We start from the raw sequence: 56,902 nt of genomic DNA on the forward strand, positions 1-56,902 counted from the left end.
GGCCGTCAGTAGAACCACATACCAGGATAGCGCCGTCCATCTGAGCCGCACCGGTGATCATGTTTTTCACATAGTCGGCGTGTCCAGGGCAGTCTACGTGTGCGTAGTGACGGCTTGGGGATTCGTATTCAACGTGGGAAGTTGAGATGGTGATACCACGCTCACGCTCTTCCGGTGCGTTATCGATACCTTCAAAGGCAACCAGTTCGCCGCCCCATACTTCTGCACATACGCGGGTCAGCGCTGCAGTCAGAGTGGTTTTACCATGGTCAACGTGACCGATGGTGCCTACGTTTACGTGCGGTTTGGAACGCTCAAACGTTTCCTTAGCCATGTTACAGCCCTCAAAAACAGGAAAATGTTGTTAACAAAACCCCTTGGCAAGGCTGCTGCCAGCTGGCGTCAGCGCTTGTTTCAGGGCGAAATAAGTCGGCCATATTAATGCTCTGAACACGGTAGTCAATATCCACGCGTCGTTGTTCATGCTGACTTCATATATGTGTCACATGCGAATGGCTGTATATTGTGTCATTCCGGGCCGGTTCTGGCGGCATTTTGCTGTTTGTCGCGGCTGTATGAAATTGCCCGTGAAAGACAGTACCTTTCGTGGCCTAAACCTTGTAGAATGGCGCGCGATTTTGAACCCCGCTTTTTGAGTAACGATATGACTGACTTAAGCAAATACAGAAATATCGGTATCTTCGCTCACGTTGATGCCGGTAAAACCACCACAACTGAGCGTATTCTGAAGCTCACTGGTAAAATCCATAAGCTGGGTGAAACCCACGAAGGTGAGTCTACGACTGACTTTATGGATCAGGAAGCTGAGCGTGGTATTACCATTCAGTCAGCGGCTGTTACCTGTGAGTGGAAAGAACACCGTCTGAACGTTATTGACACTCCTGGACACGTTGACTTCACCGTTGAAGTATATCGTTCCCTGAAAGTACTGGACGGCGGTATCGGCGTATTCTGTGGTTCCGGTGGTGTTGAGCCACAATCCGAAACCAACTGGCGTTATGCGAACGAATCTGAAGTAGCCCGTATCATCTTCGTTAACAAGCTGGACCGTCTGGGTGCTGACTTCTACCGCGTGGTTGAGCAGGTGAAGAAAGTGCTGGGTGCCAAGCCACTGGTTATGGTTCTGCCAATCGGTACTGAAGACGAATTCGTTGGTGTGGTTGATCTGCTGAGCCAGAAAGCTTACATCTGGGACGAAACCGGTCTGCCAGAAAACTACGAAATCACTGATATCCCGGCGGATATGGTGGATGACGTTGAAGCGTACCGTGAAGAGCTGATCGAAACCGCTCTGGAAGCGGACGAAGACCTGCTGATGGAATACCTGGAAGAAGGCACCGAGCCTTCTATGGAAGACATCAAACGTTGTATCCGTGAAGGTACCCGTACCCTGCAGTTCTTCCCGACTTACTGTGGTTCTGCTTTCAAGAACAAAGGTATGCAGCTGGTTCTGGACGCGGTTGTTGACTACCTGCCTGCACCAACCGAAGTTGATCCTCAGCCTCTGACTGACGAAGAAGGTAACGAGACAGGCGAACACGCTATCGTTTCTGCGGAAGAGCCACTGCGTGCTCTGGCGTTTAAGATCATGGATGACCGTTTTGGCGCCCTGACCTTTATCCGTATCTACTCCGGTGTGATGAACAAGGGTGATACCGTGCTGAACTCAGCCACCGGTAAAACCGAACGTATCGGCCGTATGGTGGAAATGCAGGCCGACGACCGTACTGAACTGACGCACGCACAAGCCGGTGACATCATCGCGGTTGTGGGTATGAAGAACGTTCAGACCGGCCACACTCTGTGTGATCCTAAGCACGAATGTACTCTGGAAGCCATGGTATTCCCAGAGCCGGTAATCTCTATCGCGGTTAAGCCGAAAGACAAGGGCGCGGTTGATAAGATGGGTGTTGCGATCGGTAAACTGGTTGCAGAAGATCCGTCTTTCCGTGTTGAAACTGACGAAGATTCCGGTGAAACCATCCTGAAAGGTATGGGTGAGCTGCACCTGGACATTAAAGTCGACATTCTGAAGCGTACTTACGGCGTTGAGCTGGAAGTGGGTGAGCCTCAGGTATCTTACCGTGAGACCATCACTCAGCCGATCGAAGACACTTACACTCACAAGAAGCAGTCTGGTGGTTCTGGTCAGTACGGTAAGATCGACTACACCATGAAGCCAGGTGAACCAGGTTCTGGTTTCGTGTTCACCACGTCGGTTGTTGGTGGTAACGTTCCTAAGGAATTCTTCCCTGCGATTCAGAAAGGTTTTGAATCCATGATGGCTGAAGGGCCGCTGGCTGGCTTCCCGGTACTGGACGTTGAAATTGACGTACACGACGGTGGTTACCACGCGGTTGACTCCTCTGCAGTTGCCTTCGAAATCGCTGCAAAAGGTGCATTCCGTCAGTCTATGCCTAAAGCAGGCGCACAGCTGCTGGAACCAATCATGAAGGTTGACGTATTCACTCCGGAAGACAACGTGGGTGATGTGATCGGTGACCTGAACCGTCGTCGCGGCATGATCAAAGACCAGGAAGCGGGCGTAACCGGCGTTCGTATTAAAGCAGACGTACCTCTGTCCGAAATGTTCGGTTACATTGGTCACCTGCGTACCATTACCTCCGGTCGTGGTCAGTTCTCTATGGAGTTCAGCCACTACATGCCTTGCCCATCAAACATTGCTGAAACAGTAATGGCTGAAGCAAAAGCACGTAAAGAAGCTAAGTAATTTTTAATTAATTACTGAACTTCAGAAAAACCCCGTTAATGAAAATTAGCGGGGTTTTTTTATGTGCGTAGCAAAATTCATTGTGCAATATTCACTAAAGGCGGTGCTTCAGTGTGTCAGAAAGCAATTTAGGCTTTTGTGGTCGTGATCAAAGTTAATGGACCGCTGGTAGGATAAAATCGATATAACCATTCAGTTCGGTAGATTCAAATTCCGGGATTGCCAGATGTAATCTCACCATTCCATTTTTCAGCTGAGTGATTTTATAGCTACCTTCATGACGATTCACTGTCGTGTGGTCTGGGCTGCTAATGGAGATGTATTGCCGTCCCCCTAAATTACCGCCAGAGCCTGAAAAATCCAGCGATGAAATACCAATAGTCATGCCGGAACCGCCTTGATCGTGGTGGGTGATGCAAAACGGGTAATCATCACAGCGGGCACTGACGATATCCACACCAAGTTCTTTGCGACTACCAAAATCGATAATGCGGGTTTCAACCCGATCAGCCAACCATGGGCTGCTCATAATAACCCCCTGTAATGGCTGCTCTTTAAATTCATAGCAATATTGGTGTAGCGGTTTTGTATTGCTGTGTTGGCGAGCCTGCTCCCTGAGTGTGCGCTCAAATTCTACATAATACCGTTGCCCTCGTTGTTGCATATAAATTTGCACATCAATTTCTGGATAACAAAAGCGTGTAAAACCCATCACTACTCCTAGATCATTAATGGCTTTAACTCGATAACTGTCCGCTACTAAGCGCCATCCATCTTTTAGTGCAAGTACAGCATCGGGGTCGGTGACATAGCTTTTAGCCGCATGATCAAAATTATAGTTTTCGAGAGTTTTATATAGATAAAGAGCTGTATCGGCTTTCCACTTATCTTGTTGGTTTGAATATTTAAGTGGCTCTGCAGAGGCTGATGAAGGAGGCTGTAAGCTTCCTGGCTGCAGATATAGATAAAGACCTATGAAGATCATCAGGATTAATAATATTTTCATTGTTTCTTCCTTGTGATGTTTGTATTTGTTACCTGGTGTGACTTTTTCCCCGGAACTGAGTGGGCGACTCTCCAGCCCAGTTCTTAAACGCTTTGGTAAAGTTACTGGCATCGCTGTAGCCCAGCTCAGCGGCGATGGCATCCAGTGACAAATCTTCCTGTAACAATTCCTGTGCGCAGTTAAAGCGGACTTCGTCTTTCAGTTGCTGGAAGCTGACGCCTTCGGCTTTTAAACGCCGGGTCAGGGTTGCAGCGGACATATGCAGCTGGCTCGCCATCCCCTCGACGGTTGGCATACGGGCGGGATTTTCTGTTAGCTGACGGCTGATTTTTTCTTTTAGCGTGGCCGGCTCTTTAACCAGCGTTAAAATTTTCTGTAATCGTTGTTCGGTGACGGTTTCCATCTGGCGGTTAAAAAACGGCAGTGGTTGAGTAAACGCCGACGCCGGCCAGACCAGCTGATTATGATCACTGACGTGAATGGTACAGTGCGGTAAGGCTGTTTGCAGTGCGCTCGCGGCGGACTGCCAGTGGTCTGACAACTGGATATAAATATCACTGCGCGCCTGTTTACCGTTTTCGCTGACCAGGGTACGGCAGATGGTTTCTATGCTGGTCAGGAAGGCCAGAATAAGAAACGGTGCGGCGCGTTCGCTGTGGAAGCGTGGTGATACCAGCAGGCTGCGTGTTTGTTCATCGGCCTGGCGCTCCATACGGAATATCTGCGCCCGGGTTTCGAGAAAACGGGTCACCTTTTCACCGGCATCCGACATCGTTTCGCTGTATTGCGCGGCGTAGCCCAAAGCGCCGTGTTTCGACAGCGTCATGCGTTTACCAAAGTCGACGGCGATCTGCAGGTCGTTGGTAAGTTCACAAAAGCGTTCGACAAAACGGATGGCCGACAGGTTGCCGACCCGAGTATCGGGTGACAATAGCAGGCTTTCATCCAGGCCGGTGTGCTGCAGCAGCTGTGATAACGCCAGGCCGTGTTCAAATGCGAGTTCGGCCAGCAGAATCAGGTAATCTGAAGAGATATAGTGGTCACCATGACCCAGGGTTTTTATTGTCATAGCGGCACGCTACTGCCGAACGGCATTTTGCGCAAGGGTAGGAATAGCCAAGGCCGGCAGAAACTGTGCTTTTTGACAATATTCGTGGGCTGCGGCTTGCTCAGGCTGCATGCTTTTCACCGGAGGATGTCGGAATAGCACCGAGCCAGGGCCCGAGGGGTATGCCAGTATGAAGCCTATAAAAACAACAATGTGGTTGAGGAAGCGGCATGACAGACAATAAATCCCAACAGCCGGAGATCCGGGCGCGACGCATGGCGTTTGATATGGATGAACCGATGCGCACGTATTGTTTTCAGGATAATTCACTGATCAGTACGTTTTTTTATGCCTTGTCCTGCCTGTTCCCGGAAGGCGAGCGTTTTTTTATTCATTCCGTGCGTCACTATCGTGACCAGGTAACCGATCCCCTGCTGAAGGAGCAGATCCGCGGCTTTATTGGTCAGGAAGCGCATCATGGTCACTCTCATGAAGGCATGAACGATAAGCTGGAGGGCATGGGTTTTCCGATCAGCCGGATCGTTAAACGACTGGAGAAGCGGGTAAAGTTCCTTAAGACGCTATCGCCGCAACGGCAGCTGGCACTCACCGTGGCGATGGAGCATTTTACCGCAACCCTGGCCGAGCAGGTGCTGGAAAACCCCGACTATTACAGTGATATCGACCCGACCATGCGTAAGATGCTGATCTGGCATGCGGTGGAAGAAATTGAGCATAAAGCGGTGGCGTTTGATGTCTATCGGCAGTTCGTTGATAACGAATTTATGCGCAAGCGGGTGATGGTGGTGGCGATCATTGGCTTGTTTGCACGTTTGTCGATGTATCAGTGTTCGTTGCTGTGGGCCAAACGTAAGTTACCGAGCTGGAAAGAATGGAAGGAGGCGTTTCATTTTTTCTGGAATAAAGACAGCGGCATGTTGCGCCATACCTGTAAGGCGCTGATTCCCTTCTTTAAAACCGGTTTTCACCCCTGGGATATCGACCAGACGGAATTGATCGAAGGCTGGCAGGAACGTTTCCCGGATGTGGCGCAGCTACAGATTTCCTGACGGGTATTGATTCACAGCCCGGTCGTTTACCAGCAACGGCCGGGTGTGTCGGTCAGCGGATACGTTCGTTGGGAATAACAAAACTGAAGGTACTGCCCTGGCCTGGCTGAGATTCAATCTCCAGCACGCTGTCGTGATGTTCCAGGGCGTGTTTCACAATGGCCAGTCCGAGGCCGGAACCACCCATGGTGGATTCACGTGAATCGTCGACCCGGTAAAAGCGTTCGGTTAAACGTGCCAGGTGTTCCGCCGGAATGCCCATCCCCTGATCGGTGACACTGACCCGCACACCGCTGCTTTGCCGCTCAATCCGGAAATCCACATCACTGCCGTTGCCGTATTTCACGGCATTGGTGATCAGATTGCTGAGTACCGAGCTCATCTCATCACTGAAACCGTTGATCTGTAATTCGTCGTTACAGTGGAAATGAATGTTGGCGTCACCGTATTCCTGCAGCTGATCCACCACCGAATGTCCCAGGTTTTTCAGGTTGACCGGTTCACCGTCGCGTTCGCTGTGGGCACTCTCCAGCTTAGACAGCTGAATCAGGTCGTTCACCAGGCTTTTCATACGCTGGCCCTGACTATTCATCTGGCCGACGGCTTTACTCAGACTGGCGGGCAGCTCCATATCGGATAACATTTCCAGATAACCGTTAATCACAGTTAACGGTGTGCGCAACTCGTGGGAAACGTCGGCAATAAAATTCTGGCGCATGGTTTCGACGCGTTTACGTTCGGTAATGTCGCGCACCAGCATCACCTTCTGATCGAGGCCAAACTGAGTAATCTGTACCTGTAATGACTGCTGGCGAACCAGGTTGGTATCAAACTGCAGTGAATCGTCGTAGCTGCCCTGATCGAAATATTTAATAAAACGTGGTGTACGGATCAGGTTTTTGATGTGCTGACCCATGTCTTCCTGACGCAGGGATAATAACCGTGCTGCGGCACCGTTAAAGTTGCTGATATAACCTTCCTGATCGATGATCACGACACCGTCGTGCAACGACTCGATACCCTGGTTATAGCGTTTTAATTGTTTGTTTTGCTGCGCCAGTTTGGCTTTGAGGTTTTTTTCCCGGCGGATGAGTTTGTCCACGCTGTAGCCAATCAGGCCGCTGTCTTGTGGTGCCGGCCCCTGACGGTAACTCCAGCGGAACAGGTCACCCATGGTACGGATTGACATCACCTGGGCCACAATCAGGCCGGCCAGTAAACCATACAGGGGTTGTTCTACTGTCCAGCCAGCGGCCAGTCCCAGGGTTGTTACCACGCCAACTTTGGTCAGCTCACCCTGCCATGCGGATTGGTGCAATGTTCAAACCTCGTTTAGGGTGGTTATAACCACCATTTAATCGTCCGGACTGAAGCGATAACCCGCACCACGTACGGTCTGAATCAGCTTGTCCTGGTCGTCGATTGAAATTGCCTTCCGTAGGCGCCGGATATGCACATCCACTGTACGATCTTCAACGTATACGTTGCCACCCCAAACCCGGTCCAGTAGCTGGGCGCGCGAGTATACGCGATTCGGATGCAGCATGAAAAATTCCAGCAGACGAAATTCCAGCGGCCCCAGAGAAACCTGAGTTTCACCGATGGTGCACTGCTGGCTGCTGCGCTCCAGTTGTAATTTGCCGGCCTTCAGTTGGCCATCGCCGCTGCTGCTGGTACGGCGTAAGACGGCGCGGATACGGGCCACCAGTTCGCGTGGCGAAAACGGCTTCACGACATAGTCATCGGCACCGGCGTCCAGCCCGGATATGCGGTCATCTTCATCGCTGCGGGCGGTCAGTAAAATCACCGGGATATCGGCGGTACGATCATCGCGCTTCAGCTTTTTGGTCAGTTCCACACCCGACATCATCGGCATCATCCAGTCGAGTAATACCAGATCCGGACGATCGTTAACGATCACCTGATGAGCCAGAGCGCCGTTGGCTGATAATTTCACCTTAAAACCGGCCAGTTCCAGGCTGGTGCTGATCATTTCAGCGATCGCTGGTTCGTCATCCACTACCAGAATATAACCACTCATTCGGGGGTCCTGATTTTACGTTAAAACTCGGAAAGCGATTGTGACATTTTTATTAAGCCGATGCAGCGTCAATCTGGAGTTTGATCCGGATTGGATAAAGTGAAGTTTTTCAGAAGGTTAGCAAAAAAAGTGGTTGACGGCGGGCCGTTTGGTCATTAGTATTCGCAGCCACTTAGCCGCTATAGCTCAGTTGGTAGAGCAACTGACTTGTAATCAGTAGGTCCCGAGTTCGACTCTTGGTGGCGGCACCATATTAAAAAGCCTTCAGAGCAATCTGAAGGCTTTTTTTTCGTTCCGGATTGTACTCAGCTGCGTAATACGTGCTGCGGGCTATGGCCGAAATAGCGTTTAAATTCGCGGCTGAACTGGGTCGGACTATCGTAGCCGACCTGAGCGGCGGCCTGCTTCACCCGGACTCCCTGATCCATCAGTAATTCCCGCGCCCGGGTCAGACGTATTTTTTTCACATACTGAATCGGTGATGAGGCCGTGACCTGACGAAAGTTACGGTGAAACGTCGACGGACTCATGTTGGCCATTGTCGCCAGCTGTTCGACATCCAGCTGCTCACAAAAATGGTCGTGCAGGTATTTCAGCGAGCGTTCGATTCTGGCCAGGTGAGTATTGTGGGATGCCAGGGAAAACAGCGGTGCTGCCTGTGGCCCCTGCAGCAGGTGAAACAGAATCTCCCGCAGCAGCCCCGGCCCGAGAATATCGCTTTCCAGCGGCGACAACAGACACTGGCTCAGACGCTCCACCACACATTTCAGTTCGTCACTGCTGCGGCTGACATACAGGCCTTTGTCTTCACTCAGGGTGTGGCGTGGCAGGGGTTGATTGTGCTCATCAAACAGGCGCACCAGCTGGTGTAATAATCTCAGGTCGATATCGATAATCAGCGATAACAGCGGTTTGCCTGGTTCTACGTGGGTTTCGCACTCGGCGGGCAGTGGTAATGTCAGGACCAGATAGTTATCCGGGTTGTAATCGTAGGTCTGCTGGTCGAGGAAAACCCGTTTGTTACCCTGAGCAATCATGACAATGCCCTGGTTGTAACACAGGGGAACCCGTGGAGATGATTGGCTGGCTTTAAACACCCCGACTCCGGGTAATGCGGTACGGTTATAACCTTCGTGCTGTGCCAGAGCGGCGAGATTATCGGTCAGGGATGTCATTGGTGCTGTCCGGCCGTTGTTGATTCTCTCAGTGTAACTGAATGACCCGGGTGTTTTCTGCCAAATGCAGTGCATGTGAGAGTATCAGGCAGGATTCTGGCCGGAATCTGCTTGTTTTAGTAGCGGCAATGTTCAGAAATGCATGGTCATTTCTATGCGGTAACCCTGCTGCTGTTCCAGTTTACTGAGTGAATAACGCCACTCGCCGACTTCCGGTTCGCCCTGATAAATGTCCCAGGCCGTTTCGGTCCAATGTTATCAACTGTTTTGAACCTCTGTGTATAGCCTGACCCCAAGGCGCAAAATACAAACGGTTACATCGTTACTCTTCACGTGAAAATACTCTGTGTGGAGATAAAAATGGACTATCAAATATTTAAATTCTATCGCTTATTTATCCTGATCTGGCTTACTGCTGTGAATCTGGCTGGATGTGGATCAGGAGACTCTTCCGACTCTGATTCTGGCTCGGATTCGCCACCCAGCTCTGAAGTTAAAAGTTGGCTGTTGTTCGACCTTGAAGCCTTTTCTGGTGCTCTACGTCTTGAAAATGAGGACGGTAGTGATTTTTTAACGCTTTCATGGGATGCGGGTGAAAATCAGCTGAAGTTAGTTAATCGTATGGCGGATGAAATCCCGCTGGTTGACGGGCAGAAGGTTCTGTTGGCGGACATCTCCTTCGATTTAGACCAGGCTGTGCTTAGCCAGGTACCGCATGGTCACTTCTGCTCAGTCGCGTCAGAGCGTGAGCAATATCGTGTTCAGTGTTATACCGGCAAAGATGCGGCCCAGTTCTGTGAAGCGACGGCTGATAGTGATGAAGATGGTCTTAACGATTGCATTGAGACGCTCAATTACGGCACAAATCCCTGGCAGGCAGACACCGATGGCGATGGAAAAATCGATGGTGACGAAGTTCAGGACTTTGACCCAGGCAATGCCTATGATCGCAATAATCCACGTATTGCCGATATGTATCAGTTTGAGTTTTCGCTGGCGTCGGTTCCGGCGATCACTCTGTATACAGAACAGGCTATTAACAATAGCAACGAGTTGTCGGTTCAGTACAGCGATAGCCAGAGTGTGAATACCAGTCGCGACTATGCCACTAATTTAAGTAAAGAAGTGAGTCGTAGCGATACCCATACCGTTGGCGCATCGTTATCGATTGAGGCAGACATCAGCTTAACACCGTCGGTGTCGACCACCGTTGAATCCAGCTATGAATATCAATCGGAACGCAGCCAAACCCATGGCGTGAGTTTTGAGTGGAGTGAAAGTCAATCACAAGCAAATGAAACCGTGTATCAGCAAGGGCAAGCAATCTCTAGCAGTGAAACGAACACGCTGACGGGTGGTAAGCTTGCTATTGCTGTTCGCCTTGAAAATCGCAGCCGCACAGACTATCAGGTCCGAAACCTGAGTATCAGTGCATTTTTCGATGATCCGGTTAATGGCCAGCGAGAGCCGATTGATACACTTCAGTTTGCTGATGGAAGCTTTAATCCGATCTATCTTCCAGCCCCGGGGGCCGGGGCGGTAACGACAAGTGGTGATTTGATTTTTACAGTGGATCTTACCGCAGGACAGGCACAACACATTCTGAAAAATTCTGAACGTCTGTCATTTGAGCCGGTTGCTTTAGATTTAATCGACAGTCAGGGGCAGTCGTTGTTACCAAAAGCGACATTGCTGGATAGAACAGCAGTTGTTGAGATCAACTATGGTGAGTCTGGTAATCCCGGTATTAATAAACGCATTGCAATTAATACAGGTCTCGAATCCAGTGTCAGCCTGGCGGATGTGCTGAATGATATTTTGGGTATTGATTACGATTACGGAAAAATCAGCTGGGACCTTCCATCTCCGATAGAATTTTCAGAAACCTATTCGAATATCACCTCTATCGCGGGTATTCGCAGTAATAATAATACAGGACAGTACTGGGTTATTGCCCATAATCATAACTCACCGGGTGGATTTAATGGTCGGGTGACCGATATTTATTCCCCTTTTAAAGAAGATGTTGATCTGAACACTATTCGTGTCAGCTCTGAAGACAAAATATCTTTCATCTATGTTTCCGACCGGGATAAGGATGGTTTAAGCGATGAAACTGAGCGCGAGTTAGGCACCAACCCGGAGGTGATCGATACCGATAATGATGGATTGCCGGATTTTCTTGAAGTTATGGGATGGTTCAGTGATGGTGCAGGTCCGGACTGCAGTGACAACCTTGATAGCAGTAAAATTCTTATTACTTCAGATCCGCTGCTTGCTGATACCAATGAAAATGGTGTTAACGACTTTGATGAGGCAAAAACCTGCCAGGATCCCGGGAAAATATTAAAATTGAAGGTGACTAGTAACCTGAATCCCAAGCCGGATTCTGATTATCCGGGGTTAGCTGATCAGAGTGAAACCGTTCTATTGGAAGTTGATACAACGGGCAGCACTGTGATGGAGAGTGATCTGCGCTATCACTGGAGTCTTGTTTATGGTTCCGACACGACATTAGAGCCAGCAGACATGCCTTTGTTGACCAATAGCAGAAGCCTTGTTATTCCGGCTGCTAATTTATTGGGTTTACAACACTGGCAGGTTGAGGTCACTCAGGTTGATGGCAATCAGGATGTATTAGCGCAAGAAATTTTTGATGTACAGTTTTTTGTGGTTAAAAACAAAGCTCGAGCCAGGTTTGTTGACATTCAGAATGACGAGGCAGGTGACGGAAGTTGGAATAATCCGTGGAATAACGCAAAAGACGCCATTCGCTCACTTAAAAATCCAAATAGCATGGATATGTATGTTAATGGCTTGGCTGCCATTACCTATCAGGAAACCATCGAAATAGCTGAAAGTAATAGTTTATTTGCAGGGTTCGATAACTGGAAAATGACTGAAGGACAATGGCTGGAATTAAAGTCGCACTTTACCCCGGCTATGTCCGTTGCATTGGGCAATCATTCCAGTGAAATATACGGTGTTAAGTTGTTGCAAACAAAAAGTTCACAGGCCAGTGATAATGATCATGTTAAAGCGATGAAAATCAACGGGAGTGATGGCAGTAAACTGAGTCTGGTGAATAGCGCTATCTATGCTACCGATGCGTTTACTGCCGATGGTCAGGATCCGAGGGGGATCAGCAACTATGCGATCAGCCTTGAAGGGGCCGCCAACTTATTCATGCTCAAAAGCACGGCTGTTGCTGGTGCTGCAACGGATGGTATGTGGGGGCTTTCTGGTGCCTATCAAGCCCCGGGAGGTGGGTTAAAAGGCGGGCGCAGCTCTTCAGACTGGGACACGCGCAAAGGTCAGGGGAATCAGGTTCCGTGGTCAAACAGTCAGTGTGATCGTCATGTTCGTGACACCGTTGTGGATAATGGTGATCATGGCCGCGATGGCGTTGACGGTAATGATGCACCGCCAACGGCAGCAGCGACCTTCACTGATGCTGGCTATTTGGCTGGCCACGGCTTCGATGGGGAAGATGGTCAGCCAGGTTCTGGTGGATTTGCTTGCTGGAGTGATGGCTCGCATGGTGGCGATGGTGGTAGTGCTGGTAAAGGTGGTAAGGCAGGTCAGGCCGGAGGTGGCAGTTTTGCCCTTTGGAGTGCACCCTACGAACTGCCGGGCAAGCGCCGCATAGAGCTTGAACGTTCTTATTTCTTAAGCGGCCAGGCAGGCAGTGGCGGAACGGGCGGTAAAGGTTCTGTCGGTGGTTCAGGCAAAAATGGTGAGTGGATAAACGGTGACTCCGTCGGCGGACGTGGAGGAAAGGGCGGTAAGGGTGGTGACGCCAGTCATGGCCGGGGCGGTCTGACGGTCCCAATTTTATTAAATATCAATAGTGATATGACGTTTGATCAAGGCCACTTAATTGGCGGACAGGCGGGTAATCGGGGTACCTCACTGATTCTCTATGTTGTGGATGAGAGCCGTACTGCGATTGATTTTAAAAACCTGAACGAGTCCATCATCACGTGCGGTACGCTGATCTCCGGTGACCTCGGTGGCAATATGAACATCGCAGGCAGTAACAACGACGGAGCGATCGTCGAAGATGGTGCAACGATTAAATATTGTTCACCACCGAATTCCGGTAATTAGCCGGGTATTATCTGTCAGCTGTTCTGAAGCCGGCTGCATACTCTGAGGGTGTGCAGCCGACTCTGTGCTTAAAGCTGCGGGAAAACTGACTGCTGCTTCTGAATCCGCACTCGCAAGCCAGTTGCGTCATGCTGAAAGGATAGCCGTCATTCAGCTTTTGTTGGGCAAGATTGGCCCGCTGAAAGCTCAGCTCGTCACTGAAGCTGGCGTCTACTCGCTTCATAAACCTTAGAAAGCCGGAACGCGACATTTGCATCAGTGTGCTGATTTTATCGACATTAAAATTTTCGTCGGACAAGTGTATCCGGATCAGCTTGCGGCACTCGATAAGCAGGCACTGATCTTTATCAGGCGTTTCGTCTTTATCCTCCAGCAGCAGTGACCGGACCAATGAAAAAACAGGATGGTATAAGCCTTCGGGAGCATTGGCATACTGACTCAGGCTGTAAGGCAATAGTTGTAGATAATTTTTGAGGAGCCAGCCACTGGCGGTGTTGGCATTAAAATACAGAATGGCCTGATCGTTGGGCCCTGCAATCAGATCTTCAATTTCGCGACGCGGGATATGCACGCTGGTCATATTCGTTTTTCCGACCATGCTCGATTGTATCGGTTGTGCCATATCTACCAGGTAGATGACATCCTGTTTAAGCGGCACTATTTCATTTTTTCGCTGTAAATAGCCACTGCCGGAATCAAGAAAAAAAAGAAGATATTTATTGTAGCCATCCTCGGTATGCTGTTGCGTGCGAGTGCTGTTGTTACCATCGAAAAGCGTTTTAGAAAAACTATGTTGCCCGATTCGGTAAGCGATTAAATGAGCATTGTAATCAGTAAGTTCAGCTGGTTTGTGTAATGCACATTCATAGGCTGACGCCGTCGAAAACAATTGTACCCAGTTAGACCAGCGCTCCTCTGGAAGCCAGATATCCGTTCTTAATGTTTGCTTGGTAACCATGTATCCCTCCCGTTGAACCTGATTGCCTACACTGAGCTGCGTCTCTTCTTAACAGCAGACACAAACATAGATAGTAGCAACTTTGAACGTAGAGAGCAGGTCTGGGGCTAGGTCATGATGACTTAAGCCTCAACTCATCAAATACTGGGTTAATGGCCGGGTAGTATCGAATCTTCAGAAATGCATGGTCATTTCTATGCGGTAACCCTGCTGCTGTTCCAGTTTGCTGAGCGAATAACGCCACTCGCCGACTTCCGGCTCACCCTGATAAATGTCCCAGGCCGTTTCTGCTGCCAGCTTCACCAGTTGCACAGATGGGGTACGATCACCGGCGTGAGACGGCGCCGATATCCAATGGCTGTTATTAGTCCACTGCTGAATCAGCTGTTCTTCGTGGTCGCCGGCGAAGCAACTGGAAAACGGGCTGATCAGCGCAAAACAGGCAGCACACGGGCGCAACCAGCGTTGTTTGCTGAGGGTACGTTTTAACGCTGCTGAGCTGATCAGGCCCATATCCAGTAAAACTTTGCCGAGTTTGTCGCGGCTGTGTTGCTGTTGCTGCAGTGCCTGTTGCAGTTGTTGTGCGGTTATCAGCTGTTGCTGCAACAGCAGGTCACCAAGGCGATTGGCTGGTTGGGGTGAGAGTGTACGATTGTTCCGTGTCATGATCAGTCTGTCCCGCTAATCGTTATGTCACAAGCATGGCATAGCCAGTTCACTGTACCAGTGTATTTATGACTCCTTTATGTAGCCTTTCGTAAACGTGTGTCGCCGGATTTTTTATTTGCAGCTAGTCTGCTGGCTGATTGGTTAAATGACTTTGGAAACGTTATGACTTTCTGGCACTGGGCGGCGTCGAATATTCGCCCATACAGCGATGATATTGCGCTGGCGATGGTAGCCACCGGGTTGGTTATTTTTGGTGATCACCTGAATGATATGTTGCGGCTGCTGGTAAAACGTCAGCCATTATGGCTGAGATTACTGGCATTTATCGCCTTGTGTGCGGTGGGGTATGGCGCGTTGTCGGTCTGGCTGACACCGATGCTGGAAGGTTTATTGCGACGTTTGCCGGACTGGCAGTTGCTGGCGCTGATTATTAGCAGTTTTGTGGCTGTAGCTCTGCTGGCGCAGAAACAAAAGCGGGTTTAGCCTGATTACCTGAGTGTGAACAAGGTTTTGCCTGGCCCATAAACAAATCGGGCGGTCCGGACTTCCTGTCCGGACCGCCACAGCACCCTAAAACCGTCCTGGTTTAAGTTCATCCCTGCCACCTTACCCTGGTGGTTGATCTTCCCTGACTGCTATCCCTGTCGTTGTATCGTCCTGCGCTTCCCAGCGTGCCTTCCCTAAAAGTGATCCATCACCGCGTGCGTTCCATCTTCCTTTACAGGCATCCGTTCCGGCCTTCCCTGATAGCAACCCTTGCCATCCTCTCAGGGCTCCGCCCCGTGTCCTGTGAAGCTTCCTGCTTCGTCATCCGTGTTGATCATCCTGATCGGCCAACTCCCTGTTGGCGTTGCGTCTTGCGTGATTAAAGATAGCAAAACCGCCGCTTCGGGGAAGGTGGTTTTCTCTATACTGGGGTAATTAAGGTATCGAAGTGAAAATAAAAAATCGTTTAAAATCAATTGGTTATTGTTTTTCCTCAAGTGTGGTCGGCGAATTGACGAAGGTTATTTATCGATATGTCCTACCACCTTGTGAGATATATCCTACACGCTGACAGGGCGTTATCTTAAGAGGGCTCTATGGCAGAAGTATTACCAGCAGAACTACCGACGGCAGATTGGTGTTATCTGCCGCTCAGTAGTGAAATATTACCTTTGCTGAAGTGGGGATTTCTGCCACTGCGGCGTCCCGATCAGCCCTGGATGCTGCCTCATAAAGTGGCAGCGGCTGCCGTTTCGGAACAGGATTACCTGAAGCATATGCAGCGTGAATATCAGCGTTTGGGGGATAATCTCAGGTCTTTGCTGACCTTCGAGCAGTTTCTGCAACAGGCTCAGAGTAAGCGCCGGGAAATAGAGCAGGCACTGCAGCGTTATGCCGATGATCAGGCTGAACAGGCGATGCCTGATCCGGAGCGCTGGCGGTATCAGCATTTTTATCGTGAGTTGTATTCGTCACTCGCCTGGCAACAGGGTAATGGATTAGCCAATACCTGGCTGGCACTCGATCCACAAGCCTTTTCGCAGCCGTTTCAGCCCGTGCTGTATGCTGACGACGCCCCGGTACGGTTCCAGCAACGCCTCAGCAGTGCGCCCCGGGCAAACAGCGCTTTGCAGCAGTGCAGCCTGGTGTTACCCGCGACAGCCATCGAAAAACAGGTGACTATAGAGGGGCAGCAGCTGTCTTTGATCAAACTGCCCGCCAGAGCGGTGAAGATGGCGGTGATGGGAGCCGCTGTACCGCTGGAGTTTCGTAAGCAGTTTATACAGTTCTGGCGCTCGGATATGCGTTATCAGCGTTTACCGCTGGGCCAGATGGTCTGGCCGCAGGGAGACTACCGCTTTCGCATTGAACAACTCTGACGCGGTTTGTGGTTATTTTTGCTGGAACCGGGGGGAGTTGATCAGCGCTGAAAACGCCTGAGGATCGGCCAGCTCTCCGTCTTCACGCAGTGCCGGGTAGGGCAGGCCGTATTTTTTGCACAGCCGGGTTTCGATCGGCCGGCACCATTCAAACATCAGCCGGTTATAGGTGTCGTCATCGAGGCGACGCTGGTCGTACAGTCCGGCTTTCTGCCGCTGGTGCTGGGCTTCGGTCAGGATAATGGCGGCCGCAACAGATACGTTAAACGACTCCACCATGCCCTGCATCGGGATAATCAGGTGATGGTCGGCCAGTTCGGCCGCAGTGTCACTGATACCTTCTTTTTCCGTCCCCATCATTAATACCGTAGGCTGGGTGAAGTCATAGTCACGGTAGTTAATGGCTTCGTCACTCAGATGTGCGGCGCACACTTTATAGCCCTGAGCCTGGAATCCCTGAATGGCGCTGCCGATATCCGGATGGGTGTGTTTTTCGATCCAGCTGTCGGAGCCGGCCAGCGCTGCGGTTTTTAACCGGAATTCGTCATGTGGCCAGACGACATGAACTTCCGGCACTCCGACCGCATCGCAGGTACGGGCAATCGCAGCCAGGTTATGTGGCTTGTACACTTCATCGGTCAGAACCGTCAGGTCAGGCTGGCGCCGGGCCAGAGTATCTTTAATACGTTGCAGACGTTCAGGGGTCATGCGCGGAGTGTCTCCGGGTAACAGTAATAGTCAGGTGTAGTAATCGCGGGGGGCGCATTGTATAAAAGCGGCTCACCGGATGCACGCTGAAATCGAACCAGCGGGCTTATGAGGTAAAACGACAAGGAGATTTTATGAAGGGCAATCCGATCCTCGGATGGGGCTATTTATGGCGTGGATTTCAGCAGCTCAGCCAGCCGGGGCTGAGACGGTTTGTTGCCTTACCGATTCTGCTGAATGCGGTATTGCTGTCGGCACTGAGTTATGGCGCTGTTCAGTGGCTGGATGGCACCACCGAGCGGCTGCTGGATAATTTACCCTCCTGGCTGGAATGGTTGTATTGGCTGGTGATGCCGTTATTGGTGATCACTTTGTTGCTGGTGCTGGCGTATTTTTTCAGTGCTCTGCTGGTGACGATTGCCAGTCCGTTTAATGGCTTGTTAAGCGAAAAAGTGGAACAGCAAAAAGGTTCACGGATCGCCGAGGAAACGCTCAGCAGCATGATTCGCCGTACGCTGGCGCGGGAATGGACCAAAATTAAATATATGTTGCCACGTTACCTCGGCCTGCTGATCCTCAGTTTTATTCCGTTGGTTAACCTTGCCAGTCCGTTCCTGTGGTTCTGGTTTGGCAGCTGGATTGTGGCGTTGCAATACATCGATTATTCCTATGATAACCATGCCCGCAGTTTCGCTCAGATGCGTGGCGGGCTGGCTTCGCAGCCGCTGACAGTGCTGGGTTTTGGCGCCACAACAGCGTTGCTGATGATGGTGCCGGTGCTGAACTGGTTTGTGATGCCGGCTGCGGTGATCGGTGGCACTTTGTTACGTCTGGAACAAATGCCGTTGGCGGATAATAGCGCTCAGCCGGGCAAAGCCAGCGCGGTGGACTATGCTGTCAGTACTAACAAAGATACCAGACTGACTGATGGCAAAACTGAAAATACTGGTCGTGGATGATGCGGCGTTTATCCGTGACCTGGTTAAAAAAGCCGTAAAAGAAACCTACCCCGGTTGTGACCTGTTTGAAGCCACTGATGGCCGCAAGGCCATCAGTACGATGAACAGTCAGGAGATCAGCCTGGTGCTGTGTGACTGGGAAATGCCGGAAGCATCCGGACTGGATGTGCTGCAGTGGATGCGGGCTGATGAACGTTATAAAGAAACTCCCTTTATGATGATCACCAGCCGTGGTGAGCGTGACCATGTGGTGAAAGCCGTACAGGCCGGGGTGTCCGATTACATTGGTAAGCCCTTCACCCGTGACAACTTTGTCGCCAAACTCAGTAAGCTGGTGTTTAAACACCTGAAAATCCGTCCGAATACTCAGGAGCGTCAGCACGCTACCGGGTTGGGCGGTGACTCCGCTAATGTGCTGGCTGCTGCCAGTGCCAGAGCTAACCCTCAGGAAGCCAAAGCTGCCAAACCCGCAGCCCAGGATATGGGGGGCGCTTCGGTACTGATGGGTAGCAGTCAGTCCGCCAAGGTGGTGTCGGAATCGGCACCGGCCGGCACGAATAAAAAAGCTGCAGCCCGCGCCAAAGGTATCGTCAGTGTGCGTTTTGGTTCCGGCAGTACCGCCAAGCTGGTGATTAAAGACATTAACCTGCAGGAAATGCTGGGAGTATTCCGGCGTGACGGCGCATTGCCGGGTTTGCTGGAACAGGTGGTGCTGGATATCGTTGACTCCACCGGAGGCGAAGTCGCCCGAATTAACGGTTATGTGCGCATGATGCAGGCACAGGAACCCCATCCGGATGCCGAGACGATTCAGATGCTGATTCGTTATGTCGATGATGATCCGGAAAAACTGGCGACCTTATCCCGTTATATCGCCAGTGTGCGCTAAGGATTGTGGCCGCTGCTGATCGGCCTGATCGTCTGCCGGCGGGCTGAACAGACAACGCGCCGCCGGGAAGTGACAACAAAACTCACTGCCCTGTCCCAGTTCGCTGTGGATATGCAGCTCCGCCTGATGGCGTAACAAGACGTGTTTTACGATGGCCAGCCCCAACCCGGTACCGCCGGTCTGATTGTTGCGGCTTGGGTCGGCCCGGTAAAACCGTTCCGTCAGGCGCGGGATATGGTGCTCGTCAATGCCCGGGCCGTTATCCGTTACCGTCAGTCGCGCTCCCTGTTGATCATGTTGCCAGTCAACCTGAATATGGCCGCCGGCCGGGGTGTACTTCACCGCGTTAAACACCAGATTCGAGAAAGCACTGTGCAGTTCCTCTGCATAGCCGCGAATCCGGTCCGGCTGGGCAACCTTGAGTTCGATCCGGTGTTGCTGTTCGCCACTGAGTGCCCGGGCGTCGGCAACGATGGTTTGCAGCAGCGGCATCACCGCAACTTCCTGCTGTTGCGTCTGATGGCTGGTTTCCAGCCGTGACAACATCAGCAGGTCGGTGATCAGATTTTCCATTCGCTGACTTTGCTGACTCATCTGCTCAATCATACGGGCCCAGCGCGGCGGCAGCTGATCGGCTGCCATTCCCATGGTTTCGATATAACCGGATACGACGGTCAGTGGTGTGCGTAATTCGTGGCTGACGTTGGCGACAAAGTCTTTGCGCATTTGCTCCAGCTGCTTTAAGCGGGTCACATCATGGACCAGAATCAACCGGTCTTTACGGCCAAATAGGGTGATATTAAATTGCAGTTGCAGCTGGCTGTTGACCGGCGAGGCAATCGACAGCGGTTCGTCATAATCGACGGAATCGAAATAGTCTTTGAATAACGGGTTGCGGATCAGGTTGCTAATCGGCTGACCGACATCGACCGGTTTTAATCCGAGAAAGTCGCTGGCAGCGCGGTTCCACCATTCCAGATTACCGTGGCTGTCGACCATCAATACCGCATCCTGCAGTGCTGCGGTGGAGTCCTGAATGCGGTTAATGATGGCCTGCAGGCGTTGCTGATTTTTCTGGCTGCGGCGTTGCAGGCGTTGGGTCTGGCGGAAAATTGAACCCCAGATGCCCAGTGTGGAAGGCAGTTGTGTGGTTTGTTTCTGTTGCAGCCAGTGATGCAGTCGGTACAGCTGTAACCATTGCCAGATGATGTAGCAAAAACAGCTGATGGCCAGGGTCAGCTCAAGTTGCTGAAACTGATAACCGATCCCGGCAGCGGCGGCTAACAACAGCAGAATGCGGCGCAACTCCCTGCGCCAGGCCGGAGCCATGGTTCAGGACGCTTTGGTTGAAAAACGGTAACCGGTACCGCGCACGGTCTGAATCAGATGGTCATGTGCTTCGCCCAGCGCTTTGCGTAAGCGCCGGATATGAACATCAACGGTGCGTTCTTCAACGTATACATTGCCGCCCCATACCTGATCCAGCAGCTGCGCCCGGGAATAGGCGCGTTCCTGATGGGTCATAAAAAACTGCAGCAAGCGGTATTCGGTTGGGCCAATATCGATGGGCGCATCGTGGGACATAACCCGGTGGCACACCGGATCGAGGATCAGCCCGCCAACAGCGATGGGTTCTTCGATGCCCTGTGGCGTCGCACGGCGTAATACCGCTTTCAGCCGGGCAACCAGTTCGCGCGGCGAAAACGGTTTGGTGATGTAGTCGTCAGCACCGGCCTCCAGCCCCTGTACTTTATTATCCTCTTCGCCTTTGGCGGTCAGCATAATAATCGGCAGTTCAGCGGTCAGCTCTTCACGCTTAAGACGACGGGCAAACTCCACACCACTGGTGCCGGGCAGCATCCAATCGAGCAGAATCATATCGGGTTTCCGGTCGACAACCTGCGAGTGCGCCTCCTGAGCGGTGGCAGCTTCCAGGCATTCATATCCAGCCATTTCCAGTGCGACCGCAATCATCTCGCGAATAGGGGCTTCGTCGTCGACGATCAGTACGGTTTTACCTGCTTTACTCATAGTTCCGTCACGCAAGTGTAATAATCGATAATGCGGACGTATTACACTGGCGCAATGTTACAGACAGATGACAGGTTTGTTTTTTAGCCGGTTTTTATTCGGAGTCGCGGGCGTAACCGCTGCTGCCAGGGGGTTACAGCCGATAGTGTTGCAGCAGATAGTGGCCCACCAGGCCCAGCCAGACTAACAGGCCGAACCAGTGACTCTGGCGGAAAATAAAAAAGCAGATATCACGCTGGCGTGAGCGGATCGACCAGATCTGCCAGGCCATAAAAGCGGCTCCAAGCAATAAGCCGAGGTAATAAGGCCAGCTCAGTCCCAGTTCATTGCCAGCCAGCAGCAGTGCAAATACTGCAATGCCCTTTAACAGCGCCACCATCACCACATCCAGATCGCCAAACAAGACGGCGGTGGATTTCACTCCGATTTTGAGGTCATCATCGCGGTCGACCATGGCATACACGGTATCGTAGGCCACGGTCCAGCTCAGATTGGCGATGTAAAATAACCATACAACGGCCGGTAACTCGTTACTCTGTGCGGCAAACGCCATGGGGATGGCCCAGGAAAACGCTGCTCCTAACACCACCTGAGGCAGATGGGTATGGCGTTTCATAAAAGGATAAAGTGCTGCCAGCGCCAGTCCCGCAAACGACAGGGCGATGGTGAACGGGTTGGTAAACAGTACCAGCACAAATGCCAGGGCAATCATGATGACAAAGGTCAGCAGCGCTTCGCGGGCGCTGATTTTGCCGGTGGCCAGAGGACGCCCGTTGGTCCGTTTGACGTGGCCATCAATATGGCGGTCGGCAAAGTCGTTAATCACACAGCCGGCTGCGCGCATTAAAAATACGCCGACAACAAAAATCAGTACGTTGGCGAACGCTGGCTGGCCGTTTCCCGCCACCCACAATGCCCACAGTGTTGGCCACAATAACAGGTACGAACCCACCGGCTTATCGAAACGGGTCAGCTGAACCCAGTCGAACCAGCGCGGCAGGTACTGATCGAGTTGTTGGCGCAGAGGCTGAATAATGGATGGCATGGGCGGTGTTAACAATAATCAGGAAAGTCGGATACAAACGCTTCGGAGACCATCAGAGCTTTCTGCTCCAGTGTGAACACCGAATGACGGCACCATTCTAGCGCTAACGTATTGGGATTGCAGTGCGAAACGATCAGAGGCTGACGTTGCAGATCCGGTTGGGCAAACAAATAACTGCCCAGTGAGCGGTCTCCCAGTGATTGCAGTCGTTTGCCACGGCCTGTCAGTGTGGCATGGGGGATGGCGGTACGGGCATACACCAGCGGTCTGTCATTTACCCGAAGCACCACTTCGCGCACCCAGACCCGGGCCTGAGCGGATAATTTCAGCCGCTGGCGTTCCAGCTGCGACGGGCTGCCATGAAACTCCCGCAGCAGGCTGACACGAAAAGTCCCCAGCCCCTTTAAGCGGGCGGTCAGGGAGCCGCTGTCCAGCAGCCAGTCTTGCCAGAATTCCGCCAGACTGTATGCTGCCAGGCGATTGCGGGTAGACCAGGCGGGAACCTGAGGGTGCAGAATATGCTTCAGAGTGTTGCTGTTCATCGGCGCGCAGGATGCGCCAAAGCGGGCATTTTCGCAAGAAAAAAGCAGCGCAGATCAGACTGTTGCAGCGTCTTGGCGCGTGCAGTGCTCGCCCGGATTTTGCCTTAATAGCACCGCTATCTGCCCGGAATTGACCGTTGATTTTACTCCGGTGCATGCGTAGTTTTACCGCCCGCCTTGATGGTTGTAACGATTTTAAAAGGAATCAAGCGATGAAAAAGTGGCAATGTGTTGTATGTGGCTGGATCTATGATGAAGCCGAAGGTGCGCCGGAAGAAGGTATCCCGCCGGGTACTGCCTGGGACGATGTGCCGGATGATTTTGTCTGCCCGGATTGTGGTGTAGGCAAAGAAGATTTCGAAATGGTGGAAATCTGATACCACCCTGACCGGCCGCTGTCAGCGGCCGTTTCTGATCTTATCTGACTGCTGGAATTCCTTATGAGTGAAGCCCCGATTGTAGTGATTGGCACCGGCCTGGCCGGCTATAACCTGGTGAAGGAGCTGCGCAAGCTGAATCCTGAACAGGCCATTACCATGATTACCGCCGATGACGGCCGTAACTACTCCAAGCCGATGTTGTCGACCGGCTTCGGCAAAAACAAAAGTGCGGATGAGCTGGCGATGGCCACCCCGGCGGCCATGGCAGAACAACTGAATATCGTGATCCGCAGCCATAGCCGGGTGACTCATATCGACTGTGCCGCCCACACGCTGTACCTTGGCGAAGAACCACTGCGTTACAGCAAGCTGGTACTGGCTTCCGGTGCCGAAGTGGTAAAACCACGGGTTGAAGGGGATGCCGAAGATTGCATCTACTCCATCAATGATCTGTCGGACTATGGCCGCTTCCGGGCAGCCGCTGAAGGTAAAAAGCGGGTGTTGATTATGGGAGCCGGCCTGATCGGGGCAGAATTTGCTAACGATATGGCGGCGGGTGGTTTCGAAATTGATGTGGTGGCGCCGTGTGATCAGTTATTGCCGTCGTTATTACCGCCGCAAGCTGCTGCTGCGGTACAGCATGGCCTGGAAGGACTGGGGGTGCGTTTCCACCTCGGCCCGCTGGTCAGCCGTATTAATAAAACCGCTGCCGGTTTGCAGGTTACGCTGAGTAATGGCGAGCTGATTGATACCGATCTGGTGGTGTCGGCGATTGGCCTGCGGCCGCGGCTGGATCTGGCGGTAAAAGCCGGACTGCAGGTAAATCATGGCATTGTGGTTGATCGTGAGCTGCAAACCAGTGAAGCCGATATCTATGCCTTAGGTGATTGTGCGGAAGTGGAAGGCCGGGTGTTGTTGTACGTGCTGCCACTGATGGCCTGTGCCCGGGCGCTGGCGAAAACTCTTAACGGTGAGCCAACGGCCGTCAGTTATGGTGTGATGCCGGTTACGGTAAAAACCCCGGTGGTGCCGGTAGCGGTGGCACCGGTCGCCGCCGACCAGGCCGGAAACTGGTCAATTGATGCACAAGGTCATGATGTTCAGGCAGAATTTCGCAATTCTGACGGACAATTGCTCGGCTATGCTTTGACCGGAGCCAAGGTTATGAATAAAGTAGCGCTCAACAAAGAATTATCACCTCTGATGCCGTAACCGGTGGTGTAAAACCCCATCAGAAGTGTGGCCACCAGGTTTCCGAGTGGCCTCAATTCGTGTTAATTGTTATTTTCCGATGTATCCGCCCCGGCTGGGGCTGTTATCAACACAATAAGGATTCGAATCCATGCGTAAACCAGAACTGGCTGCGGCCATTGCTGAACAAGCTGACCTGAGCAAAGAAAAAGCATCTGAAGTGATCACTGCTATCACTGATCAGATCGCAAAAGCTCTGAGTGAAGGTGACTCCGTAAGCCTGATCGGTTTCGGTACTTTCGAAGTGCGCGACCGTAAAGAACGTCAGGGCAAAAACCCGCAGACCGGTGAGCCAATCACCATCGCGGCGGCAAAAGTTCCTGCATTCAAAGCCGGTAAGGCTCTGAAAGAGGCAGTACAATAAGTACTGAAGCCGGACTGCTGACCCGCGAATGGGTTAAGCAGCTGGTGATCGGCGAAGGGCTTTGTCCCTTCGCACATCCGGTTTTTTCCAGCCTGCTGATCGACGTCAGCGCCAGTGATGAGCTGGAAACCGTCACCGCCGATTTTATGCGACTGCTGCAACAGGTAGCAGAAGCAGACCCCGAGCAACTTCCCACCGCCCTGTTTGTCAGCCCGAATGTGTTACATGACTTTGACGAGTTCTGGAACTGGGTCGGCATCTGCGACAACCTGCTGTACCAGATGGGTTATGAAGGCCTGCTGCAGCTGGCCACATTTCACCCCCATTATCGCTTTGAGGGCGAAGACGAAGCCGATATGAGTCATTTCAGTAATCGTGCTCCGTTTGCCACGTTACACATCATTCGTGAGGCTGATATGGAAGAGGCACTGGCCTCAATCAGCAAACCGGAGCGGATTCCAGAGCGAAATAAACAACATATGCGCCGATTAGGGCGAGAAGGGCTGTTAAAAGCTATGCCAGCTCTGGCAAAATCCCGGGTGTTTGACGACCACCGCCATAAGTGACCTGTTACAACCGCGGCGTGTGGCTAACGAGCGACAACTCCCATTTGATGTAACCGAGGATAACTCCCGATGATTAAGTTCCGTCTGCTGCTGTGGGCTTTAAGCCTGCTGATGAAAAAAGGCGCTAAAAACAACCCCGACTTCCGCAAGCAACTGCAGGGCAAAGACTTTGCATTTCAGCTGCAAACGGCGGATGGCGGCATTGTCCGTCAGTTCGTGATCAAGGACGAAAAAGTCAAAAGCAAAGGTAAAAGCCACCCGGAACCGGCTTTCACTATCAGTTTCAAAGATGCCGATACCGGCCTGGCTATTTTGACATCCAAGGATAAAAATGCTTTTATGAAGGGCATTCAGGATAAAGATATCCAAATATCCGGTGATTTATCGCTGGTGATGTGGTTCCAGGGCATTACTAAATACCTGAAACCGAAAAAGAAAAAATAACGCCGGCGGCAGAATAAGAATCACTGGCTGGTGCGGCGAGCAATAATAATAAGGAGCCTGTATGAATCTGACCCGTAACGTGCTGATTGCGATGGTATTGGCGGTGCTGCTTGGCAGCCTGGCTCATGTCGCGCTGGCCAATCCGGAACTGAACGAGACACTGCGCTATGTGCTGAAACAGGTATTAGCGGAAGGCGTGTTTGACGTTATTGGCCAGATTTTTATCGCCAGTCTGAAGGTGATGGTGGTACCGCTGGTATTTGTGTCACTGGTGTGTGGAGTCTGTCATCTGAAGGATCAGAGCAGTCTTGGCATGTTAAGCCTGAAAACCATCGTGCTGTATCTGCTGACCACCGGGCTGGCGATTACCCTGGCTTTGTTTCTGGCCAACCTGCTCGACCCCGGGGTTGGCGCTTCGATTGAAACCCAGGGCAATTATGTGCCGCCGGAAGCCCGCTCGCTGAAAGACGTACTGGTCGATATCTTTCCAACCAATCCCATCAAGGCCATGGCCGAAGGCAAGATGTTGCAGGTGATTGTGTTTGCGGTATTGATTGGTATCGCTATTGGTCAGGCCGGGAAAGCCGGTGAGCGCATTGGCGCTGCGTTTAACCACTGGAACGAAGTGCTGATGAAGCTGGTGACACTGATGATGCAGCTTGCTCCGTTTGGCGTGTTTGCCTTGTTGTTCAGCATTTTTGCCAGCAAAGGGCTGGGCACCATTGGTGATCTGGCGTTGTATATGCTGACGGTGATTATGGCGCTGCTGTTGCATGCGCTGGTGATGTATCCGCTGTTATTAAAAACCCTCACTGGCCTGTCGCCGCTGATATTTTTGCGCAAACTGCGTAATGTGCAGTTATTTGCTTTCAGTACCGCATCCAGCAATGCCACCATTCCGGTGACGTTACGGGCGGTTGAACAACGGCTGGGGGTGAATAACCGCGTGGCATCCTTTGCTGTGCCGCTGGGGGCCACCATTAATATGGATGGCACCGCCATTATGCAGGGGGTGGCAACCGTGTTTATTGCTCAGGCATTCCAGTTGCAGCTGGATATGATGGACTACATGCTGGTGGTACTGACCGCCATGTTGGCCTCGGTTGGCACCGCCGGTGTTCCCGGTGTTGGTCTGGTGACGCTGGCTATGGTACTCGACCAGGCCGGATTACCAGCAGAGGGGATTGGTCTGATTCTGGGTGTCGATCGTATTCTGGATATGATCCGCACGGCGGTAAATGTTACCGGAGATGCTATGGTTTCTGTGGTGGTTGCCAATAGTGAAGGTGGCCTCGATAAAGATCAGTTTAATGACCCCGCAGCAGGAGTGGAAAAAGCATGAAAGGTGTGCCTCTCATTGGCCTTATGACTCTGGCCCTGATTACGGCCGGGCCGTTGCAGGCCAGTCCGGTGGCTGGTTCACTGGCAGAGCAGCAGGAGGGGCAGAGCGCGCAGACGCCGCAGCAGCAACTGGCCGACAGTATAGTGCAGCTGTCGGGGCTGACCGGACTCAGTCTGCAGGCTCGTAACCTGGCTCAACAAGTACTCAACGAGGAGCAGGCCGCACTGGGGTTTCAGTATCAGGTTGCCAGCCGGGTATCGTCGTTATGGAGCCCGGAGCGGCTGACCCGGGTGCTGAAGGAAGCGTTACAGCCGCTGGATGAAACATCGCAGCAGACGCTGCTGGAAGCGCTGAATCATCAGTTGATGCAACGGGCCCGGGAAAAAGAAAACAGCACGGTGGTGGATCAGGACACCAAAGGCTTTCTCGCTTACGTGCAGAAGCTGCGCCGTCAGCCGCCGGCAGCCAGTCGTTTACAGGTGATTACCGAGCTGGATCAGGCGATGCATTTCAGCAAGCTGCTGATGAACACCCGGGCGTCGGTATTTGCCCAGCTACAGGCTGTACTGCAGGGCTGGCAACCGCCGGCCAACTGGCAACAAACCATGCGCAATGAAAGCCGCGAATTTCTGTTATATACCTATCGCCGCACTCCGAACGATGGCATTCAGGCACTAACCCGGCTGTACCGCGACGCTGCGTTGCAGCAGTGGTTGCAGGCGGTTCAGCAGCGCCTCAGTCGCCTTGATCCGGATGTGGCGAGCGCGGGATCCTGAAAACCTTGGCGCGTCAGCCGCAACGATTTTACAGCACCATTGCTGCCTGGCCGCTGGCTATTGCCCGGGCGCTGGAGCAGCGTGGCATTGATCCGGCACCTCTCTTTAGCCAGGCCGGCATTGATCGGCTGCAGCTACAGCAAAATCCTGATGGCCGGGTGGCCATCGACCACATGTCGCAGTTATGGCAGTTGAGTGAAGCGGCGACGGGCGACAGCAGCTTTGGCCTGAGCCTGGCTGACTTTGCTCAACCTATGCATTTCCGTGCTCTGGGGCTGGTGGTGATGACCTGCGACAGTATGTTGCAGGCTATCGAAAAACTGGCCGAATACCATGCGCTGGTGTCCGACACGGTGAACGTCCGGCTGGTACACCAGCCCGGTCGGGTGGGGTTTGTGGTGGATCCGCTGGCCGACGTGTATACCAGTCCGATGGCCAGTGAAGCATTTTTTGCCACTATGGTACGTTTCAGTCAGCAACTGAGCGGTGCCGATCAGCTGGTGGCCGGGGCCGAACTGGTACGGCCGGCACCGGCTGATCCGGCTCCCTGGCAGCAGGTATTCGGATCGCCGTTACGGTTTGCGGCGCCCACTAACTGCTTATGGTTCAGTCGTGCCGGACTGGCGGCTGCGCGGGTCATGGGCAATGCCGAGTTACGCCAGGCCAACGAAAATGAGGTACGCCGTTATCTGGCGGGGCTGCAGGCACTGGGCTGGCAGGCCCGGGTGGAGCAAAGTATATTGACGCTGCTGGTAGCCGGGGAGCCATCACTGGCTGATATCGCCGCCCGGCTGGGTATTGGTGAACGCTCTTTGCGGCGTTATCTGGCGGCCGAAAACACCAGCTTCCGTGAATGTCTGCAGCGCGCGCGGCAACAACTGGCTTGCCGGTTATTGCAGCAGGGCGTGGCGGTGGCAGAAGTGGCTCACCGCACCGGTTTCAGCGACAGCAGTAACTTCAGCCGTGCCTTTCAGCGCTGGACCGGGATGAAACCCGGTCAGTATCACGATCCGGACATCATGGCGTCACCAGATTAAAGTTAGTCTCCGGCTTTTCAAACAAGGTGAAAAAACGGATCAGCTCCAGCACGCTGCCATCAACGGATAACTCATCCGACAACAGGGTTTGTTTTAATCCGGCACTGCCCAGCAACATATCGACAAACAATTCGTGGCTGACGTTGAGGCGCAGTTCGGAATTATCACTGGCGCGCACCGGCCGGTGATGTAACACCGCGTTTTCAATCCATAAATAGTGGCTTTCATTGAGATCGGTGAAATGAATCACCAGTGACTGGAATTCATCAGCCTGTTCCGCTTTCAGCCGTACCGACATCGAATCAAAAAAGTTACTGACCGGCGACTGCATCAGAACGTCTTTCATTTTACTGATATCGATGGCGTTATCACTCACGCCCTGAAGCAACTCCTGCGCGGCGGATAAATAGACGTCCCGCCAGGGGCCGGATTCGGACTGGAAACCCAGCTGCCGATAACTGCGCGCCAGCAGCTGACGACCGGAGTGATGATCGGGGTCGGCAAATACCAGGTGATTTAACAGCTCTGCCGCCCAGCGGTAGTCACCTTGTTGAAAGGCGGTTTCCGCTTGCCGGAACAGCGCCAGGCTGCCCCCCGCCAGTTGTACATAACGGCTGGCGGTTTCACTTTCAGGCAGCGGATCCAGGTGCGCCGGATTGCCGTCATACCAACCCATATAGCCCTGATACACTGCCCGGCTGTTGTGTTTCAGCGTGCCGTAATAACCGCGGTTAGAGAAATTCTGCGCCAGGCTGTCGGGCAGCTGCAGCCGTTCAGCAATTTCACCGGCGGTCAGGCCGTTGTTCAGATGGCGCACCGTCTGATCATGAATGTATTTGTAGGTATCGCGCTGGCCGCTCAGAAACGCCTGGATCTGTTGCTGTCCCCAGATTGGCCAGTGGTGGCTGGCAAAGTAGGTGTCGGCGTCGGCAAATAATTCCCGCGCCTGATCGATATAGGCGCTCCATTTACGCGCATCCCGCACCTTGGCACCGCGTAACGTGTAGAGGTTGTGCATATTGCGTGACACCAGTTCCGCACCACAAAAGGCTTTATGTTGTGGCAGGTAAAACGTCATCTCCGCTGGTGCTTCGGACTCGGGGGTGTATTGGAAAATAAAGGGCACACCGTCAATGGTCATCTCATGGCCGGTCTGGTCAATCAGAACATTGGGCTCAATGATGCCAAAGGTGCCGAAGGCCGGACCTTTGCCCAGCCCTGAACCAACGTGGCCCTGGGCGTTGCGTACCAGCTCGCGACCGTACATATAACTGGCGCGACGGGTCATGGCTGGTCCGGCGATGATATTCTCACTGGTCGCTTCTTCCAGAAAACCGTGGGGCGCAATCACCGGGATATCGTTATTGGCGGCGCGATCTATTAACCCCAGCACACCGCCAAAGTGATCGATATGGCTGTGTGTAAACAATACCGCGGAGACCGGTTTTTGCGGCAGGTGCTGCATGGCGAAATCCATGGCGAACTTCGCGGTTTCTTTCGCCGTCAGCGGATCAATCACAATCCAGCCGCTGTTACCCTCAATCAGCGTCATATTCGATAAATCAAAACCGCGCAGCTGATAAATGCCGTCCTGCACTTTAAACAGGCCGTGAATATTATTCAGTTTGGCCTGACGCCACAGGCTTGGGTTAACACTGGTCGGGGCATCGCCCTGGACAAAGTCATAATCGGCCAGGCGCCAGATAACTTCTCCGTTATCGTTACGTACTTCCAGTGATTCAGGCTTGGCTATTAAGCCCCGGTTGGCCTGTTCAAAGTCGCGTTGATCAGCCAGTGGTAACTGCTGCGCCAGTTGCTGGTTTGCGGCCACCGTGCTGGCGCTGGCACCATCACCGGCAAGGGTATTAGGGGAAGAATCGCAGGCGCTGAGTAATGGCAGACTCAGCAGCAGGGCACAAACAGGGCGGAAAAAAGCGGATGGCATAATGGTCTCCGTTTATTGTTATTGATGCTGGCCAGTGTAGCGTTGCAAGTGGCTGGCGCCTTAGTTCGCACTGACCAGAAAGTGGTCCGCACTGGCCAGCCAGGCCGTTGAGTTGGTTTAGGGCCTTGCATACTGCTTTATTTCAGACTATGTTCAATAATATTGAACGTTCACTATTGTTGAACATATAGGTGTTTAATCATGCATCCCATTAATGCCGCAGAAGACTGTGCCCGGGCACTGAGCCGCAGAGTGAATCTGGATATTGCAATGGCTGAAGATAGCAGTGGCTTATCTAATATTGGAGCCAGTGTGAAGCTGGATGACGATATCCGGCTAGCGGTTTATTGGTTATTCCGAGAGGATATGGAGGCACTGAATGTTGCTGATCTTGAGCTGCTCAGGCCACAGAAAGATCAGCTTATCATTGCCACCCCGGTAATCAGTGCCCGTACTGCTACCCGCTGGCGTAAGCTGGGCTTTCAGTATATGGATGCTTCCGGGAATGCCTGCATTAATAATCAGGGTTATCATATAGTCTCCGTCGGCCATCAGCCTGCTTCTTCGAAAGTGGTTTCCAGCTCTCCTGATGGCAAAACAGGAAAGTCATTCCAGCCCAGTGGCCTTAAAGTCATATTTTCACTTCTGAATAACGAGGAACTGGTCTCTTCTTCTCTGAGAACCATTTCAGAAAACTCGGGAGTGTCTTTAGGTTCTACCAGCGCAGTTTATAAAGATTTACTGGCTCATGGTTATATTCGCAAGCAAGGAAAATATGTGGAGCTCAGCAATAAGCAGCAGCTGATTGAGCGCTGGGCTGAAGCGTACCCGTATCAGATAAGAAACAAAAAACTGATCGGGCACTTCACATCGGATGACCCCGACTGGTGGAAAAATATTGAAAACCTGTCTGGCTTTCAATTCAGTGGTGAAATAGCCGCCAGAGAATTATCAAATTATCTGAATCCCAGAGATGGGTTGGTTTATCTGAATAAGAAAAATCAAACGGATTTTATCCGTACGGCCCGACTCCGAAGAATAAAAAGTGAAGAAAAGCCTGAAATTCGCATTGATCTGTATGAAGCCTTCTGGTTGTTGGAAAACGATCGGATAACGGCACCGCCATTAGTTATTTATAGCGATCTGATAGAAACAGGCGATAGCCGAAATATGGATGCGGCGAGCAGGATTAAAGAGGCATTCCTTGATTGATGTGGCGGGTAAACTCCCTGCTGGTTTGGTGGAAATGTATCAGCTTGTGGAGCAGTGTGCGCATGCACAGAAAATCAGCTTTCTGATTGTTGGCGCTCTGTCCCGGGATCTGGTCTTGCATCATGGCTATGGCGCCCGGATTGAGCGAGGTACAAGAGATGTGGATTTTGCTGTTCAAATTGCAGGTTGGGATGAGTTTGATCGGTTGAAGTCTTCACTGATTCAGCTGGGTTTTCATGAAGATAAAAAGCTGAAATATCGTCTGCATTTTAGCGATCACGAGGGCATCCCCTGGGAGTTGGATTTGTTGCCTTTTGGTGAGGTCAGTGATGGTACCCGGGATATAAGCTGGCCGCCGGATGGCGACTTTAAAATGTCGACTCTGGGCTTTCCTGAAGCGCTTGAGAATGCCTGGTTGGTAAAACTTAAGGAAGACCCGGAGTGTATTGTTCCGGTTGCCAGTCCGGTAACTATGATATTGCTGAAGTTGGTTGCCTGGACAGAAAGGGAACCCATGGTTAGGGCAAAAGATGCTTTGGATGTCGCCTATATCATCAGAAGCTACGAAAAAATCCCCGAGGTATATGCTCAGCTGTATGATCTGGGGTTTATGGAAGAATGTGACTGGGATTCAGAGTTAGCGTCGGCAAGTCTGTTAGGAGAACAGCTGGCTGCTGTTGCACGCTTTGAGACACAGGAATATCTACAGGAAAATCTGATTAATAACCGCCGCCAGAGCGCTTCTTTTATTGCTGATATGCAAGCGGAATCAGCACAACAGTGGTTGCACGCTTTATTGCAAATGAAGCGGTCCCGCTGAGTGTCTTGTTGTCAGCAGGCAGAAGTGGTGGGGAAACCCACAATTGACGTGTTGGCACAGTTGTTTGGACTTCTCGTGCGCTTCTGTCTGCTATAAGCTGGCCTCATTGATGAAAAGCTGTCACAGCTGGGCGCTACACTGCCAGCCAATTCGTTTCACAAGGACATCCCATGATTATTAAGCCCAAGATTCGCGGTTTTATCTGTACCACCACTCATCCTGTGGGCTGCACAGCCAATGTTCAGGAGCAGATCAATATCACCCGGGCACAGGGGGAGATCGGTAAGGGTCCGAAGAAAGTGCTGGTGATTGGTTCTTCCAGCGGTTACGGCCTGGCTTCGCGTATTACGGCGGCTTTTGGTAGTGGTGCGGCGACCATCGGCGTGTTTTTTGAGAAGCCGGCAACGGAGAAAAAAGCCGGTACGGCAGGCTGGCATAATTCTGCGGCATTCGACCAGCTGGCCCATGACGCCGGCTTGTATGCCAAAAGCCTGAATGGGGATGCCTTCAGCCACGAAGCGAAAAACAAAACCATTGAGCTGATTAAACAGGACCTGGGTCAGGTGGATATGGTGGTGTATTCGCTGGCGTCACCGGTACGTAAACTGCCGGATTCCGGTGAGCTGGTGCGTTCAGCACTGAAACCGGTGGGTGAGGTGTATAAAGCCACAGCCGTCGATACCAATAAAGACACCCTGTTTGAGGCCGAAGTGGAACCGGCCAGTCAGCAGGAAATAGACGATACCGTGACCGTAATGGGCGGTCAGGACTGGGAATTGTGGATGCAGGCGCTGGCGGATGCCGGTGTGCTGGCCGACGGTTGTAAAACCGTGGCCTACAGTTACATCGGCACCGAAATTACCTGGCCGATCTACTGGAATGGGGCGTTGGGTGAAGCGAAAAAAGACCTCGACCGTGCCGCCCGGGCCATTGATCAGCGCATGCAGCAACTGAACGGCAGCGCCAATGTGGCGGTGTTAAAAAGTGTTGTGACCCAGGCCAGTTCGGCGATCCCGGTGATGCCTCTGTATATCGCCATGGCGTTTAAAAAGATGCGCGAACTGGGTATTCATGAAGGCTGTATTGAACAGATCAATCGCATGTTCCGTGAACGTTTATACCGTGCTGACGGGGTTGCCCCTGAGGTTGATGAAGAGAACCGCCTGCGGCTGGATGACTGGGAATTGCGTGCCGACGTACAGGACCATTGCCAGGCGTTATGGCCAACCCTGACGGATGAAAATCTGCGCGAGTTAACCGACTATCAGGAATACAAAGATGAATTCCTGAAATTATTCGGTTTTGGCATTGCCGGGATTGACTATGACGCTGACGTTAATCCGCTGGTGCCGTTTGATGTGATCGACATCTGAGTAATAATTAACAAGTCTGGTATTTTTACAAACCCTGGGCGCCAAGCGGCCAGGGTTTTTTTATGCCCTGGCAGATATGTCGGGCAGCGGAACAGGATCTGATGGAATTTCTGCAGCCGGGTTACGGCGTTTTATTTTTATTGTCTTTCAGTGCGGCCACCATTCTGCCGTTCGGGTCGGAATGGTTGTTGTGGTTGATGTGGTCGCAGCAGTTCGCAGTTGTACCTACCCTGGTGCTGGCAACGGCCGGCAACACATTTGGCAGTTATTTCAATTATGCGCTGGGGTATTGGGCCCACGAACAGCTTCAGCGGCGTGGCAGGTTAACCGGACCTGGCTGGCAACAGGCAGAGCGCTGGTTTCAGCGTTATGGTGTGTGGAGTTTGTTGTTGGCCTGGCTGCCGCTGGTTGGTGATCCGCTGACATTGCTGGCGGGCATTCTGAAAGCACCCTGGCAGCGGGTATGGTGGTTAATTCTGCTATCCAAAAGCCTGCGTTATGGTGCATTATATCTGATTTATTTTTATATCTAACTAAAGTTAGTTGAATCAATAGTGTGAGTGGTTAAGTTTGGATTTCTGTTATGCACAATCATAAAGTCGGCCAGAATGTCGCCGCGTTACAAGAGAAAGTGGAGCAGGCGCAATCGCAGGGCGATCTGGTGGCACTGATCCGTAGCCTGAAACATCATCCCGGGCCGCTGGATTATCGTCAGAATCACTGGCGGCTGCTGGCGCTGGTGCTGTTTGTTTGTGGTCTGATTGCCGGCGCGGCGATGTTTGTCGATATCCCTGAGGTATTTATGCCGGTGTTTATCGTGCTGCGTTTTTCCGGCTACTGGCTACCGGTAGTAGCTTTGGCCGGAGCCGCTTTGTGGTATGCCGAAAAGGGCCAGATACCTGGGCCGTTAAAAAAATTAACCCACCCTGGGTAGCGGTGTTGCTGGTTGCACTGCTGGTTCTGGCGCTGAGTTTTATTCCTCACTGGCAATATTTTTACTGGTCCACGCTGCAGACGATTGGTGAATTTATTTTTCCGGTCAGCCTGGGAGATCCGGGGGTTGCTCTGGCGCTGATACAGATTCCGGCATCAATCTGGCTGGCGTATAAGCTGTACCGCCAGGCCAACTGGCGGGCGCCGTTGTCGGATCGGATTACTCAGCGTGATGCGTTGTTTAATAACGGCCTGGAGGTGCTGGAAGTAGACGGCGTCAAAGAGGCGGAATCTCTGGTTAAACGCTTCCATGATTTTCGCCGGGGTAATGATGAGCGGCGTGTCACCCGGTTATGTCAGGGCTATTTTGAAGGGCAGCAGCAGAGTTTCGGTTATCGTATCTGCCAGTATCGTTATGTCGTCCGCAAGGTCACCAGTTACACCGATTCCAAAGGGAATTTGCGCACCCGTACCGAACGCCAGGAGTATTATCGACACAGCCTGATCACCACGCTGGGAGACTCCGTCTGGATGGGGATCAGCGGCGATCGCGGCAAACGCTTTGATGGTGTGGAATATAAATCGGAAGACGATACCTTTAACCGCCATCTCCGGTGTTGGGCGAAATCACACGCTCAGGCAGATGAATTCCTGACGGATGAAATGCGCCGGTTATTATTGCAGATGGTGACGTTAGCAAAAAATCCGGTGTTGGAAGTCCTGAGCGATGGGTCTTTGTGTCTGGCGGTGGACGATGACATGCTGGCGCTGGAGCGCCGCAGCGGGCTGCATGATCCGGATGCCTTTGCCCGCGAAATCGGCGAACACGCTGAGCTGCAGACGCTCGATGGCATGTTACAGCTGATCGAACGGCTGCGGCAGATGCGCGGCAAGGATCTGAGCGGTGAATTAGAGGTCTGTTAATCCTGTGATAGCTGAGCGACGGTTTGTTTTACCTGCTCAGCGCTGTCGCGGATCTGGCTGATAACCTCTGCCGCCAGACTGATTTGTTCACCCACTTTCCGGGTCTGGTTTTCGGCCTGTTGCATTTCTTCCATGGCGGCTTTGGTCAGTGCTTCGTTGGCTTTAACCATTTCGTCAATTTCCTGGGTTGAGCTGTTGGTGCGTGATGCCAGATTACGCACCTCATCGGCCACCACGGCAAAGCCACGGCCGTGTTCACCCGCGCGGGCGGCTTCAATGGCGGCATTCAGTGCCAGCAGATTTGTTTGTTCGGAAATGCTGCTGATGGTGGTCACGATGGCAGAAATTTCTGCCGACTTTGCGCTCAGTTCATTAATGCGCCGGGCAATGTCCGCTACCTGAGTGGCAACGCTGGTGGAGGAGCTGACGCTTTGTTGCAGCAGTTTTTCTCCTTCGCTGGCCTGACTCAGGGTGTGTAATGATGATTCATGGGCCAGCTCGGCAGCCTGTTTCAGCTCCAGTGCCTGCTCGATCCGCGGGCTGATATCGCTGGCGAATTGAATCACCCGGACGACCTTGCCCTGATCATCGAGAATCGGGTTATAACTGGCTTCCAGCCAGACTTCACGGCCGTTTTTATGATGCTGGCAAAACTTACCACGTTGTGCCCGGCCGCTCTGTAATTGTTGCCAGAAATCCGGTTGTTGCTGATAAAACTGCTCATCACACAATAACTGATGATGTTTTCCCTGTAGCTCGGTTAGCGTATAACCCATGGTATCGAGAAAGTTTTTGTTGGCATTCCGGATGGTACCGTCCGGAGAAAACTCAATAATGGCCTGTGAGCGGTCCAGCGCTTCCAGAATGGCTTCCTGGCGATGGCGTTTATCGGTGTTTTCACTGACGTCCTGTGCCAGTTTGATTATCCGGGTCACCCGGCCGTTTTCTTTTACCGGGAAATACGTCGCCCGCAGCCATAAGCGCTCACCATCGCGGCGCCGGCGTGAGAATGAACCGGACTGAAACTGCCCTTGTGCCAGCTGGCGCCAGAAGTCCTGATATTCCTGGCTGGCGGCGTAACTATCATCGCAAAACAGCCGGTGGTGCTGACCAATAATATCGTCACGCTGATAACCCACCAGCTGCAGAAACAGATCATTAGCATCGATGATGATTCCCTCCGGGGTAAACTCAATCATGGCATTGTGATCCTTTAATGCCTGCTCCAGCGCCTGTGCTGAAGTCTGTGTTTGTTGCAGATGCTGGTTTGAGTGTTTTTTAGTAAACCACATAATGTCAACCCGACGCAGAAGGTGACTTAAGTCTAGAAGCTGACATCAGGCCCGCAAGTACCGGGCAGAATAGTCATCGCCACTTCATAAGGCAGATCAAGCGCGCTGTTGTCAGCGGTTGCACAAGGCTGTGTTGAGTAGCTCACGGATCCGATAAATGGCCGCTTACCTGCCACCGGAAAAGTGCTAAAGTCCGGCATACCTGTATCAGGTCACTTTTCTATCAATAACTTCCTCAGGGAATCAAGAGGCTATTTATGTCTGAAAAAGTTAACAAAGAATTCTGGTTGGGCCAGTTATTTACTTTATTGGCAACGGTGGTGGGTGTTTATCTGGCAGCCAATTCCGGTTTTGAAAAAGCCATCGAATTTGAGAATCTGCAACACCAGCGCGATGTGTACCATGTGCAGCAGTCGTTGCTGGGAGAAATGCAGGTGAATGTCGAACGCTTACAAAGCTGGGTCGATGAATTTGATCAGGCGCCACAAAATAACGATATGAGTATGCAGCCGGATAAATACCAGCTGGATACGTTTTTCTGGAATACCACCCAGGAAGGGTCTGCAATTTTTGAAATGCCACATCAATACGTCAGCGCTATTTCGGCTTTTTACCAGCGTGCTGAATATCTGCGCAGCCAGCTGTTATCCGGTAACCCGTTTGAAGCGCCGAAAGCTTCAGAAAAACTGCGCCAGTTAACCACGGAAACCCGCACTCAGTTATTAAAAAATATTCAGCAACATGTAATAGAACAACAACAACAGTTACAGCAAACCGGATTAATCTGATTCTATTGTGACTGACTTTGGCTAATAAAAAAGCCGCCAGCAACACTGAATTGCTGGCGGCTATTTTATGGCCCGGGAACAGGCTTTAATAATTACAGATTACGGAAATAAGAGCGTACAAATTCACCCTGATTCGGTTCATTTTTGGCGGTGGTGAAATTCAGCTGATCAGCCGCCATCTCTACTTTCAGTTTGTCGCCGAATTCACAATGAATGGTTTTGATCGCCTGAACTCTGGCTTTAAATGCCGGTTCATTGTTGCACAGGGTTTCCAGCTGATCGGCCACCACACCACAATAGCCCGGGATACTGACGGCCATCATGATGTCATCTGAGGTGTTATCCCAGTTCACTTTAGTCGTCAGCTTGCTGCCGCAGGCGGCATTGGTGTCGTTATCCATTGCGGCCAGCGCTTTATTATCTTCGGCCTGATGACCCTGACGATCAAAGCGGGCGATTTTTTCCTGCACACCTTTGGCTTTTTGTTGCTGATATAACGCCAGCAGGGCGGTCAGGTCGACACTCTTTTTAAGTTCTTCGTCAGCTGCCAGGCCTACTCGCCCTTGTTCTGGCAGGAAGGCTTCGTAATATTCACCGCGCCAGCCTTTCTGGCGTAATAATAACGCGCGTTGTTCGCCATCACGTTTGAACTGGTACGCTTTGGTATCACCACCGCGGGAGACGATATCACTGAGGAACACCACTCCGTCGATGTCGTGATTAATGCCACTGACTTTAAGCAAGGCTTGCTGCCCGTCTTTGCTGGGGGCTACCACAATATTCACACCGTCGTGTGTACTGAAGGCTTTCGGGTATTTGGCCAGTTCCAGCGCCAGTGTCGGGGCCGCCAGCAGGCAACCGGTGATCAGTGTCGAGATAAATTTCTTCATACGATATCCTCCCTGAGTATGTTATTGATACATCGCTTAGCCATAGTAGATGAAAGTGATGGCTGATTGCAAAAGTCAGCGCGGCTGATGCGCTGACCAATGCCTCAGGATCTGAACTGTTTCACATTCGTTATCAGCGCAACAGGGCGCTGGCAGCCTGACGGTGGCGGGCCATCCGTTCGTTGATATCACCTTCCAGCCATTGTTTGTCTTTGACTTTCCAGTGGCCGTTGATCATCACCGCATCGGCTTGTGAGGCACCACACAACACCAGTGCTGCCAACGGATCGTGAGCACCACTGAAGCGTGGTTCCGTCCAGTTTAAATAACGCCAGGTAGGCTTTGTTACCCACTGCCAGTTCGCCGATATTCGCACGGCCTAACAGCTTGGCTGAGCCTCTGGTGGCCAGTGATAAAGCATCCTGATGAGTAAATTCATCCGCCTCATAGCGCAGGCGCTGAATCAGTAATGCCTGGCGAATTTCCTGCATTAAATTGCTGTGATCGTTGGAGGCGCTGCCATCCACGCCCAGCCCGACCGGGCTGCCGGCCGCTTGTAATTCATTGACCCGGCAGATGCCCGACGCCAGCACCATATTCGATGATGGGCAATGGCAGATACCAGTACCGGCCTGGCCGAGGCGCTGAATTTCTGCATCGTTAAAATGAATACCGTGGGCCAGCCAGGTGCGATCATTCAACCAGCCGACCGACTCCAGATAATCCAGCGGGCGCAAACCAAACATCTGCAGGCAGAAAGTATTTTCGTCTTCGGTTTCCGCCAGATGAGTGTGTAAACCCACCTGGTAACGCTGTGCCAGTTCGGCACTGGCTTTCATGATCTCTGGCGTCACCGAAAACGGCGAGCAGGGCGCCAGCGCAATTTCCACCAATTGCTGGTCATCCTGTTGGTGCCATTGCTTAATCAGCCGCTCACTGTCATCAATAATCTGCTGCTCGGTTTGTACCACGCTCTCTGGCGGCAAACCGCCGTCCTTCTGGCTTAACGTCATTGAGCCGCGAGTGACGGTGGCTCGCATACCCAATGCCAGCGCGACCTCGGCCTGCTGGTCGATGGCGTGCTCCATCCCCTGCGGGAATAAATAATGATGATCGGCTGCTGTGGTACAGCCTGACAACATCAGCTCCACCATGGCCAGTTCGGTGGCGCTGGCGTGTGCTTCGGGGGTTAGTCTGGCCCAGATCGGATACAGGGTTTGTAGCCAGGGAAATAACTTCTTATTGAGTGCCGGAGGGCAGGCCCGGGTCAGGGTTTGATAAAAGTGATGGTGCGTGTTTACCAGCCCCGGTAGCAACACATGCTCACGGGCGTCAAAGGTGTGATGAATATCCGACTGGGGCTGGGCACCCGTGGCGACCAGCTCAACAATGCGATCGCCATTGACGACAATGCCGTTTGTGGCATCGCTGTTGTTGGCGGTAAAACAAGCCAGTGGCTGCTTGATCCAGAGGTTATTGGTTGGCTGGGATTGGTCTTTGTGTGCGCTCGTCGACATAACACTTCCTAAAATAGGTATTTTTCGGGGGGATTACCACAGGATTGGCCAAAAATTTGGAATGAGGCGATGAGATAGCAAATTTGTCTGTTGTGATGTTCATCCGAAATTCTGATCAAAATTTCAGATGCAGGATAAAACCTATTGACGGTCGGTTTTATATGAGCAATAATCGTCCGCATATCCAAGCATTAATTTGAAGGTTGTTCTGTGAATCTGGGAGAACTCGAAAAAGCGGCTTTACAGTATTTCTGGAGCCATGAAGAAGCGGATGCCAAGCAGGTGCATGCCTACTTTGAGACGAAGCGGGGCGGGTCTTTGAATACGATTCAGAGCACACTGGATCGCCTGTTTAAAAAAGGCCTGCTCAAGCGGGAAAAGCAGGGCTATGCCTATGTGTACCGCCAAGCCATGAGCAAAGACGCTTTTATCGGCGAGCTGGTTGCGGATGTGACCAAGGATTTCTTCAAGCCTACCGAGAATGCCCTGCACGCGGCGTTTACCTCCATGTCATCCAGCCTCTCCGATGATGAACTGTCGGAGCTGGAAACTCTGATTGAACAACAACGCAATAATGCCCGCTCGGAGTAGCTAGCGTGATCATTGGTGGCCTGGCTCTGTTTCTTAATTTTTTTGCTGTGGCGACGCTCGCTTTCTTTTTTGGCGTGGCAGCGGTTAGTGCTGTCGGCTTATTTCGTACTCCCTGGCAATCTATCGATGCCAGCGGTCGGCGCCGGTTGCTATGGTTGGCGGTGTCTACCCCTTGGCTACTTGCCTTGGGGGTATCCGTCTTCTTCCTTTTGTCACTCTCGGTTGATGTGTCCTGGGTCGGGCAGTTGATGCACTGGCATCACGTCAACGCGTTTAATTTTTATAGCTGGCATGCTTATCCCTCCCTGTTGCTGTTACTGATATTTGTTGCTGTCGCGGTCAAGACCTATCGCAGTGCAGCCACTCACCTTAGGGCTTATGGCTTGCTGAAGCTGGCGCTGAATGATGAGCAATTACTGGAGAGCAAGGTGCCCCAGGCTTTTTCGGCGGGTTTTCTGGTGCCTGAAGTATTTATCAGCACCGGCTTGATTGATCAGCTGGAGAAGAACGAACTCCAGATTGTGCAGCAGCATGAGCAAGCCCACGTCGAACGCAGAGATTCCCTGAAAAAGCTTGTATTCAGCTTTCTATCTTCATTCTTTCCCTCGCGTGTTGCGCAGCCGATGCGCAAGGCGATGTCATTGTGTATGGAGCAGTGTGCCGATGAATGTGCGGTGTCTCAGGGGACGAACCGGGCTGATGTGGCTATGACATTACTGAAAGTTACCAAACTGATGCGGGCCTACGGCGCGACTGGGGATATGGCCTCTCTGAAGTGCGCCTTTGGTGACAGTGAGGTTAAGGCGCGGGTAGCGTACCTGATGCTGGCTCAACCGGCCCGCAGCGTACCGTTAGTGTTGATGATGGCGCTGCTCAGTGTCATTGCCTTATTGTGTTTGCTCAGCGTGGATAGTGTTCACCACGTCATCGAGACTCTGTTTACTCACTAGGAATACCTTATGAAGAAACCACCTATTCTGCCATTTTTAAAACCGATTGTTAGTCGGTTTTATCGAGTGGTGCTGCCGGTACTCAAAGTACCTTTTTTTTCGCCTAAGAAACCGATTGCGGGTCGGTTTTATGTGAGAGGTAGGATATCAATCAGTACGATGCTCTGCGCGTTGATAGTTTGGCTCCCGGTATCTGCGCAGGCACAAACCGAGCGCATGGCGTCTATCACCATGCAGGACGCGCTCACGAAAACGCTGCTGCAACACCCGGAGTTACCCGGTTATCGCGAGCTGCTGAAAAGCGCTGATGGTTATATCCAGCAGGCGGGCATCGGGGAGCGACCGGAATTGAGTTTCGTTGTCGAAGATGCTTTTGGTTCTGGTGATTTCAATGGCATCGACAATGCCCAGTCCACCTTGAGCTTGAGCTGGCTGCTAGAGGGGGAGTTGCTGGACAAACGGACCCTCGCTGCTCGCAGTCAAAAAAATACCTTTATCGCGCAACAGGAAGTCAAACGCCTAGACATCGCGGCGGAAACAGCCCGCTACTATCTGGCCGCGTTGTTCTTCCAGAAAAAGAAACAGCTGGAACTTGACGCGATTACCCAGCTTGAACGTGTGCAAAGCGAAGTAGCCAAGCGGGTGAAGGCTGGCGCGGCTCCGCATGCAGATTTATATCGCGCACAAGCTAACCTGTCAGAGAAAAAACTGGTACTCAATGACGTCGGCTATGAGATCGACTCCGCCATCCAGAATCTGGCTGCCCAATGGGGCGAGTTCCAGCCGGACTTCGCCACTGTTCAGGGCAGTTTGGATGTGCCGGACCAACCAGTGAACTTGTTTGCCATTCGTGAGCGCTTGGCGCAGAACCCCAATATCCAGCTGTTCTTGAGTGAGGAACGACTGGCCCAATCGAAGATTGATATTGCGAAGGCTGAAGCTAAGGCACTGTGGCGCGTCAACGCGGGGGTGCGCCGTTATGAGGCCACTAATGACTACGGCGTGGTGGCAGGTTTTAGCGTTCCATTGGGCAGTCGCGACAGGAACAAAGGCAAGGTGAGTGCTTTGTCGGCCCAGCAGGCCGTCTCTCGGGCTAACGCCGAGGCAATGCGTATCCGCATGGAGGCCCAACTGGCCAACTATGTGCGTTCCTTCGAGCGTTATCAGGATTCTGAAGCGGCGCTTAAGCAGGACATTATTCCGCGCATTGAGCGTGCTCTAAAGGAGGCGGAGAAGGCCTACAAGCTGGGCAAGTACAGCTTTGAAGAATGGAGCTCGGCCCAGCGGGAACTTCTTGCAGCCCAGGCTGCCTTGCTTGACCTGCAATTCAAGGCCCACCTGAACCGTGTCGAAATCGAGCGCCTGGCCGGTGTGGCCATCTGAGTCTGAGGAGAAATTTTAATGAAACGATTAATTCAACCCGGTGTTGCCATAGCCCTGTCTCTGATTGTGACAGGCACTGTGATGTCAGCGCCAGCCTATGCCGTCGAAAACCAAGAAGCGGCGGCTTATGAAGAAGTGGAAAAGGGGCCGAACAATGGCCGCATGCTGAGACAGGACGGCTTTGCCATTGAGCTGGCCATTTTTGAAGACGGCGTGCCGCCGGAGTTTCGGGTCTGGGCCACTATGAACGGTCAGGCCCTGAGCCCTGATGATGTCAAGGTTCGGGTGGTGCTCAAGCGCCTCGGTGATGTGAATGACCGGATCGGTTTCTACCGCCAGGAGGGTTATCTGCGCGGTGACATGGCCATCTATGAACCCCACTCCTTCGCGGTGGAACTGAATGCCGACTATCAGGGCAAGACTTACCGCTGGGCCTATGACAATTTTGAGGGCCGGGTGGATATTAAGGATGACATCGCCGCAGCTAACGGTATCGAAACGGCGAAAGCCGGTCCGGGCACCATTCACCAGACAATCACCGCTTATGGTGAGTTGATCAATCCGGTTGAAAACACACGCGACATTGTGGCGCGCTTTGCCGGTGTTGTTAAGAAAGTTCATGTCAAGCTGGGTAGCCAGGTGAAGAAAGGCGATTCACTGGTAACCATTGAAAGCAACCAGGGCTTGAATGCCTACACCATTAAAGCACCGATTGACGGCGTGGTATCCGGCCGTTATGTCAGCGCCGGAGAGCAAACTGACGGGCAGACCTTGCTGCGCCTGATCAACAATCGAGAACTAGTTGCCGAAATTTATGTATTTCCACAGGACCGCTCGAAAGTTCGGATGGGTAGTCCGGTGGTGCTGGAAGTCGACGGCGTTGAACAACCGGCTGAAGGTGTCATTAGCTACATCGGGGCAGAAATCATCGAGGGGCGGGGCTTTCCGGTACGGATAGCGATTGATAACGCTGCGGGCGTATTCAGCCCAGGCGCTTTTGTTCACGGCCGTATTACGGTTGCCCGTTACGATGTTTCGCTATCGGTCAAACGCGATGGCATCCAGGCCTTCCGCGATTTCCAGGTGGTTTACGCCAAAGTGGGTGAAACCTATGAAGTTCGCATGCTGGAACTCGGCGCGCAGGCCGGTGAATGGGCCGAAGTGCTGGGCGGGCTTGAGACCGGTACCGAGTACGTGACCAGCAACAGCTATGTCATCAAGGCCGACATCGACAAGTCCGGCGCTTCCCACGATCACTAATCCCACGACCACGAGGTTCTTATGTTAGACATGATACTGCGGTCATCGCTGAATGGCCGCACGCTGATAATGGTCGCGGTACTTTTTCTGTGCGCATTGGGGGCCTGGAATTTTACCCGCCTGCCGATTGATGCGGTGCCGGATATTACCAATGTCCAAGTGGTGATCAACACCGAGGCGTCCGGTTATACCCCGCTTGAAGTCGAGCAACGGGTCACTTTTCCGATTGAAACCGCGATGGCCGGATTGCCGAATCTCGAATACACGCGTTCGGTGTCCCGCTATGGCCTGTCCCAGGTAACGATCATCTTCAGTGACGATACCGATATTTATTTTGCCCGCCAGTTAGTCAATGAACGTCTATCGACGGCCAAGGCTAAGCTGCCTAGTTCAATGGACCCGGAGTTGGGGCCGATTGCTACGGGGTTGGGTGAGATCTTTATGTTCACCGTCGATGCCGAACCCGGTGCAACCAAGGAAGACGGTTCATTGATCACGCCTACCGATTTGCGGACCGCTCACGACTGGATTATCCGTCCACAGCTACTGCGAGTACCCGGTGTGGTCGAAGTCAACCCAATCGGTGGCTTTAAGCGTGAAATCCAGGTGGCTATCAAGCCGGAAAAGCTGCTGTTTTATCAGGTTACCCAACAGGAATTGATCGCGGCGATTGCCGAGAACAATGAAAACCGTGGTGTCGGTTTTGTGGAGAAAAAAGGTGCTCAGCTGTTGCTACGGGTACCGGGGCAGGCCGGTAGCCTGGAGGCAATCGGCAATATCCTGGTGCGTACATTTGATGCGGTGCCGGTGCGGGTGAAAGACCTGGCCGATGTTCAAGAAGGACAGGAGCTGCGCTCCGGTGCTGCCACCCAAAACGGCCGCGAGGTGGTGATGAGCACCGTCTTTATGCTGGTGGGTGAAAACAGTCGCACCGTCGCCAAAGGTGTGGCGGAAAAACTGCAGGCCGTTAATGCCAGTCTGCCGGAAGGCATTGTGGCAACGGCGGTTTATGACCGTACCAAGCTGGTGGACAAGACCTTAACAACCGTGCAGACCAACCTGCTGGAAGGTGCGCTGCTGGTTATTGTGATCCTGTTCTTCCTGCTGGGCAACGTGCGCGCGGCACTGCTGACCGCAGCGGTTATCCCCATCGCCATGCTGATGACCATCACTGGCATGGTGCAGACGCGCGTCAGCGCTAACCTGATGAGCTTGGGGGCGCTGGACTTCGGTCTGCTGGTCGATGGTGCCATTATCATTGTTGAAAACTGTCTGCGGCGTCTGGGTATAGAGGCTAAAAGCGGCCGATCTATGTCTTTGTCTGAGCGGCTCGAAGTTGTTTATAGCGCCACTAAGGAAGTGATCAGACCAGCGCTGTTCGGTGTATTTATTATCACCGCCGTGTACCTGCCTATCTTCTCGCTGACCGGTGTGGAAGGGAAGATGTTCCACCCGATGGCGCTTACCGTAGTCATTGCACTGAGCTGCGCCATGTTGCTGTCGATTACCTTTGTACCGGCGGCTATTGCCTTCCTATTCAAGGAACCGGTGGAAGAGAAGGAAAACAAAGCTTTCAACGCTCTGCAAAACGGGTATGAAAGTTTGTTGGTGAAAGCCATTAAGGCCCGCTGGCTTGTGGTTTCCCTTGCAGCGGTGTTGGTGCTGATCTCAGGCTGGGGTGCGACCCGCCTGGGCAGTGAGTTTGTGCCCAATCTTGACGAGGGCGATATTGCCATGCACGCACTGCGGATTCCTGGCACCTCGTTGTCGCAGTCGATTGAGTTCCAGCGGGTGCTGGAGGAGAGGATCAAGGAACTGCCGGAAGTCGAGCGGGTATTCGCCAAGATGGGTACCGCTGATGTGGCCACCGATGCTGTTCCCCCCAGCGTGGCGGATAACTTTATCATTCTCAAGCCCCGCTCTGAGTGGCCGGACTCCGGCAAGCCGAAGGCGGAGATTGTTAAAGAGCTTGATGCATTGGTCAGCGACATACCGGGTAACCGCTATGAGTTCCTGCAACCGATCCAGATGCGTTTTAACGAACTGCTGTCAGGTGTTCGTGCAGAGCTGGCGATCAAGGTGTTTGGTGATGAGCTCGACAGGCTGGCGGAAGTCGGCGGCGCTATCGAAGAGGCCATTGCTGACGTCGAGGGTATTGTGGATATCCAGGTGGAGCAGACTAAGGGTCTGCCATTCCTGACAATAGTGCCGCGCAGTGATGAGATGGCGCACTACAAAGTCACACTACGTTCTTTGCAGGATCAGCTGGCAGTTGCTATCGGCGGTCAGGTGTCGAGCCTGTTCTACGAAGGTGATCGCAGTTTTGACATTACCGTCAGATTGCCCGAGCAACGTCGCAGTGACCTCGACAGCCTTGGCTCGCTACCGATACAAGTTAGCGGTGAACGCTATGTGCCCCTGAATGAACTGGTCGACTTTGAATACGTGGACGGCCTCAACCAGGTCAACCGCGAAAATGGCAAGCGCCGTGTGGTGGTTACCGCCAATGTTCGTGGTCGTGACCTGGGCTCTTTTGTAAAAGATGTGCAGGCGTCTATTAACGGTCGTGTGGATATCCCGGCCGGTTATTGGGTTGAGTACGGCGGCACCTATCAAAGCTTGCAATCGGCGTCCAATCGCTTGATGTTGGTGGTGCCAGTAACGTTGGTGATGATTGTCGGCCTGTTGCTGTTGGCGCTACGCTCTTTCAAGGATTCCATGGTGATCTTCACCGGTATTCCGCTGGCCCTGACCGGTGGTGTATTAGCGCTGGTCTTGAGGGATATTCCGTTCTCTATCTCGGCGGCGGTTGGCTTTATCGCACTGTCGGGTATCGCCATTCTTAACGGGTTGGTGATGGTGTCCTTTATCCGTGAGTTGATTAAGGACGGCATGGGTATCGACGAGGCAATCGTCAGCGGCGCTTTAACGCGGCTGCGCCCGGTGATTACTACTGCGCTGGTTGCCTCGCTGGGTTTTGTGCCGATGGCATTGAATACCGGGATTGGTTCCGAAGTGCAGCGTCCACTGGCTACCGTGGTAATCGGCGGTGTGATCTCATCGACCCTGCTGACTCTGTTTGTACTACCAGCGCTGTATCGAATATTGCAGCGTCCTGCAAAAATTGTTTCTCAATCTGAAAAAACCATTTCTCAATAATTGGAGAGTTAAAAGTCTATGTTTAAGTTATTATTAGTAGCCGCGGCCGCCTTAGCCAGTGCGTTGGCTTTTGGGCACGGCATGTCGGCAGAAGATCAGGCAAGGGCGTTGAACGCCAGTTACTTCGAATTTGTAGAACTCGGTGCTATTCATATGATCACCGGCTATGACCACCTGCTGTTTCTGTTCGGGGTGATGTTCTTTCTGACCCGGTTCACCGAGATCGTCAAGTTCATCACCGCCTTCACCATCGGTCATTCGATCACGCTGGTGTTTGCAACCCTGGCAGGTATTAAGATCAATTACTTTTTAATTGATGCGGTTATCGCCTTGACGGTGTGTTACAAGGCCTTCGATAACCTGGGGGGGTTTAAGCGCTACCTGAAAACCCAGCCGCCCAGCTTGCTCTGGATGGTGTTTGGTTTTGGCCTGATTCACGGTTTTGGCCTTTCAACCCGCCTGCAGCAGTTGCCGTTGGGCGAGGAAGGACTGGTTGGAAAAATCCTGTCTTTTAACGTTGGTGTTGAGTTGGGACAGATAGCTGCACTGGCTATTATGCTGGTCGTGCTTACCGCCTGGCGTAAACGTGAGAGTTTCTCCCGCTTTGCTGTAATGTCGAATATGGGGCTGATGGTGGTGGGTCTGTTCCTGCTGGCACTCCAGTTGCACGGTTACTTGCACAGCAAATACCCGGATGACTTCCCGCTTAACAAAGATGATCACTCCCATGTGCATGAGGATATGGCTATGTTGGATTATTCCAATGGTCCAGCTAATAGCCTGCACAGTGATGACGGCGGTGTCTCGTATCACAGTGCTCACTCTTCGGCAACAGCTGAAGCTCCTAAGGGCTCACACAGTGATGATGGAGGTGCTTCTTATCACGGTGACCACTCTCCGACAACACCCAAAGCTCCTAACGGCCTGCACAGTGATGACGGTGGTGTCTCGTATCACGGCGCCCATTCTCCGGCAGCCAAAACGCCTAAGAGCTTGCACAGTGATGATGGTGGCGCTTCGTATCACAGCGCCCACTAAATGAAAACTGAACAGGAGTATTGCCATGAAGGCATGCAAAATCATACTGATTCTATTTCTGATGTCAGCCTCTCCCCTGGGAATCGCCCATGGCGGGGGTCACAAACAAGTGAGTGAAGATCAGGTTGTCGAGATTGCCCAACGAGCTCTCAGGCAGCTGTCGTCAGCAGACTATGGTCTGAGTGTCGGAAAATTGAGTCCGACCTGGGCCGAGCTTGATGCGAGCAACATCAAAGTTGTTGAACGTCGTCGCGGTTATTTTGTCGTCAAGGTCCACAATCCACAGGAGAATGACATCGCTTACATGCTGATTTCCGCTGCGGGTGAACTCTACGATATGAATGACACTGGTAAATTTGTCGGAGTGAATAAGGAGTAGTTATGGAGGCGATAATCAAGGTCTTTGCCGCCGCAGTCATTATTGCGTTTACCTCTTGGTTATCTGGAAAGAAACCTGATTTGGCAGGCTTTATTATCGCCCTTCCCATGGTTTCTATCCTGGCACTGCTGTTTTCCTACCTAGAGCATCGAAGCGCTGACATGTCAATCACCCTGGCCAAGAGTGTGATGGTGGGGGCACCTTTGTCCTACCTGTTCTTTATGCCTTTCTTTTTTGCAGAGAAATTCGGTTGGGGTTTCTGGGTGCCTTATATCACAGGGCTCGGTTTGCTTGGTATCGGTTACCTCCTACATAGCTACATTATGAACCTTATCGGCTAGTGGGTGTGTGTCATGGGAGGTACGCATTATTTTTTATTTGTCGCATTAATGTAGAGCCACGGTAATCCCCCCGAAAAATAGCTGAAGTCCAAAGTAGAATTTTCTCGTAATCTACACGCAGGAGATTCTGCAATGAAAAAATCCCGATCATCGTAGCGGCCGGATTATTCTGCTGCCAGAATTACCAAGCCTCTGAGATTGGAAGTTGAAAGAAACAAACGCAGTGCGGATCACCTCAAGCCACCTGACGGATCAATGTTGAAAATTCAAACGCTGATCGCCTGGCTCCCATAACCAAAAAGCCGCCGTTGTTTTCACAATGGCGGCTTTGTTTTTACGCTATCCCGGCATCAGCCGGAATAGTGGTTTAGGCCGTTAATTCGTTAACAGCTTCAACCACAGCATCGGTGGTAATACCAAACTCTTTAAACAGTTCACCAGCCGGTGCAGATTCACCGAAGGTGTCCATGCCGATGATCTTGCCTTGCAGGCCAACAAACTTGTACCAGAAGTCTTTGTGCAGTGCTTCAACCGCTACACGAGCCGTCACCGCCGCTGGCAGTACCGATTCAATGTAAGCTGCGTCTTGTTTGCAGAAGCGCTCGGCACACGGCATAGAAACAACACGAACCTGCTTACCCGACAGCTGCTCAGCCGCTTCCATCGCCAGTTTCACTTCAGAACCGGTGGCGATGATGATGGCGTCCGGAGTGCCTTCGCAATCCTTCAGGATATAACCACCTTTGGCGATGTTGTTTACCTGCTCAGCGGTACGTTGCTGATGCTGCAGACCCTGACGAGAGAAAATCAGTGCGCTTGGGCCATCGGTACGTTCAACGGCAGATTTCCAGCAGGTGGCTGATTCAACCGTGTCACACGGGCGCCAGGTTTCCAGGTTGGGGGTGTTACGCAGGTTAGCCACTTGCTCAACCGGTTGGTGGGTCGGGCCGTCTTCACCCAGGCCGATAGAATCGTGGGTGTACACAAAGATGGAGCGTTGCTTCATCAGCGCCGCCATACGTACGGCGTTACGGGCGTATTCCATAAACATCAGGAAGGTGGCGCCGTAAGGAACAAACCCTTTGTGCAGCGCGATACCGTTCATCATGGCGCTCATACCGAATTCACGTACGCCGTAGAACAGGTAGTTACCGGAAGCGTCGGTTTCGCTCACGCCCTGTGCGTCTTTCCACAGCGTCAGGTTTGAGCCGGCCAGGTCGGCAGAGCCGCCGAGGAACTCCGGCAGTAACGGGCCGAAGGCGTTCAGAGTGTTCTGAGACGCTTTACGGGAAGCCACTTCTTCCCCTTTGGCTTGGCACTCTTCAATGTAGGCCTGAGCTTTGGCAGAGAAATCGGCTGGCAGATCACCGGCCATACGGCGCTTAAATTCCGCCGCCAGTTCCGGGTAGGCTGCTTCATAGGCTGCGAACTTGTCGTTCCAGCTTTGTTCAGCGGCCGCACCTTTGGCTTTGGCGCTCCAGCCTTGGTAGACGTTTTCAGGGATTTCGAAAGAGCCGTGGTTCCAGCCTAAACGCTCACGGGTCAGAGCAATTTCATCGTCGCCCAGTGGTGCGCCGTGGCACTCTTCTTTGCCTTCTTTATTCGGCGAGCCAAAACCAATGATGGTTTTGCAGCAGATCAGGGTAGGTTGCTCAGTGTTGGCACGCGCGGTTTCGATCGCTTGTTTGATCTCTTCCGGATCGTGGCCGTTTACACGTGGAATTACCTGCCAGCCGTAAGATTCGAAGCGTTTAACCGTGTCGTCGGTGAACCAGCCTTCCACTTCACCATCGATGGAGATGCCGTTGTCATCGTAGAATGCAATCAGCTTGCCTAAGCCCAGTGTACCGGCCAGCGAGCAGGCTTCGTGGGAGATGCCTTCCATCATGCAGCCATCACCCAGGAAGACGTAGGTGTTGTGGTCAACGATGTTGTGGCCGTCGCGGTTGAACTGCGCGGCCAGCACTTTTTCGGCGGTGGCCATACCTACGCCGTTGGCGATGCCCTGACCCAGAGGGCCGGTGGTGGTTTCAATGCCGGGTGCATAACCGTACTCCGGGTGGCCCGGGGTTTTGGAGTGCAGCTGGCGGAAGTTTTTCAGGTCGTCGATGCTCAGGTCGTAGCCGGCCAGGTGCAGCAGCGAATAGATCAGCATCGAGCCATGGCCGTTCGACAGGATAAAGCGGTCGCGGTCGGCCCAGTCCGGGTTTTCCGGGTTGTGCTTGAGGTAGTCGTTCCATAACACTTCGGCGATGTCGGCCATGCCCATTGGGGCACCCGGGTGGCCAGATTTAGCTTTCTGAACGGCGTCCATGCTCAATGCACGGATGGCATTGGCCAGTTCGGAACGAGATGTCATGTAGCGACTCCTAAAATCACGGTAAACAAGGCGTTGTTAGTCTGGCACGGATATCAAATCTGGCCAGTGCACCGGCTGAAATCGGCACGATTCCCGCCTGGCGCTGAAAAAGGCGCCATTGTCGCTCAGAATGCGATCAGCGGCAAACCGCATTTGCCATATTGCCGTGCTTTTGTGTTCCGGGAGGTTTGCGGGAGGCGAGGCGCTGGCGGCATAGGCTGCTGCAAAGACGGTTCAAGAGAAAAAACGCGCCAGTGAATACCGATGTCTTCTAAAAACATCAATTTTTACATTATTTGCTCGCTATTGGAAAACTTTGGTTGACCTTGTGGTCAGGTTTATTTAATTAGGCGCCTGTTTTCACTTAACCTATGGGTAAATGATGATCTTATCAATAAAAACAGTTGCTGGCTTATTGTTGGCAGCTTTAACTTTTACTAGCCTGGCACAACAGAAACTGTATTTTTTTACTGAACAATACCCGCCTTATAATATGACTGATGATGGTCGTGCGTTTGCGCATAAAGCCGATGAAATTACCGGCTTGTGTACCGATGTTATTAAAGCCGTCATTCGTGAAACACCTTATGACTCCCGCATTAAATTGCGCAACTGGAAATACGGTATGGAAAGAAGCAAGCGCAAAGCCAATACCGGTGTTTTTTGCGCTGCACGCAGTCCTGAACGCGAAGCCTTGTTTCATTGGGTCGGGCCGATTACTAATCTCGGCTGGGCCTTATTCTCACTGCCGGGTTCGGATATCAAACTGAATTCTCTGGAAGACGCCCGGGATTATAAAATCGGCGGTTATAAAGGCGACGTGATGAGCAATTACCTGATTGAGAAAGGGTTTAACGTCGAATTATCCGACTCATCACAAATGGTGCCACGTCGTTTGCAACTGGGTCAGGTTGATTTATGGGTAACCGATCAGTTGTCCGGCCCTTACACCGCGGCGGATGCCGCGGAACTGGAAATTAAAGAGGTGCTGACCTTCCGGAATACGCCGATGTTCCTGGCCATTAATCGTGATACTTCTGATGATGTTATCAATACCTTGCAGTCGGCGCTGGATAAGCTGCGTAACGACGGTGTGTTAGCGGGTATCGAACAGGCTTACGGCCGCTGATATCGCGCTGATATCGTGACCCGGCTTTTTCAGCCGGGTCGGATCCGGACAATCTTCTTATCTCCTGCTCAGGTGTATGTCCGTTTTTCACTAATATCTGTTTATCTCACTGATTTCCTGATGTTTTCTGGTTGCTGAAGTCGCTTTGCCCAAAGTTGACGAGTCATTCTGTTTTAAATACCTTGGTCGACTAAAGCGGAATCGTGTGTCAGTTTTGTATTAATGCGATTACAGAAGCGGGCTTAACAAGAAGAATAACGATGAAAAAACACCACTGGGATATCGTCATCATTGGCGCCGGCGTCAGCGGCATTGGCGCTGCCGTGCGGTTTTTGCAACAGGGCTTCAGTGACTTTGTCATTCTGGAGAAGTACGACGACCTGGGCGGCACCTGGCGCGACAATACCTATCCGGGTTGCGCCTGCGATGTACCCTCGGCGCTGTATTCTTATTCGTTTGCGCAACGCCCAGAATGAGCCGATCTGGAATCACCGGCAACGCAGTAAAAATCAGCAAGACCATCGCCGCGATAATACCTTTAGGCATATCTTTAGCCGGATCTTTCGCTTCTTCTGCCGCCAATGGTACACCGCGGGCTTTGTTGCCGAATACATAGCAATCAAACTCTTTAAAACCAATATCGCTAAATCGACGCTTAAACCGGTGCCAGTCTTACATAAATACCTGAAGCAACATCCTTAAGCCGGTGATGAGCAGAACAACGGCAAAGACTTTTTTGAGTTTGCCGGCATCTAGTTTTGCCGCCAACGATGCGCCTACCGGGGCAAAGGCAACCGTCAGCGGTACAATGCACAAAAAGCCTGCCAGATTGACTAAACCAAAGGTTCCTGCCGGAGCATCATCCGGTGTGCTGCCCAGCAGGAGCATGGTCAGTGCACCGGGTAATGAAATAATCAGGCCGATGGCTGCTGCTGTGCCAACGGCTTTGTGTGCCGGATAGTTGTATAGGGTAAGCAGTGGCACGGAAATAGTACCGCCTCCGATTCCCACCATTGAACTGAAAAAGCCAATCGAGGTGCCCATGACGGTTTGCCCGGCTTTACCTGGCAGAGCGGAGAATATGGCAGACTTTCCTGTTCTGAACAGCATGTTTAATGCGGATAAAGTTGCGATTACACCGAATAATACAGTAAGCCATGTCCCGTCTGCACGCGTCACCAGCCAGCTTCCTGCCAGGACGCCAATAAGAATAAATACACTCCAGCGCTTTAAAAGATCAACATCGACGTTACCTTTTTGCCTGTGTGAGCGTATAGAGCTGATCGATGTCGGCACAATGGTCGCCAGAGACGTGGCAGTAGCGACGATCATCGCGGATTCAGGCGAAACACCAAAGCCCTGAAAGATAAAAAACAACACCGGCACAATAACAATGCCGCCACCAACCCCGAGAAGGCCCGCCAATATCCCTGCGAAAATACCGGTCGCGATCAGGGCAAGAATAGTCGGTAAATGATTGATAAATAATTCGATAATATTCATTAACAGATGACTTGATTGAATGATGGATAAACGGAATAAATCCAACAGGGGCGGTATCGCCCCTGTTGGATTTTCAGCACAGCAAAGGTATCAGACGGAAAGCTCTTTTCTGACGATCTCTGCCCCGGCCGCCAGTGCATGAAGTTTCCCTCTTGCCACGTCGCGGGACAGCGGCGCCATGCCGCAGTTGGTGCAGGGATAAATCTTGTCGGCATCGGCATATTTCAGCGCTTCACGAATGGTCGCGGCGACTTCTTCGGGTGTTTCAATGGTATCGGTGGCCACGTCAATGGCACCGACCATGATCTTTTTACCTTTAAGAAGGGACAGAACTTCTAAAGGAATCCGGCCGTTGTGGCATTCCAGCGAAATAATATCAATGCTGGATTTCTGAATGGCAGGAAACGTTTTTTCGTAGTGCAACCATTCTTCACCCAGTGTCTTTTTCCAGTCGGTATTGGCTTTAATGCCGTAGCCATAACAGATGTGGACAGCGGTTTCACAGGTTAAGCCGGCCTTGGCGATTTCCAGCGCCTCTATACCCCATTCGTTCACATCATCAAGAAATACGTTAAAAGCGGGCTCATCGAACTGAATGATGTTAACGCCTGCTGCTTCCAGTTCTTTGGCTTCCTGATTAAGCGCTTTGGCAAATTCAAAGGCCAGTTTTTTACGATCCTGATAATAGTCATCATACAGGGTATCAACCATGGTCATGGGGCCAGGCAGCGCCCATTTAATGGGCTGGTTGGTCTGGGCGCGCAGAAATTTTGCATCGTCAACAAAAACCGGCTTCTGGCGGCTGACCGGGCCGACAATTCCCGGTACGCTGGCGTCGTAGCGATCGCGGATTCTTACCGTTTTTTTATTCTCAAAATCAACGCCACTCAGGTTTTCAATAAAGGTTGTTACAAAGTGCTGGCGGGTTTGTTCGCCGTCACTGACGATATCAATGCCAGCATGTTCCTGCTCTTTCAGCGTAATGCGCAGGGCATCTTGTCTGCCCAGGGTCAGCTCAGCACCTTCCAGTTTCCAGGGTGACCATAATGTTTCAGGCTCGGCCAGCCACGAAGGCTTGGGCAGACTGCCGGCGGTTGAGGTCGGGAGTAGTTTTTTCATAATGATCAGTACCCGGCTTGTTGATCAGAGAAGGCGGCCGACCATGCTTCCAGTATCGGCTGGTGGCGCTGAATAAAGTATTCAGCACACCATTTGCCTTGCTCGGTGGCCAGACGATTACGTTCTTCCCGGTCATAGACGACCTGCGTTAACGAGCAATCCTGATTCTTCAGGCTGGGTTGGTAGATTTCACCGGCAATGGAGTGCGCGTTGTAAATTTCCGGCCGGTAAATCTTCTGGAACGTTTCCATGGTGCTCAGCGTGCTGATCAGCTCCAGGGTGCTGTAATCGTTAAGCAGATCGCCAAAGAAAAAGAACGCAAACGGCGCGACGCTGCATGGTGGCATAAAATAGCGCACCTTCATGCCCATCTTTTGAAAATACTGCTCGGTCAGCGACGGTTCATTCGGCAGGTATTCAACACCCAGAACCGGGTGTTGGTTGCTGGTACGACGGTAAATTTTATTGTCTGAAACGCTCAGGCAGATCACCGGCAGTTTGTTGAAATTTGCTTTGTACACACTGGATTGAACAAAGTCTTTAAACATATTGCCGTGTAGGTCGCCAAAGTCAGCAGGCACGGTAAATTCGTTTTTGCCTTCGTTATGGCTGCGCAGCACGACACTGAAATCGTAGTCGCGCACATAAGAGGAGAAGTTATTACCTACAGTACCCTCAATCCGTTTGTTGGTTTTGTGGTCGATGATGTAGGTTTTCAGAATTTCGATGGTGGGAAAAGTCTCGCCATTGCCTGCCACATCAATATCAACATGAATAATATCAAGCTCAACAGAGTAGCGGTCTTTGTTCGGATTATCCCAATGCGCCAGTCCGTTGAAACAGTTGTTAATCATGTCGATAGCTTTGCGCAGATTCTCCTGGCGCTGTTCACCGCGGGCCAGGTTGGCAAAATTGGTGGTTAAGCGGGTATTGTCCGATGGCTCATAGTGCTCATCAAAGCGAATGCTC

52 protein-coding genes, 1 tRNA gene and 2 pseudogenes (1 of these 55 cut by a window edge) are annotated in these 56,902 nt (G+C 52.2%); 33 read left to right on the forward strand and 22 right to left on the reverse strand.

Features of this window, described 5'->3' with window-relative positions; genetic code table 11:
• On the reverse strand, nt 1–334 hold a 334-nt coding region (locus tag ACFOMG_RS09930; RefSeq protein ID WP_376866372.1), incomplete at its 3' end, for a GTP-binding protein.
• Between the two features lie 330 nt (nt 335–664).
• Here ACFOMG_RS09930 and fusA point away from each other — a divergent pair.
• Nucleotides 665–2,752 (forward strand): elongation factor G, encoded by a 2,088-nt coding sequence (fusA, locus tag ACFOMG_RS09935; protein ID WP_376866374.1) that lies wholly within the window; start codon nt 665–667, stop codon nt 2,750–2,752.
• A gap of 154 nt (nt 2,753–2,906) precedes the next feature.
• Here the strand turns inward: fusA and ACFOMG_RS09940 are convergent, their stop codons facing one another.
• Together ACFOMG_RS09940 and ACFOMG_RS09945 are read right to left on the reverse strand one after the other, a co-directional pair.
• The gene (locus tag ACFOMG_RS09940) at nt 2,907–3,758 is read right to left on the reverse strand and encodes a hypothetical protein (protein ID WP_376866375.1); all 852 of its coding nucleotides are present in this window, start codon (nt 3,756–3,758) and stop codon (nt 2,907–2,909) included.
• Nucleotides 3,759–3,786: 28 nt separating this feature from the next.
• Nucleotides 3,787–4,827: a helix-turn-helix domain-containing protein gene (locus ACFOMG_RS09945; RefSeq protein WP_376866376.1), complete on the reverse strand. Its 1,041-nt coding sequence runs from the start codon at nt 4,825–4,827 to the stop codon at nt 3,787–3,789.
• A gap of 209 nt (nt 4,828–5,036) precedes the next feature.
• Between ACFOMG_RS09945 and ACFOMG_RS09950 the strand changes: the two genes are divergently transcribed.
• On the forward strand, nt 5,037–5,876 hold the full coding sequence (locus ACFOMG_RS09950) for a metal-dependent hydrolase (RefSeq protein WP_376866378.1): 840 nt from the start codon (nt 5,037–5,039) through the stop codon (nt 5,874–5,876).
• A 52-nt stretch (nt 5,877–5,928) separates the two neighbouring features.
• On the opposite strand, the gene phoR (ACFOMG_RS09955) is transcribed toward ACFOMG_RS09950, so the two are convergent.
• Together phoR (ACFOMG_RS09955) and phoB (ACFOMG_RS09960) are read right to left on the reverse strand one after the other, a co-directional pair.
• Nucleotides 5,929–7,194 (reverse strand): phosphate regulon sensor histidine kinase PhoR, encoded by a 1,266-nt coding sequence (gene phoR / locus ACFOMG_RS09955; protein ID WP_376866380.1) that lies wholly within the window; start codon nt 7,192–7,194, stop codon nt 5,929–5,931.
• A gap of 36 nt (nt 7,195–7,230) precedes the next feature.
• The gene (gene phoB, locus ACFOMG_RS09960; RefSeq protein ID WP_376866381.1) at nt 7,231–7,917 is read right to left on the reverse strand and encodes a phosphate regulon transcriptional regulator PhoB; all 687 of its coding nucleotides are present in this window, start codon (nt 7,915–7,917) and stop codon (nt 7,231–7,233) included.
• A 175-nt stretch (nt 7,918–8,092) separates the two neighbouring features.
• On the opposite strand from phoB (ACFOMG_RS09960), the gene ACFOMG_RS09965 reads away from it, so the two are divergent.
• A tRNA-Thr gene (locus ACFOMG_RS09965) sits at nt 8,093–8,168 on the forward strand.
• A 54-nt stretch (nt 8,169–8,222) separates the two neighbouring features.
• On the opposite strand, the gene ACFOMG_RS09970 is transcribed toward ACFOMG_RS09965, so the two are convergent.
• Nucleotides 8,223–9,092 (reverse strand): AraC family transcriptional regulator, encoded by an 870-nt coding sequence (locus tag ACFOMG_RS09970; protein WP_376866383.1) that lies wholly within the window; start codon nt 9,090–9,092, stop codon nt 8,223–8,225.
• A gap of 360 nt (nt 9,093–9,452) precedes the next feature.
• Here ACFOMG_RS09970 and ACFOMG_RS09975 point away from each other — a divergent pair, with 360 nt between their 5' ends.
• Nucleotides 9,453–13,202: a hypothetical protein gene (locus ACFOMG_RS09975; RefSeq protein WP_376866384.1), complete on the forward strand. Its 3,750-nt coding sequence runs from the start codon at nt 9,453–9,455 to the stop codon at nt 13,200–13,202.
• 7 nt (nt 13,203–13,209) lie between these two features.
• Here ACFOMG_RS09975 and ACFOMG_RS09980 read toward each other — a convergent pair whose 3' ends face one another.
• Together ACFOMG_RS09980 and ACFOMG_RS09985 are read right to left on the reverse strand one after the other, a co-directional pair.
• Complete coding sequence (locus ACFOMG_RS09980) at nt 13,210–14,160, reverse strand: helix-turn-helix domain-containing protein (RefSeq protein ID WP_376866385.1); 951 nt, start codon at nt 14,158–14,160, stop codon at nt 13,210–13,212.
• Between the two features lie 174 nt (nt 14,161–14,334).
• Entirely contained in the window at nt 14,335–14,826 is a 492-nt protein-coding gene (locus ACFOMG_RS09985; protein ID WP_376866387.1) for a hypothetical protein, read from the reverse strand.
• Between the two features lie 165 nt (nt 14,827–14,991).
• Here ACFOMG_RS09985 and ACFOMG_RS09990 point away from each other — a divergent pair, with 165 nt between their 5' ends.
• Nucleotides 14,992–15,312, forward strand: a complete 321-nt coding sequence (locus ACFOMG_RS09990; protein WP_376866389.1) for a DUF3392 family protein — start codon at nt 14,992–14,994, stop codon at nt 15,310–15,312.
• Between the two features lie 599 nt (nt 15,313–15,911).
• A complete protein-coding gene (locus ACFOMG_RS09995) occupies nt 15,912–16,694 on the forward strand; it encodes a hypothetical protein (protein WP_376866390.1) in 783 nt (260 codons plus the stop codon).
• Between the two features lie 12 nt (nt 16,695–16,706).
• Here the strand turns inward: ACFOMG_RS09995 and trmH are convergent, their stop codons facing one another.
• Nucleotides 16,707–17,402 carry a tRNA (guanosine(18)-2'-O)-methyltransferase TrmH gene (gene trmH, locus ACFOMG_RS10000; protein WP_376866391.1) on the reverse strand — a complete coding sequence of 232 codons (696 nt, stop codon included), beginning with the start codon at nt 17,400–17,402 and terminating at the stop codon, nt 16,707–16,709.
• Between the two features lie 134 nt (nt 17,403–17,536).
• Here trmH and cysZ point away from each other — a divergent pair, with 134 nt between their 5' ends.
• Both cysZ and ACFOMG_RS10010 read left to right on the forward strand, forming a co-directional pair.
• On the forward strand, nt 17,537–18,361 hold the full coding sequence (cysZ, locus tag ACFOMG_RS10005) for a sulfate transporter CysZ (protein WP_376866392.1): 825 nt from the start codon (nt 17,537–17,539) through the stop codon (nt 18,359–18,361).
• On the forward strand, nt 18,330–19,250 hold the full coding sequence (locus ACFOMG_RS10010; RefSeq protein WP_376866394.1) for a response regulator: 921 nt from the start codon (nt 18,330–18,332) through the stop codon (nt 19,248–19,250). The genes cysZ and ACFOMG_RS10010 overlap by 32 nt, the downstream gene beginning before the upstream one ends.
• Here the strand turns inward: ACFOMG_RS10010 and phoR (ACFOMG_RS10015) are convergent.
• The 4 genes from phoR (ACFOMG_RS10015) to ACFOMG_RS10030 all read right to left on the reverse strand — a co-directional run bounded on the left by phoR (ACFOMG_RS10015) (nt 19,221) and on the right by ACFOMG_RS10030 (nt 22,868).
• Nucleotides 19,221–20,579 (reverse strand): phosphate regulon sensor histidine kinase PhoR, encoded by a 1,359-nt coding sequence (phoR, locus tag ACFOMG_RS10015; RefSeq protein WP_376866395.1) that lies wholly within the window; start codon nt 20,577–20,579, stop codon nt 19,221–19,223. The genes ACFOMG_RS10010 and phoR (ACFOMG_RS10015) overlap by 30 nt on opposite strands.
• A 3-nt stretch (nt 20,580–20,582) precedes the next feature.
• A complete protein-coding gene (gene phoB, locus ACFOMG_RS10020) occupies nt 20,583–21,281 on the reverse strand; it encodes a phosphate regulon transcriptional regulator PhoB (protein ID WP_376866396.1) in 699 nt (232 codons plus the stop codon).
• A 133-nt stretch (nt 21,282–21,414) separates the two neighbouring features.
• Nucleotides 21,415–22,326, reverse strand: a complete 912-nt coding sequence (gene ubiA, locus ACFOMG_RS10025) for a 4-hydroxybenzoate octaprenyltransferase (protein WP_376866397.1) — start codon at nt 22,324–22,326, stop codon at nt 21,415–21,417.
• Between the two features lie 8 nt (nt 22,327–22,334).
• Complete coding sequence (locus ACFOMG_RS10030) at nt 22,335–22,868, reverse strand: chorismate--pyruvate lyase family protein (RefSeq protein WP_376866399.1); 534 nt, start codon at nt 22,866–22,868, stop codon at nt 22,335–22,337.
• A 212-nt stretch (nt 22,869–23,080) separates the two neighbouring features.
• On the opposite strand from ACFOMG_RS10030, the gene ACFOMG_RS10035 reads away from it, so the two are divergent.
• The 8 genes from ACFOMG_RS10035 (at nt 23,081) to ACFOMG_RS10070 (ending at nt 29,028) form a co-directional block, all read left to right on the forward strand.
• Nucleotides 23,081–23,245, forward strand: coding sequence for a rubredoxin (locus tag ACFOMG_RS10035; RefSeq protein WP_376866401.1), 165 nt, complete (start codon nt 23,081–23,083; stop codon nt 23,243–23,245).
• A 63-nt stretch (nt 23,246–23,308) separates the two neighbouring features.
• The gene (locus ACFOMG_RS10040; protein WP_376866403.1) at nt 23,309–24,460 is read left to right on the forward strand and encodes an FAD-dependent oxidoreductase; all 1,152 of its coding nucleotides are present in this window, start codon (nt 23,309–23,311) and stop codon (nt 24,458–24,460) included.
• A 130-nt stretch (nt 24,461–24,590) separates the two neighbouring features.
• A complete protein-coding gene (locus ACFOMG_RS10045) occupies nt 24,591–24,863 on the forward strand; it encodes an HU family DNA-binding protein (RefSeq protein ID WP_068655619.1) in 273 nt (90 codons plus the stop codon).
• Nucleotides 24,864–24,880: 17 nt separating this feature from the next.
• On the forward strand, nt 24,881–25,429 hold the full coding sequence (locus tag ACFOMG_RS10050; RefSeq protein ID WP_376866538.1) for a DUF1415 domain-containing protein: 549 nt from the start codon (nt 24,881–24,883) through the stop codon (nt 25,427–25,429).
• A gap of 69 nt (nt 25,430–25,498) precedes the next feature.
• The gene (locus ACFOMG_RS10055) at nt 25,499–25,873 is read left to right on the forward strand and encodes an SCP2 sterol-binding domain-containing protein (RefSeq protein WP_376866405.1); all 375 of its coding nucleotides are present in this window, start codon (nt 25,499–25,501) and stop codon (nt 25,871–25,873) included.
• Between the two features lie 61 nt (nt 25,874–25,934).
• Nucleotides 25,935–27,215: a dicarboxylate/amino acid:cation symporter gene (locus tag ACFOMG_RS10060; protein ID WP_376866406.1), complete on the forward strand. Its 1,281-nt coding sequence runs from the start codon at nt 25,935–25,937 to the stop codon at nt 27,213–27,215.
• Nucleotides 27,212–27,991, forward strand: coding sequence for a hypothetical protein (locus tag ACFOMG_RS10065; protein WP_376866408.1), 780 nt, complete (start codon nt 27,212–27,214; stop codon nt 27,989–27,991). The genes ACFOMG_RS10060 and ACFOMG_RS10065 overlap by 4 nt, the downstream gene beginning before the upstream one ends.
• Nucleotides 27,992–27,996: 5 nt before the next feature.
• A complete protein-coding gene (locus ACFOMG_RS10070; RefSeq protein WP_376866409.1) occupies nt 27,997–29,028 on the forward strand; it encodes an AraC family transcriptional regulator in 1,032 nt (343 codons plus the stop codon).
• On the opposite strand, the gene ACFOMG_RS10075 is transcribed toward ACFOMG_RS10070, so the two are convergent.
• Entirely contained in the window at nt 29,009–30,973 is a 1,965-nt protein-coding gene (locus ACFOMG_RS10075) for an alkyl/aryl-sulfatase (protein ID WP_376866410.1), read from the reverse strand. The two genes, ACFOMG_RS10070 and ACFOMG_RS10075, sit on opposite strands and share 20 nt — an antisense overlap.
• Before the next feature lie 201 nt (nt 30,974–31,174).
• Between ACFOMG_RS10075 and ACFOMG_RS10080 the strand changes: the two genes are divergently transcribed.
• From ACFOMG_RS10080 to ACFOMG_RS10105, 6 genes are all read left to right on the forward strand, one after another.
• On the forward strand, nt 31,175–32,185 hold the full coding sequence (locus ACFOMG_RS10080) for a type IV toxin-antitoxin system AbiEi family antitoxin (RefSeq protein WP_376866413.1): 1,011 nt from the start codon (nt 31,175–31,177) through the stop codon (nt 32,183–32,185).
• Nucleotide 32,186: 1 nt separating this feature from the next.
• The gene (locus ACFOMG_RS10085) at nt 32,187–33,005 is read left to right on the forward strand and encodes a nucleotidyl transferase AbiEii/AbiGii toxin family protein (RefSeq protein ID WP_376866539.1); all 819 of its coding nucleotides are present in this window, start codon (nt 32,187–32,189) and stop codon (nt 33,003–33,005) included.
• 170 nt (nt 33,006–33,175) lie between these two features.
• The gene (gene fabV / locus ACFOMG_RS10090; protein ID WP_376866414.1) at nt 33,176–34,378 is read left to right on the forward strand and encodes an enoyl-ACP reductase FabV; all 1,203 of its coding nucleotides are present in this window, start codon (nt 33,176–33,178) and stop codon (nt 34,376–34,378) included.
• A 62-nt stretch (nt 34,379–34,440) separates the two neighbouring features.
• Nucleotides 34,441–34,911: a YqaA family protein gene (locus ACFOMG_RS10095; RefSeq protein ID WP_376866415.1), complete on the forward strand. Its 471-nt coding sequence runs from the start codon at nt 34,441–34,443 to the stop codon at nt 34,909–34,911.
• A 50-nt stretch (nt 34,912–34,961) separates the two neighbouring features.
• Nucleotides 34,962–35,312, forward strand: coding sequence for a hypothetical protein (locus tag ACFOMG_RS10100; protein WP_376866416.1), 351 nt, complete (start codon nt 34,962–34,964; stop codon nt 35,310–35,312).
• Nucleotides 35,252–36,235: a hypothetical protein gene (locus ACFOMG_RS10105; protein ID WP_376866417.1), complete on the forward strand. Its 984-nt coding sequence runs from the start codon at nt 35,252–35,254 to the stop codon at nt 36,233–36,235. The genes ACFOMG_RS10100 and ACFOMG_RS10105 overlap by 61 nt, the downstream gene beginning before the upstream one ends.
• Here ACFOMG_RS10105 and ACFOMG_RS10110 read toward each other — a convergent pair.
• Nucleotides 36,232–36,780: a methyl-accepting chemotaxis protein gene (locus ACFOMG_RS10110; protein ID WP_376866541.1), complete on the reverse strand. Its 549-nt coding sequence runs from the start codon at nt 36,778–36,780 to the stop codon at nt 36,232–36,234. The genes ACFOMG_RS10105 and ACFOMG_RS10110 overlap by 4 nt on opposite strands.
• Nucleotides 36,763–37,527: pseudogene (locus ACFOMG_RS10115) on the reverse strand (PAS domain-containing protein); the annotation flags it as partial. The gene ACFOMG_RS10110 and the pseudogene ACFOMG_RS10115, both read right to left, overlap by 18 nt.
• A gap of 257 nt (nt 37,528–37,784) precedes the next feature.
• Between ACFOMG_RS10115 and ACFOMG_RS10120 the strand changes: the two are divergent.
• On the forward strand, nt 37,785–38,315 hold the full coding sequence (locus ACFOMG_RS10120; protein ID WP_376866418.1) for a hypothetical protein: 531 nt from the start codon (nt 37,785–37,787) through the stop codon (nt 38,313–38,315).
• A 92-nt stretch (nt 38,316–38,407) separates the two neighbouring features.
• On the opposite strand, the gene ACFOMG_RS10125 is transcribed toward ACFOMG_RS10120, so the two are convergent.
• A complete protein-coding gene (locus tag ACFOMG_RS10125; protein ID WP_376866419.1) occupies nt 38,408–39,205 on the reverse strand; it encodes a hypothetical protein in 798 nt (265 codons plus the stop codon).
• Between the two features lie 133 nt (nt 39,206–39,338).
• Nucleotides 39,339–40,722: pseudogene (locus tag ACFOMG_RS10130) on the reverse strand (8-oxoguanine deaminase).
• Nucleotides 40,723–40,932: 210 nt separating this feature from the next.
• Here ACFOMG_RS10130 and ACFOMG_RS10135 point away from each other — a divergent pair.
• From ACFOMG_RS10135 to ACFOMG_RS10170, 8 genes are read left to right on the forward strand one after another with little or no spacing between them, the layout of a single operon-like run.
• Nucleotides 40,933–41,313: a BlaI/MecI/CopY family transcriptional regulator gene (locus ACFOMG_RS10135; RefSeq protein ID WP_204997497.1), complete on the forward strand. Its 381-nt coding sequence runs from the start codon at nt 40,933–40,935 to the stop codon at nt 41,311–41,313.
• A 5-nt stretch (nt 41,314–41,318) separates the two neighbouring features.
• Nucleotides 41,319–42,263: a M56 family metallopeptidase gene (locus ACFOMG_RS10140; RefSeq protein ID WP_204997498.1), complete on the forward strand. Its 945-nt coding sequence runs from the start codon at nt 41,319–41,321 to the stop codon at nt 42,261–42,263.
• A 9-nt stretch (nt 42,264–42,272) separates the two neighbouring features.
• Nucleotides 42,273–43,646 carry a TolC family protein gene (locus ACFOMG_RS10145; RefSeq protein WP_268905418.1) on the forward strand — a complete coding sequence of 458 codons (1,374 nt, stop codon included), beginning with the start codon at nt 42,273–42,275 and terminating at the stop codon, nt 43,644–43,646.
• A gap of 18 nt (nt 43,647–43,664) precedes the next feature.
• The gene (locus ACFOMG_RS10150; RefSeq protein WP_204997500.1) at nt 43,665–44,906 is read left to right on the forward strand and encodes an efflux RND transporter periplasmic adaptor subunit; all 1,242 of its coding nucleotides are present in this window, start codon (nt 43,665–43,667) and stop codon (nt 44,904–44,906) included.
• A gap of 21 nt (nt 44,907–44,927) precedes the next feature.
• A complete protein-coding gene (locus tag ACFOMG_RS10155; RefSeq protein WP_376866422.1) occupies nt 44,928–48,065 on the forward strand; it encodes an efflux RND transporter permease subunit in 3,138 nt (1,045 codons plus the stop codon).
• 18 nt (nt 48,066–48,083) lie between these two features.
• Nucleotides 48,084–49,103: a HupE/UreJ family protein gene (locus tag ACFOMG_RS10160; RefSeq protein WP_376866423.1), complete on the forward strand. Its 1,020-nt coding sequence runs from the start codon at nt 48,084–48,086 to the stop codon at nt 49,101–49,103.
• A gap of 25 nt (nt 49,104–49,128) precedes the next feature.
• On the forward strand, nt 49,129–49,482 hold the full coding sequence (locus ACFOMG_RS10165; protein WP_376866425.1) for a DUF6488 family protein: 354 nt from the start codon (nt 49,129–49,131) through the stop codon (nt 49,480–49,482).
• 2 nt (nt 49,483–49,484) lie between these two features.
• Nucleotides 49,485–49,823, forward strand: coding sequence for a hypothetical protein (locus ACFOMG_RS10170; protein WP_376866427.1), 339 nt, complete (start codon nt 49,485–49,487; stop codon nt 49,821–49,823).
• 367 nt (nt 49,824–50,190) lie between these two features.
• On the opposite strand, the gene tkt is transcribed toward ACFOMG_RS10170, so the two are convergent.
• On the reverse strand, nt 50,191–52,182 hold the full coding sequence (gene tkt / locus ACFOMG_RS10175) for a transketolase (RefSeq protein ID WP_376866429.1): 1,992 nt from the start codon (nt 52,180–52,182) through the stop codon (nt 50,191–50,193).
• A 382-nt stretch (nt 52,183–52,564) separates the two neighbouring features.
• Here tkt and ACFOMG_RS10180 point away from each other — a divergent pair, with 382 nt between their 5' ends.
• Together ACFOMG_RS10180 and ACFOMG_RS10185 are read left to right on the forward strand one after the other, a co-directional pair.
• On the forward strand, nt 52,565–53,311 hold the full coding sequence (locus ACFOMG_RS10180; protein ID WP_376866430.1) for a substrate-binding periplasmic protein: 747 nt from the start codon (nt 52,565–52,567) through the stop codon (nt 53,309–53,311).
• 260 nt (nt 53,312–53,571) lie between these two features.
• On the forward strand, nt 53,572–53,787 hold the full coding sequence (locus ACFOMG_RS10185) for an FAD-dependent oxidoreductase (RefSeq protein ID WP_376866431.1): 216 nt from the start codon (nt 53,572–53,574) through the stop codon (nt 53,785–53,787).
• 196 nt (nt 53,788–53,983) lie between these two features.
• On the opposite strand, the gene ACFOMG_RS10190 is transcribed toward ACFOMG_RS10185, so the two are convergent.
• The 3 genes from ACFOMG_RS10190 to ACFOMG_RS10200 all read right to left on the reverse strand — a co-directional run.
• Entirely contained in the window at nt 53,984–54,814 is an 831-nt protein-coding gene (locus ACFOMG_RS10190) for a sulfite exporter TauE/SafE family protein (protein ID WP_376866432.1), read from the reverse strand.
• A 90-nt stretch (nt 54,815–54,904) separates the two neighbouring features.
• Nucleotides 54,905–55,933 carry a methionine synthase gene (locus ACFOMG_RS10195; RefSeq protein WP_376866433.1) on the reverse strand — a complete coding sequence of 343 codons (1,029 nt, stop codon included), beginning with the start codon at nt 55,931–55,933 and terminating at the stop codon, nt 54,905–54,907.
• A 5-nt stretch (nt 55,934–55,938) separates the two neighbouring features.
• Nucleotides 55,939–56,902, reverse strand: partial view of a DUF1852 domain-containing protein gene (locus tag ACFOMG_RS10200; RefSeq protein WP_376866434.1) — the 3' portion only. Its footprint extends 29 nt past the window's final position; only the last 964 of its 993 coding nucleotides appear in the window; its start codon lies off the right edge, out of view; it ends in the stop codon at nt 55,939–55,941.

This window comes from Bacterioplanoides pacificum, assembly GCF_042648445.1.
GTDB lineage: Bacteria > Pseudomonadota > Gammaproteobacteria > Pseudomonadales > Oceanobacteraceae > Bacterioplanoides > Bacterioplanoides pacificum.

What these genes read in the sequence shown, in the direction of transcription:
- fusA (WP_376866374.1), top strand. Translation starts at nt 665, where the DNA reads ATGACTGACTTAAGCAAATACAGAAATATCGGTATCTTCGCTCACGTT.
- ACFOMG_RS09940 (WP_376866375.1), bottom strand. Translation starts at nt 3,758, where the DNA reads ATGAAAATATTATTAATCCTGATGATCTTCATAGGTCTTTATCTATAT.
- ACFOMG_RS09945 (WP_376866376.1), bottom strand. Translation starts at nt 4,827, where the DNA reads ATGACAATAAAAACCCTGGGTCATGGTGACCACTATATCTCTTCAGAT.
- ACFOMG_RS09950 (WP_376866378.1), top strand. Translation starts at nt 5,037, where the DNA reads ATGACAGACAATAAATCCCAACAGCCGGAGATCCGGGCGCGACGCATG.
- phoB (WP_376866381.1), bottom strand. Translation starts at nt 7,917, where the DNA reads ATGAGTGGTTATATTCTGGTAGTGGATGACGAACCAGCGATCGCTGAA.
- ACFOMG_RS09970 (WP_376866383.1), bottom strand. Translation starts at nt 9,092, where the DNA reads ATGACATCCCTGACCGATAATCTCGCCGCTCTGGCACAGCACGAAGGT.
- ACFOMG_RS09975 (WP_376866384.1), top strand. Translation starts at nt 9,453, where the DNA reads ATGGACTATCAAATATTTAAATTCTATCGCTTATTTATCCTGATCTGG.
- ACFOMG_RS09980 (WP_376866385.1), bottom strand. Translation starts at nt 14,160, where the DNA reads ATGGTTACCAAGCAAACATTAAGAACGGATATCTGGCTTCCAGAGGAG.
- ACFOMG_RS09985 (WP_376866387.1), bottom strand. Translation starts at nt 14,826, where the DNA reads ATGACACGGAACAATCGTACACTCTCACCCCAACCAGCCAATCGCCTT.
- ACFOMG_RS09990 (WP_376866389.1), top strand. Translation starts at nt 14,992, where the DNA reads ATGACTTTCTGGCACTGGGCGGCGTCGAATATTCGCCCATACAGCGAT.
- ACFOMG_RS09995 (WP_376866390.1), top strand. Translation starts at nt 15,912, where the DNA reads ATGGCAGAAGTATTACCAGCAGAACTACCGACGGCAGATTGGTGTTAT.
- trmH (WP_376866391.1), bottom strand. Translation starts at nt 17,402, where the DNA reads ATGACCCCTGAACGTCTGCAACGTATTAAAGATACTCTGGCCCGGCGC.
- cysZ (WP_376866392.1), top strand. Translation starts at nt 17,537, where the DNA reads ATGAAGGGCAATCCGATCCTCGGATGGGGCTATTTATGGCGTGGATTT.
- ACFOMG_RS10010 (WP_376866394.1), top strand. Translation starts at nt 18,330, where the DNA reads ATGGCAAAACTGAAAATACTGGTCGTGGATGATGCGGCGTTTATCCGT.
- phoR (WP_376866395.1), bottom strand. Translation starts at nt 20,579, where the DNA reads ATGGCTCCGGCCTGGCGCAGGGAGTTGCGCCGCATTCTGCTGTTGTTA.
- phoB (WP_376866396.1), bottom strand. Translation starts at nt 21,281, where the DNA reads ATGAGTAAAGCAGGTAAAACCGTACTGATCGTCGACGACGAAGCCCCT.
- ubiA (WP_376866397.1), bottom strand. Translation starts at nt 22,326, where the DNA reads ATGCCATCCATTATTCAGCCTCTGCGCCAACAACTCGATCAGTACCTG.
- ACFOMG_RS10030 (WP_376866399.1), bottom strand. Translation starts at nt 22,868, where the DNA reads ATGAACAGCAACACTCTGAAGCATATTCTGCACCCTCAGGTTCCCGCC.
- ACFOMG_RS10035 (WP_376866401.1), top strand. Translation starts at nt 23,081, where the DNA reads ATGAAAAAGTGGCAATGTGTTGTATGTGGCTGGATCTATGATGAAGCC.
- ACFOMG_RS10040 (WP_376866403.1), top strand. Translation starts at nt 23,309, where the DNA reads ATGAGTGAAGCCCCGATTGTAGTGATTGGCACCGGCCTGGCCGGCTAT.
- ACFOMG_RS10045 (WP_068655619.1), top strand. Translation starts at nt 24,591, where the DNA reads ATGCGTAAACCAGAACTGGCTGCGGCCATTGCTGAACAAGCTGACCTG.
- ACFOMG_RS10055 (WP_376866405.1), top strand. Translation starts at nt 25,499, where the DNA reads ATGATTAAGTTCCGTCTGCTGCTGTGGGCTTTAAGCCTGCTGATGAAA.
- ACFOMG_RS10060 (WP_376866406.1), top strand. Translation starts at nt 25,935, where the DNA reads ATGAATCTGACCCGTAACGTGCTGATTGCGATGGTATTGGCGGTGCTG.
- ACFOMG_RS10065 (WP_376866408.1), top strand. Translation starts at nt 27,212, where the DNA reads ATGAAAGGTGTGCCTCTCATTGGCCTTATGACTCTGGCCCTGATTACG.
- ACFOMG_RS10075 (WP_376866410.1), bottom strand. Translation starts at nt 30,973, where the DNA reads ATGCCATCCGCTTTTTTCCGCCCTGTTTGTGCCCTGCTGCTGAGTCTG.
- ACFOMG_RS10080 (WP_376866413.1), top strand. Translation starts at nt 31,175, where the DNA reads ATGCATCCCATTAATGCCGCAGAAGACTGTGCCCGGGCACTGAGCCGC.
- fabV (WP_376866414.1), top strand. Translation starts at nt 33,176, where the DNA reads ATGATTATTAAGCCCAAGATTCGCGGTTTTATCTGTACCACCACTCAT.
- ACFOMG_RS10095 (WP_376866415.1), top strand. Translation starts at nt 34,441, where the DNA reads ATGCCCTGGCAGATATGTCGGGCAGCGGAACAGGATCTGATGGAATTT.
- ACFOMG_RS10100 (WP_376866416.1), top strand. Translation starts at nt 34,962, where the DNA reads ATGCACAATCATAAAGTCGGCCAGAATGTCGCCGCGTTACAAGAGAAA.
- ACFOMG_RS10120 (WP_376866418.1), top strand. Translation starts at nt 37,785, where the DNA reads ATGTCTGAAAAAGTTAACAAAGAATTCTGGTTGGGCCAGTTATTTACT.
- ACFOMG_RS10125 (WP_376866419.1), bottom strand. Translation starts at nt 39,205, where the DNA reads ATGAAGAAATTTATCTCGACACTGATCACCGGTTGCCTGCTGGCGGCC.
- ACFOMG_RS10145 (WP_268905418.1), top strand. Translation starts at nt 42,273, where the DNA reads ATGAAGAAACCACCTATTCTGCCATTTTTAAAACCGATTGTTAGTCGG.
- ACFOMG_RS10150 (WP_204997500.1), top strand. Translation starts at nt 43,665, where the DNA reads ATGAAACGATTAATTCAACCCGGTGTTGCCATAGCCCTGTCTCTGATT.
- ACFOMG_RS10155 (WP_376866422.1), top strand. Translation starts at nt 44,928, where the DNA reads ATGTTAGACATGATACTGCGGTCATCGCTGAATGGCCGCACGCTGATA.
- ACFOMG_RS10160 (WP_376866423.1), top strand. Translation starts at nt 48,084, where the DNA reads ATGTTTAAGTTATTATTAGTAGCCGCGGCCGCCTTAGCCAGTGCGTTG.
- ACFOMG_RS10165 (WP_376866425.1), top strand. Translation starts at nt 49,129, where the DNA reads ATGAAGGCATGCAAAATCATACTGATTCTATTTCTGATGTCAGCCTCT.
- ACFOMG_RS10170 (WP_376866427.1), top strand. Translation starts at nt 49,485, where the DNA reads ATGGAGGCGATAATCAAGGTCTTTGCCGCCGCAGTCATTATTGCGTTT.
- tkt (WP_376866429.1), bottom strand. Translation starts at nt 52,182, where the DNA reads ATGACATCTCGTTCCGAACTGGCCAATGCCATCCGTGCATTGAGCATG.
- ACFOMG_RS10180 (WP_376866430.1), top strand. Translation starts at nt 52,565, where the DNA reads ATGATCTTATCAATAAAAACAGTTGCTGGCTTATTGTTGGCAGCTTTA.
- ACFOMG_RS10185 (WP_376866431.1), top strand. Translation starts at nt 53,572, where the DNA reads ATGAAAAAACACCACTGGGATATCGTCATCATTGGCGCCGGCGTCAGC.
- ACFOMG_RS10190 (WP_376866432.1), bottom strand. Translation starts at nt 54,814, where the DNA reads ATGAATATTATCGAATTATTTATCAATCATTTACCGACTATTCTTGCC.
- ACFOMG_RS10195 (WP_376866433.1), bottom strand. Translation starts at nt 55,933, where the DNA reads ATGAAAAAACTACTCCCGACCTCAACCGCCGGCAGTCTGCCCAAGCCT.